Raw genomic sequence first — 55,980 nt, 5'->3', positions numbered from 1 at the left:
ATGTACCTGCGCTGGGCGGAGCGCCACGGCTACTCGACCGAGGTCTACGAGACCTCGTACGCGGAGGAGGCCGGCATCAAGTCGACCACCTTCGTGGTGAAGGCCCCGTACGCCTACGGCACGCTCTCCGTCGAGCAGGGCACCCACCGGCTCGTCCGCATCTCGCCCTTCGATAACCAGGGGCGCCGCCAGACCTCCTTCGCCGGCGTCGAGATCCTGCCCGTCGTCGAGTCGTCCGACCACGTCGAGATCGACGAGTCCGACCTGCGCGTCGACGTCTACCGCGCCTCGGGACCGGGCGGACAGGGCGTCAACACGACCGACTCGGCCGTGCGCATCACGCACCTCCCGACCGGCATCGTGGTCTCCTGCCAGAACGAGCGCTCCCAGATCCAGAACAAGGCGAGCGCCATGAACGTCCTGCAGGCCAAGCTCCTGGAGCGCCAGCGCCAGGAGGAGCGGGCTAGGATGGACGCCCTGAAGGACAGCGGCAGCTCCTGGGGCAACCAGATGCGGTCGTACGTCCTCCACCCGTACCAGATGGTCAAGGACCTCCGCACGGAGTTCGAGGTCGGCAACCCGCAGGCCGTCCTGGACGGCGAGATCGACGGCTTCCTGGAGGCCGGCATCCGCTGGCGCAAGCAGCAGGACAAGTAGTCCACCGGTCCACGGTTCCGCCCGCCGGGCCCCGCACCGACACGGTGCGGGGCCCGGCGTCGTTCCTCACCGCGCGCATTCGCTGACGCAAGCGGAAGACGGACCGCCGAGGCACTATGTCGACAAGACAACCACCCTTCCGGGGGCCGGTGTTCGGCGTTTACGTCACAGTTGCATCATCGCATGTCGGGCGAGTGGTGATCTTTCGGGCATCGCACGCGCAACGACCTTGACGCCTCATCGGAAACTCGGAAGGGTGTCGTACTGGCATGCGCGTTGCTGGGGCGCGTGTGAACGGGGGCCGGTCCAGTCGTGACGTCGCCCCTGCCGCGCGGACCCCGAGCGCTGCCCCATGACGAGTTGAGCTACTGGGGGTAGCAACCAGATGACCAAGCAGATGCGAATCCGTATCGCGCGCGTCGCCGCCGCCGCGGTGATCGCCGGCGGTGCGTCGCTCACCGCGGCGGGGGCCGCGCAGGCCGTGGGGGGCTTCGGGGACGGCGAGCCGGACCCGACGCCCACCTGCATTCCCGGCACCGTCGGTTGCGAGGAGACCGAGCCGCCGGTCACCACTCCGCCGACCACCGAGCCGCCCGTGACCACTCCGCCCACCACGGAGCCGCCGGTCACGACGCCGCCGACGACCGAGCCGCCGGTCACCACTCCGCCCACCACGGAGCCGCCGGTCACGACGCCGCCGACGACCGAGCCGCCGGTCACCACTCCGCCCACCACGGAGCCGCCGGTCACCACTCCGCCGACCACCGGACAGCCGGGTACGAACCCGCCGGCCACCAACCCGCCGGGCACCACTCCGCCGACCGCCCCGGGTCCGGGCAGCACGAGCGCTCCCGGTACCGGCGCGCCCGACAACTGCACCGTCGACCTCGACGGGGTCGAGTGCGCGGGTGCCGGCAACGGCACCCCGGGCAACAACCCCGACGTCAACAACGCCGGTTCGCAGCCCGTGCAGCAGGGCCAGGCGAAGGAGGAGCTCGCCGAGACCGGCGCGGCCGAGACCTCGTTCCTGCTCATCGGTGCCGCGACCATGATCGCCGGTGGCATCGGCTTCCGCATGCTGCCGCGTCTCGTCGCCGGTGGCCGTACCGCCACCTGACGGTTCCGTACGCCGCGAAGGGCCGGGGAGACCTCTCCCCGGCCCTTCGCGGCGTCTCCGGGCCCGTACGGGGCCGCCGGGCGGCTCCTAGACCGTGCGGACCGCCGTGAGCAGCGCGATCGCCGCCAGCAGGGCGATCGCCAGTGTCAGGAGCATCGCGGGGGACGGCCCCCGGGGAGTCAGGCGCTCCCGGTTCGCGCGGCAGACGGGGCAGCGGCCCTCGGCGACCGGGGCCGCGCAGTGGGCGCACACCAGTCGGTCGTAGGTCATACGCTCTCCTCCTCCCGCACCGGGAACACGTCGGGACAACGTGCGGGGGATTCCGGACGTTCCCCCTACCACTGTGCCAGCTCCGCGTCGTTTCGGCGCGCCCCGCCGGTCCGCCGCCCTCCACCCGGAAGGGCGAAAAGGATATACCGCGCAAGCCAGGACCGCGACTGCGAGGGCCGTCCCCGGTCGCGTAAGGTCACGCACACCTACTCCCGGCCGACCGTGGTGCATCCGTGATCCGATTCGACAACGTCTCCAAGTCCTATCCGAAGCAGAACCGCCCCGCGCTCCGGGACGTCTCCCTGGAGATCGAGAAGGGGGAGTTCGTCTTCCTCGTCGGTTCCTCGGGCTCCGGAAAGTCGACTTTCCTGCGGCTGCTCCTCCGCGAGGAGCGCGCCAGCCAAGGCCAGGTGCACGTCCTCGGCAAGGACCTGGCCCGGCTGTCCAACTGGAAGGTGCCGCACATGCGACGCCAACTCGGCACCGTCTTCCAGGACTTCCGCCTGCTGCCCAACAAGACCGTGGCCCAGAACGTGGCCTTCGCCCAGGAGGTCATCGGCAAGCCGCGCGGCGAGATCCGCAAGGCCGTCCCGCAGGTGCTCGACCTCGTCGGGCTCGGCGGCAAGGAGGACCGGATGCCGGGCGAGCTCTCCGGCGGTGAGCAGCAACGCGTCGCCATCGCCCGGGCCTTCGTCAACCGGCCCATGCTGCTGATCGCCGACGAGCCCACCGGCAACCTCGATCCGCAGACCTCCGTCGGCATCATGAAGCTGCTCGACCGCATCAACAGGACAGGGACCACCGTCGTCATGGCGACCCACGACCAGAACATCGTCGACCAGATGCGCAAGCGCGTCATCGAGCTCGAGAAGGGCCGCCTCGTCCGCGACCAGGCGCGCGGCGTCTACGGATACCAGCACTGAGCCCGTAGCGAGCAGGAGGAGAAAGCAGACCCATGCGCGCTCAGTTCGTGCTTTCCGAGATCGGCGTCGGTCTCCGGCGCAACCTGACGATGACCTTCGCCGTCATCGTCTCCGTGGCCCTCTCGCTCGCCCTCTTCGGCGGCGCGCTGCTCATGCGTGAGCAGGTCAGCACGATGAAGGACTACTGGTACGACAAGGTCAACGTTTCCATCTTCCTCTGCAACAAGGCCGACGCGGCCACCGCGGGCAAGTGCCCCAAGGGCGCGGTCACCACGCAGCAGAAGGAGCAGATCGAGGCCGACCTGAAGAAGATGGACATCGTCGACTCCGTCCAGCGGGAGACGGCCGACGAGGCGTTCAAGCGCTACAAGGAGCAGTACGGCGACACCGCCATCGCCTCCGTGGTGACGCCGGACCAGATGCAGGAGTCGTTCCGGGTCAAGCTCAAGGACCCGGAGAAGTACAAGGTGGTGGCCACCGCCTTCGCCGGGCGGGACGGCGTCGAGTCGGTCCAGGACCAGCGGAACATCCTGCAGAACCTCTTCGACCTGATGAACGGCATGAACATCGCCGCGCTCGGCGTCATGGGCCTGATGCTGGTCATCGCGCTGATGCTGATCGTCAACACCGTCCGCGTCTCGGCCTTCAGCCGCCGCCGCGAGACCGGGATCATGCGGCTCGTGGGCGCGTCCAGCTTCTACATCCAGATGCCGTTCATCATGGAGGCCGCCTTCGCCGGACTCCTCGGCGGCGGCGTCGCCTGCGTGCTGCTGCTCGTCGGCCGGTACTTCCTGATCGACCACGGCATCGCGCTGGCCGAGAAGATGCAGCTGGTCAACTTCATCGGCTGGGACGCGGTGTTCGCCAAGCTGCCGCTGGTGATCGCCATCGGTCTCCTGATGCCGGCCGTGGCGGCCCTCATCGCGCTGCGCAAGTACCTGAAGGTGTGAGAAAGCACCCGTCGTGACGGATGGCGTCGTACGGCCACGGCCCGTGCGGCGCCATCTCCCTGTCCTACAGTGGACGGCATGCCCGACGGCACCGACCTTCTCTGTCCCCGGCCCCGCGGAGCGTTCCGCGGGGCCGTTCTGACGCTCGTCTTCACCGGCGTCCTCGCCACCGCCGCCGCCACCGGCTCGCTGCCGCGGCAGGAGCCCGCGGGGAAGCGGGCCGAGGCGCTCCCCGGTCCCGGCTCCCGGGCCCCGGGCCGTACGCCCGTCGACGCCGCCGCGCTCGGCCGGGCCGCCGCCGCGGCCATGGCGGACGGGAAGTCGGGCAAGCAGGCCGCCGAGGAGTTCGTCAGCCGCAGCGGCGACCGCTGGGGCGCGGTCTACGACCGGCGGGAGTACGCGGAGTTCGAGCAGGCCCTCGACGGGGCCTACACGGGCGTCGGGCTCTCCGCGGGCCGGGCCGGCGAGGACCGCGTCCGGGTGACCCGGGTCCGGCCGGGCGGCCCCGCCGACCGGGCCGGACTGCGGGCCGGTGACCGGCTGGTCTCCGTCGACGGGCGCCCGGTGGACGGCCTCTCCGTCTCCGAGACCGTCGCCCTGCTGCGCGGCGACGGCGTCCCCGGCTCGCCCGTCGCCCTGGGGGTCGAGCGCGGGCGCGCGGCCTGGACGCTGACCCTGCGCCGGGCCCGGCTCGCGACGGACCCGGTGACCGTCCGCCGCCTCGACGACGGGGCGGTGCTGATCCGGGTCGAGGCGTTCACCAAGGGCGCCGGCACGCGCGTGCGGGAGGCGGTGCGGAAGGCCCCGGCCGGCGCCGGGGTCCTGCTGGACCTGCGGGGCAACTCCGGCGGTCTCGTCACGGAGGCCGCCACCGCCGCCTCCGCCTTCCTGGACGGCGGACTCGTCGCCACCTACGACGTGGCGGGCGAGGAGCGGGCGGTGTACGCGGAGGGCGGCGGCGACACCGGCCGTCCCCTGGTGGCGCTGGTCGACGGGGGCACGATGAGCGCGGCCGAACTGCTCACCGGCGCCCTCAAGGACCGGGGCCGGGCCGTCACGGTCGGCTCCCGCACCTTCGGCAAGGGCGCGGTCCAGATGCCGAGCCCCCTGCCCGACGGATCGGTCGCCGAGCTGACCGTCGGCCACTACCGGACCCCCGCCGGGCACACCGTCGACGGACGCGGCATCACGCCCGACCTGGCGGCGGGGGAGCGGGCCGAGGAGCGGGCGAGAACGGTATTGAGTGGCCTCGGAGGGGCCTCGTAGTGCGAAAATGGCCGCACTATGGCCAAGGGACTCGTGAACGTGCAGGGCAAGCCTGCCAAGAAGAACCAGGACAAGGCGCCGGAGCGCAAGCTCATCGCGCAGAACAAGAAGGCGCGGCACGACTACCACGTCATCGACACCTACGAGTGCGGTGTGGTGCTCATGGGCACCGAGGTGAAGTCGCTGCGCATGGGGCGGGCCTCGCTGGTCGACGGCTTCGTCCAGATCGACAACCACGAGGCGTGGCTGCACAACATCCACGTCCCCGAGTACATGCAGGGCAGCTGGACCAACCACTCCGCCAAGCGGAAGCGGAAGCTGCTCCTCCACCGGGAGGAGATCGACAAGCTGGAGTCGAAGTCGCAGGAGACGGGTCACACGATCGTGCCCCTCGCGCTGTACTTCCTGAACGGCCGGGTCAAGGTCGAGATCGCCCTCGCCAAGGGCAAGAAGGAGTACGACAAGCGCCAGACCCTGCGCGAGAAGCAGGACACGCGCGAGACGAACCGCGCCATCGCGGCGGCCAAGCGGCGCCAGCGCGCGGCGCAGTCCGGCTAGGCCCTCCCTTCCGGAGCGGGCCGGCTCCCGGGAATACGCTGGCGGCGTCCGCCGTTGGTCACGTACGATGGAGCCCGCACACCTCGCAAGGGGTGCGCACCTTGAAAAATCAACATGGGGATGATCGGTTTCGACAGCGGATACCGATGCAGAGGAAGCGTGTCGAGGAAGCGGCAATGATCTCGTAAACCATATGTCGCAACCAATAATCGCCAACTCCAAGAGCGATAACTCCCGCTTCGCCCTCGCTGCCTAATTTTTAGGTAACGAACAGAAGCCTCTGTGAGGAGCGTCAGCCCGGGGATGGTCCCGACCCGGATCCTGGCGTCATTAAGGGATCTAAACCTCCACTCCCGGTCACGGGGGGTGGAGGGAAATCAAACAGTGACTGAGCCCGTCGGAGACTTGTCCGCGTGATCTCCGGGGCCGAGAAACGCGTAGCGGACTGCACACGGAGAAGCTCTGTTTCCGTACCGTTGGACGCGGGTTCGATTCCCGCCATCTCCACCGAGCGTCCGGGGCACCGTCCCCGGACACCTCATCCCATGTGGGCGAAGGCCCGGCGGTCACACGACCGCCGGGCCTTCGTCATGCCTCAATAGTGGTACCTGGCCTGGACGATCTTCACTTCCCCGGCGTCCGCCCGGTAGACGAGACGGTGCTCGTCGTCGATCCGACGGGACCAGTAGCCGGTCAGATCCCCCTTCAGCGGCTCCGGTTTCCCGATCCCCTTGAAGGGGTCCCGCTGGATCTCGCCGATCAGGCGAACGATCCGGCGTGCCGCCCGCCGGTCCGTGTCGATCCAGAACAGGAAGTCCTCCCAGGCCGCCGGATCGAAGTGGACACTTCTCACTCCTCGCCCCCGGCCATCTCCCTCAGGTCGTCGGTGGTCGAGGCGACCGCAGCCCGCCCCTCCCGGTCCCGGGCCACCGCCCCCATGAGCCGTTCGGCGTTCTTGGGGGAACGTAGCAGGTGCACCGTCTCCTGCCACGCGTCGTAGTCGGCGGCGGACATCAGGACGGCGTCACCGCTCCTGGAGGTGATCCGCACCGGGACGTGGTCGTCATTGACGCGTTCGATGAGCGGGAAGAGCGTGGCCCGTGCCTCGCTGGCGCTTATGGACATGACGCGGTCCCCTTCCGGTGGCCTCGTGACGAGAAAACTATACTCCTCACTCGTACCGGATAGTTGTACCAGTCTTTCGTCGGCGGCCGTCGACGCGGAAGGCCGAGACCAGGGCCAGCGCCACGGCCGCCGCCGTGACCGGCAGCAGAAAGCCGAACGCGGGGAACGGGGTGTGGTCGGCGGCCCAGCCGCCGGACGCCGAGCCGGCCGCGATGCCCGCGAGGAGCGCGGTCACGGCCAGGGTCATGCCCTCGTTGAGCCGCGCCGCGGGCGTGAGGCGCTGGAGCAGGCCCATGCCCGTCACCATCGTCGGGGCCGTGGCCATGCCCGCCACGAGCAGGCCGGCGGCCAGGGCGAGCAGCGAGCCGGTGGACGCGGCGAGCAGCGGCAGCGCCATCAGGGCCGTCATCGCGGCCAGGCAGGTGCGCAGCCGTACGGTGCGGCGGGCGCGGCCGTAGAGTAGGCCGGCGGCGCAGGAACCCGCCGCCTGGAGGGCGAGGACCGGACCGGCGACGGGCCCGTCCACGTACGCCAGCGTCACCACCTCCATGGAGCCGAAGACCGCTCCGGTGGCGAGGAAGACCGCGAGCAGCGGCGCCGTGCCGGGGGCACGCAGCGGGGAGCCCGCCGGGGTGCGGGGGGCGACCGGCGGTTCGGTGGAGCGCTGGGCCGCGAAGAGGAGGACCCCGCCGAGGAAGAGGGCGGTGGCGGTGAGCGTCCCCGCCTCGGGGAAGAGCGCGGAGCAGAGGACGGCGGCGAGCACCGGGCCGAGCATGAAGCAGAGTTCGTCGGCGGCCTGCTCGAAGGCGTTGGCGGTGTGCAGCGCGTCCGGGTCGTCCCGCAGGAGGTGGGCCCAGCGGGCCCGGGACATCCCGCCCGTGTTCGGGGCGGTCGCGGTGACGGCGGTCGTCACGAAGAGCGCCCAGACCGGGGCCCGTTCGTGGACGCACAGCGACAGGACCAGATGGCCCAGGGCCGCGTACGCGGCGGCCGGGACCGCGACCCGGGCCTGCCCGTACCGGTCGACCAGCCGGGCGATCAGGGGAGCGGTCACGGAGCCGACGGCCAGGCCGGTGGCGGTGACCGCGCCGGCCAGGGCGTAGGAGCCGTACGCCGCCGCGATCATGATCACGGCGCTGACGCCGAACATGCCCGCGGGCAGCCGGGCGATCAGGCCCCCGGCGGTGAAGGCGCGGGTGCCGGGACGGGCGAAGAGACGGAGGTAGGGGTTGCGGGGGAGGACGTCCGGGCGGCCGCGGTCGCGGCGGGGTCCGTGCGGGCGGTCGTGTCCGTACGGACGGTCGTGGTCGCGGTAGCGGGGGGCGAGGGCCGGGCCCGCCGGGGTGGGGATGAGGTCCGGTTGCGGCATGGGACAAGGCTCGGGTGCGCGGCCCCGGCCGGTCCAACACCTGATCGATGGCCATTCACGCACCTGTGTTGTTGAATGCGGCGTGGCCTCCTCGTACGACATCGACCCCCGCCTCCTGCGCGCCTTCGCCGCCGTCGCCGAGGAGCTGCACTTCACCCGCGCCGCCGCCCGGCTCCACGTCGCCCAGCAGGCCCTCAGCCGGGACGTGCGGCGCCTGGAGCGCGAGCTGGACGCCGAACTCTTCGTACGGACCACCCGGCAGGTCGCCCTCACCCCCGACGGCGAACGGCTCCTGCCGCACGTGCGCCGGGTCCTCGCCGCCCACGACGAGCTGAGGGACGCCTTCCGGGCCGAGTCCCGGCCCCTCCTGGTTGACCTCAACAGCCCCGGCCTCGCCCACGAGCGCGTGCTGCGCCGGGCCCGCGAACTCGCCCCCGACCTCGAACTGATGGCCCGCTACGAGAGCGGGCTCACCGGCGCCGCGCGGGCCGTCGCCGCCGGCCGCCTCGACGCCTCCTTCGGCCGCTACGGAGGGCTCGACGCCGGGCTCAGGGCGGGGCTCGACGCGCAGTTCGTGCGGTACGAGCCGATGGCCGTGGTCCTGCCCGGGGACCATCCGCTCGCCGGACTCCCCGAGGTCCCGCTCGCCGCGCTCGCCGGGGAGCGGATCTACGCCGGCGCCGGGAACGAGCGCACCCCCGAGTGGACCGACCTCGCCGCGCGGCTCTTCGCCGGGCGCGGCATCGGCATCGCCCCGCCCGCGCCGCTCGCCGTCGGCAAGGAGGAGTTCCGCCGGATCATGGCCAAGTACGGGAATCCCGTCCTCGCCGTCGTGGACTTCCCGCCCATGCCCGGCTGCGTCCTGCGTCCCCTCGTGGACCCCGTCCCGCTGTCACCCGTGAGCCTGGTGTGGCGCAAGGGGCTCCGCCATCCCGGCCTGGACGCCCTGCGGACCGCCGCCGCCGAGATCGGCACCCGGGAGGGCTGGCGGGTCCGCCCGCCGGGTGCCTGGCTGCCGGAGGACGAACCGGGCCTGCCCCGGGACTGAGGGGCGCGGACGGCCCCGGCCCGGGACCGAAGGGCGCGGACGGCCCGCCGGCCCGGGACCGGGGGCGCGCCGGCCCGTCCCTCTCAGGGGCCGCGGCCGGCGGGTGAGCGCAAGGTTGCCCCGTCGTCACTCCGCGGCACCGGACCGAAACGCGGCCTCCCTAGCGTCGGTGCCCGGAGGACCGGGGCCGTGGACGCCCTGGGTCCCGACACCCGGAGGTGGGACATGGGCGGCCGGTGGATCGAACGGTGGGAACCGGAGGACGAGACCTTCTGGCGCGAGGAGGGGGAGCGGACCGCGCGGCGGAACCTGGTCTTCTCCGTGTTCTCCGAGCACATCGGCTTCTCGGTCTGGAGCCTGTGGTCGGTCATGGTCCTGTTCATGGGCCCGGAGTACGGGATCGACCCCGCCGGCAAGTTCTTCCTGATCGCGACCGCCACCCTGGTCGGCGCGCTGATCCGGGTCCCGTACGCCTTCGCCGTCGCCCGGTTCGGCGGCCGGAACTGGACCGTCGCCGGCGCCCTGCTGCTCCTGCCGCCGACCGGCCTCGCCCTCGTCGTGACGGAGCCCGGCACGTCGTACGCCACCTTCCTCCTGGTGGCGGCGCTCACCGGCGTCGGCGGTGGCAACTTCGCCTCCTCCATGGCCAACATCAACGCCTTCTTCCCGCTGCGGAAGAAGGGCTGGGCGCTCGGGCTCAACGCGGGCGGCGGCAACCTCGGCGTCCCCGTCGTACAGCTCGTCGGCCTCCTCGTCATCGGGACCGCCGGAGCGGCGCACCCCCGGCTCGTCCTCGGCGTCTACCTGCCCCTGGCCGTGGCCGCCGCCGTCTGCGCCGCGCTCTTCATGGACAACCTCGCCCCCGTCAGGAACGACACCGGCGCCGTGCGGGAGGCCGTGCGGGACCGGCACACCTGGATCCTGGCCCTCCTCTACGTCGGCACCTTCGGCTCCTTCATCGGCTACGGCTTCGCCTTCGGGCTCGTGCTGCAGACCCAGTTCGGCCGCACCCCGCTCCAGGCCGCCTCGCTCACCTTCCTCGGCCCGCTGCTCGGTTCGCTCCTGCGGCCCGTCGGCGGTCTCCTCGCCGACCGGTACGGCGGCGCCCGCATCACCCTGTGGACCTTCGCCGCGATGGCCGCCGCGACCTCCGTGGTGGTCCTCGCCTCCGCGACCGGGTCGCTCGCCGTCTTCCTCACCGGCTTCACCTGCCTCTTCGTCCTCAGCGGCCTCGGCAACGGCTCCACGTACAAGATGATCCCGGCGGTCTTCCTGTCCCAGGGGCGCCGCCGGGGACTCACGGGCGAGGACGCCGAGGCGTACGGGCGGCGGCTCTCCGGCGCCGCCATGGGGATCACCGGGGCGGTCGGCGGGCTCGGCGGACTCGGGATCAACCTCGCCTTCCGCCAGTCCTTCGCGACCGTCGGCACCGGCACCGCCGCGTTCGCCGCCTTCCTCGTCTTCTACGCGGTGTGCATGGGCGTCACCCGGGCGGTATACCTTCGACGCCCGGCGGTCACCGTGCCGGAGACCGCCGCCGCCGCGCACCCGGTTCCCCGGGCCGGTCGCGCGACGGTGTGAACCCGGTGCCCGGCCCGGATCGCCACGGCCGGGAAACCAGGGCCGTAACGGCCGGGAAACCGGGTCCGTAACGGCCAGGAAATACGGACGAACCGCGTCCGTCACGCGCTCCCGTCAGGCTCAGGACCCATGGACGAGCAAGAACACGGCCCCCTCGCCGGGCCCCTCGCGGGCTTCACCGTCGGCGTCACCGCGGCACGGCGCGCGGACGAACTCATCACGCTGCTGCGCCGGCGCGGCGCCACCGTCGTCCACGGCCCCGCCCTGCGGATCGTGCCCCTCGCCGACGACGCCGAACTCCTCGCCGCGACCAGGGAGCTCGTCGCCCGCGCCCCCGACGTCGTGATCGCCACCACGGCGATCGGCTTCCGGGGGTGGATCGAGGCCGCCGAGGGCTGGGGGCACGGGGAGGAACTGCTCGCCGTCCTGCGGGGCGTCGAACTCCTCGCCCGGGGGCCGAAGGTCAAGGGGGCCGTACGGGCCGCCGGGCTCAGCGAGTCCTGGTCGCCGTCCTCGGAGTCCATGGCCGAGGTCCTGGACCGGCTCCTCGCCGAGGGGGTGGCCGGCCGCCGGATCGCGCTCCAGCTGCACGGGGAGCCGCTGCCGGGCTTCGTGGAGGCGCTGACGGCCGGCGGGGCGGAGGTCGTCGGCGTTCCCGTGTACCGCTGGATGCCGCCGGAGGACCCCGCCCCCCTCGACCGGCTGCTCGACGCGGTCCTCGCCGGGAGCCTGGACGCGGTGACCTTCACCAGCGCCCCGGCGGCCGTCTCGCTGCTCGCCCGGGCGGGGGAGCGGGGGGTGCGGGAGGAGGTCGTCGCGGCGCTGCGGCACGGCGTGCTTGCGGTGTGCGTGGGGCCGGTGACCTCGCTGCCGCTGCAGGCGGAGGACATCGCCACGTACCAGCCCGAACGGTTCCGGCTCGGCCCCCTCGTCCAGGTCCTCTGCACCGAACTGCCCGCCCGCGCCCGGGTCCTCCCGGTCGCCGGACACCGCCTGGAGATCCGGGGCCACGCGGCCCTGGTGGACGGGGTCCTGCACCCCGTCCCGCCCGCCGGGATGGCCCTCCTGGGACTCCTCGCCCGTCGCCCCGGCTGGGTCGTTCCCCGCGCCGAACTCCTCCGCGCCCTGCCGGGTGCCGGGCGCGACGAACACGCGGTGGAGACGGCGATGGCCCGCCTCCGGACCTCCCTCGGCGCCCCGAAGCTGATCCAGACCGTGGTCAAGCGCGGCTACCGGCTGGCCCTGGACCCGGCGGCGGAGGACAAGTACGACGGGTAGGGCCGGGACTCCGGGGGCGGGTGCGGACCCGTACGGGCCGTAGGGGTCGTAGGGGGGGCCGTACGACCCCTGCCGGGCCCGGACCGGGCCCGTGCGACCAACTACGGGGCTGTGGGGCCCGTAGGGGCTTGTAGGGGGTGTACAGGCCCCTACGGCCCCTACGGCCCCTACGGCCCCTGGGGGCCCGGCCCCGCCCCCGTTTCCGTCCCCGTACCGCCCGACGGCTCCCGGCCGTCCTCCGTCCACGACCGCAGCTTCTCCGGGTTGCGGACCACCCAGATCCGGGAGACGCGGCCGTCGGCGACGTCGAACGAGGCCACGGTCACGACGGACCCCTCCCGCACGGCCACCAGCCCCGGCGCGCCGTTGACCGACCGTTCCAGGAGCCGGAGCCCCGGGGCCCGGTCGGCGATGCCCACCATGTACCGGGCGATGTCCGCGCCGCCCTCGACCGGGCGGAGGGCGGCGCCGGCCAGACCGCCGCCGTCGGCGGTCATCACGGCGGCCGGGTCGAGGAGGGCGACGAGGGCCGCGATGTCCTTGTTCTCCCACGCCTCCCGCACGCGCCGTACCGCGCCGGCCCGCCCGGCCGCCGCGGGAGCGGTCGCCGCGCCCGCCCGCCGCCGGGCGGAGGACGCCAGCTGCTTGCAGGCCGCAGGGGAGCGGTCGAGGACGCCGGCGATCTCGGCGAAGGGGTAGCGGAAGACGTCGTGCAGGACGAACGCCACCCGCTCGGCGGGCGTCATCGACTCCAGGACCACGAGGAAGGCCATGGACACCGACTCGTCCAGGACCATCTGGTCGGCGGGATCGGGAGGACCGGCGGGGACGGTCCCGCGGCCACGGCCCCACTCGGCGCGGTCGGGCAGCGGTTCGGGCAGCCACGCGCCGACGTAGCGCTCGCGCCGGGCCCGCGCGGAACCGAGCACGTCCAGACAGACGCGGCCGGTCACCGTCGTCAGCCAGGCGCCGGGGGACAGGACCTCCCCCCGCCGGGCCGGCGGCAGCGCGTACCAGCGCGCGTACGCCTCCTGCACGGCGTCCTCGGCCTCGGCCAGCGAACCGAGGAGCCGGTAGGCGACGTTGAGCAGCCGCCGCCGCTCACCGGCCACCACGCCGTCCGTCTCCCCGCTCCCGTCCGTCTCCCCGCTCCCGGCCTCCTCCCCGCTCCCGGCCTCCTCCCCGCTCCCGGTCTCCTCCGTGCCCCAGGCCGGCACAGCGCTCCCGGCCGTCCCCCGGCCCCCGGCCGGCACAGCGCTCCCGGTCTCCTCCGTGCCCCCGGTCGGCACGGCACCCCCGGCCGTCCTCCCGCTCCCGTCCGTCCCCCCGCTCCCGTCCGTCCCCACGCTTCCGTCCGCCCCCTCGCCTTACCTTTCGCGGGCCCGTCTCGTCGGACCCGCGAGACCTTATCGACCCACTGCCCCCGGGCAGAACGGAGGGACCGCCACATGGCCACCCAGACGACGACGAAGACGGCGACGGCGACGGCGACGGCACGGCACGGCTTCTCGTTCCTGCGGTGCTCGATCGCCCTGCAGACCCTGACCATCTTCGTCCAGGCCGTCTCCGCCGGGCTGCTCCTGACCACGTCCTACGGGGAGGCGCTGCACAGCGTGGGAGCCCGCGTGACGTACGGGGCGACGATGCTGTACCTGCTCGCGGCGGTACTGGCGTGGAAGCCGGGCGGCGGCTCCCTCCGGCCCGTCCGGGACGCGTCCGGCTTCCTCCTCCTGGCCTCCGCCCAGGTCGTGCTCGGCATCGCGCACGTGCCGTCGGTCCACCTCCCGCTGGGCGTCCTGATGTTCGGCCTGAGCGTGCTGGCCCTGGCACGCCGCTGAGGCCCGGCCGGGAACACCGGGCCGTGCCCCGCCGCGTCCGTCCGGGGCGGCGGGGCCCGTTACCGTACGCGGATGACCACCGAAGGACCCCGCATCCGGCCCGCCACTCCCGCCGACGCCCCCGCCCTCGCCCGGGCGGTGACGCGGAACCGGGCGTACCTGAAGCCCTGGGAGCCGTACCGGCCCGAGCGGTACTACACGACCGAGGGGCAGGCCGAGCGGATCGCGGACGGCGGGGCGCGGTGGTTCGCCGTCGAGGGCGACGAGATCGTGGGCGTCGCCACGCTCTCCGGGACCGTCCTCGGTCCCCTTTGCAGCGCCTCCCTCGGCTACTGGGTCGATCCGGACCACGCCGGCCGGGGGCTCGCCACCGCCCTCCTGGAGGAGGCGTGCCGGGCCGCCCGCGAGGAGCTGGGGCTGCACCGGGTCGAGGCGTGCACCCTCCTCGGCAACCACGCCTCCCAACGGGTCCTCGCCAAGGGCGGTTTCACCCGCGTCGGCACCGCGCCGCGCTACCTCCACATCGACGGCGAGTGGCGCGACCACCACCTGTTCCAGCGGCTGCTGCACGACGACCCGCCGCCCGGTGTTCCCGTTCCGGGAGATCCGGCCTGACACGGGGTCTCCGGTGGCGTACGCTCGACGGCTGCCCAGTGCACGTGAGAAGGGGGCCCCAGGTGGCCGCGCAGGAAGCCGTGGACACGGTCAGGGACCGTGAGATCGGTGTCGAGCAGGAACATCTTGACCGGGTCTACCGACGGCTGGAGGAGAAGATCCACGAGGCGGAGTTCCTGATGAACGACGCCGCCCAGCGCGGTCAGGTCGGCACGCCGGGCGCCCTCGCGGAGCGCGACGCCCAGGTCTTCCGGGCCGGCATCCACCTCAACCGGCTCAACAACGAGTTCGAGGACTTCCTCTTCGGCAGGATCGACCTGCTGGACGGGAAGGACGGGAAGAAGGGTCCCGACGGGGCCTACACCTCCGTCGAGCCCGCCGACGACGCGGTGCGCCCGGACGGCACCGCCGACATCGGGGAGACCCTCCACATCGGCCGCATCGGGGTCCTGGACTCCGACTACGCGCCGCTCGTCATCGACTGGCGGGCCCCCGCCGCCGCGCCCTTCTACCGCTCCACGCCGGTCGACCCCGGCCGGGTCGTGCGCCGCCGGGTCATCCGCTCCAAGGGCCGCCGGGTCCTCGGCGTCGAGGACGACCTCATGCGCCCCGAGCTGAGGGCCTCCCTCGACGGGCACGAGCTGCCGGTGATCGGCGACGGCGCCCTGATGGCCGCCCTCGGCCAGGCCCGCAGCCACACCATGCGGGACATCGTCGCCTCCATCCAGGCCGAGCAGGACCTCGTCATCCGGGCGCCCGCCGCCTCCGTGACGTACGTGGAGGGCGGCCCCGGCACCGGCAAGACGGCCGTGGCCCTGCACCGGGCCGCGTACCTGCTCTACCAGGACCGGCGGCGGTACGCGGGCGGCATCCTGATCGTCTCCCCGACCCCGCTCCTCGTCTCGTACACCGAGGGCGTCCTGCCGTCCCTCGGCGAGGAGGGGCAGGTCGCGATCCGTGCGGTCGGCTCACTCGCCGACGAAGCCGCCGGCGCCGGGGCCACCGCCTACGACGACCCGGCCGTCGCCCGGATCAAGGGCTCCTCCCGCATGCTCGCGGTGCTCCGCAAGGCCGCCAGGGGCGCCCTGGAGACCCCCGCCCCCAAGGCCCCGCCCGAGCCGGGGGAGGACGCCGGCCGGGCCCCCGCCGGCACCCCGACCCGCCTGCGGGTGGTCGCCTTCGGGCGCCGCCTGGAGCTGGAGGCCGAGGAGCTGCGGCGCATCCGCCACAACGTCCTCGGCGGCACCGCCCCGGTCAACCTGCTCCGCCCGCGCGCCCGCCGGCTGCTCCTCGACGCGCTGTACGCCAAGTCCGGCGCGGCCGGCCGGCACAGCGACCCCGAGCTCGCCGCCGAGCTGCGTTCCTCCTTCGACGAGGACGTCTCCACCGAGGACTCCTTCCTCTCCTTCCTCGCCGCCTGGTGGCCCGAGCTCACCCCCCGGCGGGTCCTGGACGCGATGGCCGACGAGCGGCGGCTCGGCCGCTGGGCCCGCGGCGTCCTCAACCCGGGCGAGGTGCGGCGGCTCGCCCGCTCCCTGCGCCGCCCGGAGCTGTCCGTCCACGACGTGGCCCTCCTGGACGAGCTGAACACCCTGCTCGGCGCCCCGGCCCGGCCGAGGAAGCGCCGGGAGTACGACCCGCTGGACCAGCTCACCGGCCTGGAGGAGCTGATGCCGGTACGGGAGGAGACCCAGCGCGAGCGGGCCGAGCGGCTCGCGGCGGAGCGCACCGAGTACGCCCACGTGATCGTGGACGAGGCGCAGGACCTCACGCCCATGCAGTGGCGGATGGTCGGGCGGCGCGGCCGGCACGCCACCTGGACGGTGGTCGGGGACCCGGCGCAGTCCTCCTGGTCGGACCCGGACGAGGCCGCCGCGGCCCGGGACGAGGCGCTGGGCTCCCGGCCGCGCCGCCGTTTCGAGCTGACCGTGAACTACCGCAACCCGGCGGAGATCGCCGAGCTGGCCGCCCGGGTCCTCGCCCTGGCCATGCCGGGCAAGGAGTCGCCGCGCGCGGTCCGCTCGACGGGGGTCGAACCCCGCTTCGTCGCGGTCCCCGAGGAGGCCGGGACGGCGGATCTGGCCGAAACGGTACGTTTCGAGGCGCGACGGCTGCTCGACCAGGTGGACGGAACGGTCGGCGTCGTCGTGGCCATGAAGCGGCGCCAGGAGGCCGCCCGCTGGCTCGCGGACCTGGGCGACCGGGTGGTGGCGCTCGGTTCCCTGGAGGCGAAGGGCCTGGAGTACGACGCGACGGTCGTCGTCTCGCCGGCGGAGATCGCGGACGAGTCCCCGGCCGGCCTGCGGGTGCTGTACGTGGCGCTGACCCGGGCGACGCAGCAGCTCACGGTGGTCGCGGCGGCCGGCGACCTGCCGGACGCGGCGGGGGTGCCGGACCTGCTGAGGGACTGATCCGGTCCGCCCCGCGGGGCGGTGGCGCCTCCGTCGGGCGGCGCGGCCCCCTGCCCACGACGGGCCGCGCAGGCGATTTCGAGTCAACCTGTGGCGCTGGAATCACTTGCCCGAGTGGTTTGTTAGCCTGGAGGCGACACCGGCCCGATCCAAGCCCCCGGGCCCAACCTTCGTCCCTCAGAGGGACCACTTGCCGCGAGGCGAGCATGGCGGGCCGGTGTCACCCTCAAGCGTGATGGCTTCGTACGCGTCTACGAGGCCGAGGCCCTCGTCACCCCGGTGGCGAGGGCCTCTTCTGTTTCCCGGCCACTTCTCGTATGGTGGAAATTACTTTCCGAAAACAAAATGACCGCATTACCTGCTACTGACAGGTAGGTGCGACCATCGGAGGGCGCCGCCGGGCAACCAGCCGGGGCGGGCGTAGCAATGAAGCTCAGGGAAAGCAGAGGAACTCGGCCATGGCAACGGCGCCCAGCGTCTCGTACTCGATGACGGTCCGGCTGGAGGTTCCCGCGAGCGGGACCGCGGTCTCCCAGCTCACCACGGCGGTGGAGTCGTCCGGCGGTTCCGTCACCGGCCTCGACGTGACCGCCTCCGGCCACGAGAAGCTCCGGATCGACGTCACCATCGCCGCGACCTCCACGGCCCACGCGGACCTGATCGTGGAGCAGCTGCGGGGCATCGAGGGCGTCGTCCTCGGCAAGGTCTCCGACCGCACGTTCCTGATGCACCTCGGCGGCAAGATCGAGATGGCGTCCAAGCACCCCATCCGCAACCGTGACGACCTCTCCATGATCTACACCCCCGGCGTGGCCCGGGTGTGCATGGCGATCGCCGAGAACCCCGAGGACGCCCGCCGCCTCACCATCAAGCGCAACTCCGTCGCGGTCGTGACCGACGGCTCCGCCGTCCTCGGCCTCGGCAACATCGGCCCCATGGCCTCCCTGCCGGTCATGGAGGGCAAGGCCGCCCTCTTCAAGCGCTTCGCCGGCATCGACGCCTGGCCGATCTGCCTCGACACCCAGGACACGGACGAGATCGTCGCGATCGTCAAGGCGATCGCCCCCGGCTTCGCGGGCATCAACCTGGAGGACATCTCCGCGCCGCGCTGCTTCGAGATCGAGGCCCGGCTGCGCGAGGCCCTGGACATCCCCGTCTTCCACGACGACCAGCACGGCACCGCCATCGTCGTCCTCGCCGCCCTCACCAACGCCCTGCGCGTGGTGGGCAAGAGCGCCGGTGACGTCCGGGTCGTCATGTCCGGCGCCGGCGCGGCCGGCACGGCCATCCTGAAGCTCCTCCTGGCGGCGGGCGTCAAGCACGCCGTCGTCGCCGACATCCACGGCGTCGTGCACGCGGGCCGTGAGGACCTGGTCGCGGCCCCGGCCGACTCGCCGCTGCGCTGGATCGCCGACAACACCAACCCCGAGGGCGTCACCGGCACCCTCAAGGAGGCCGTCGTCGGCGCGGACGTCTTCATCGGCGTCTCGGCCCCGGACCTGCTCGGCGCGGAGGACGTCGCCGCCATGGCGGACGGCGCCATCGTGTTCGCGCTCGCGAACCCGGACCCGGAGGTCGACCCGGCCGTCGCCCGGCAGACCGCCGCCGTGGTCGCCACCGGCCGCTCCGACTTCCCCAACCAGATCAACAACGTCCTGGTCTTCCCGGGTGTCTTCCGCGGCCTTCTCGACGCCCAGTCCCGTACGGTCAACACGGAGATGATGCTGGCGGCGGCCGAGGCCCTCGCCGACGTGGTCACCGAGGACGAGCTGAACCCGAACTACATCATCCCGTCGGTCTTCAACGACAAGGTCGCGGGCGCGGTCGCGGGAGCGGTCCGCGCCGCGGCGAAGACGGCGGCGGCGGGCACGGTTCCGGCCGAGCGCTGACGGCGCGTCGCGATTCGCGGTGGCGTAAACCCGCCTTTAGGGTTGCTTTTCGGCTCCGCTCGGTTTCCGCGGGGTCGACAGAACGTCACCACCACGGGTTCCCGGTGTTTTCCGTGCGATCCGAGGGGGTGCCGGATTGGCGTTCCCGCCGCTGGTGGGGGCAGGATGCGTGTTTGGGCGCGAGGGTCTGTCCATGTGACCCGGGTCCGGGGACTGTCCGAGAGCCCTGGCAGCATCGGCTTCGCTGTACCCAATCGCGCGGCTTCCGCCGCGTGGCACGCCTCACAGGCAAGAAGAACACGGGAGTAACAACATGAACCGCAGTGAGCTGGTGGCCGCCCTGGCCGACCGCGCCGAGGTGACCCGCAAGGACGCCGACGCCGTGCTGGCCGCTCTCGCCGAGACCGTCGGTGAGGTCGTCGCCAAGGGCGACGAGAAGGTCACCATCCCCGGCTTCCTGACCTTCGAGCGCACCCACCGTGCCGCTCGCACCGCTCGTAACCCGCAGACCGGCGACCCGATCGACATCCCGGCCGGCTACAGCGTGAAGGTCTCCGCGGGCTCGAAGCTCAAGGAAGCCGCCAAGGGCAAGTAAGGCGGCCTGTAGGCGCTGAAAGGGCGGCCACCCCTCCGGGGGTGGCCGCCCTTTCGTTCGCCCCGGAGCGTCCGGCACCGGCCCCGGGGGCCGCCGGGCCTCCCGCACGGCCCTCCGCGGGTGCGTACGGCCCCGTACGGGCGCACGGGCGCGTACGGCCCCCACACGGGCGCGTACGGCTCCGCAACGGGGGCACGTCGCGGGACGGCTCCGCGCCGGCCGCGGGGCCCGCCGTGCGCGCTCCGGCCCCGTACGGACGAAAGGGCCCGGTCCCGTACGGCTCCACCCGCGTGGAGCCGTACGGGACCGGGCCCGCCGCGGCCGCTAGACCAGCGCGCCGCCCGGCAGCTCGACCTTGGCGCCCAGCTCGATCAGCTTCTCCATGAAGTTCTCGTAGCCGCGGTTGATCAGCTCGATGCCGTGGACCCGCGAGGTGCCCTGGGCCGCGAGCGCCGCGATCAGGTACGAGAAGCCGCCGCGCAGGTCGGGGATGACCAGGTCGGCGCCCTGGAGCCGGGTCGGGCCCGACACGACCGCCGAGTGCAGGAAGTTCCGCTGGCCGAAGCGGCAGTCGGAGCCGCCCAGGCACTCGCGGTACAGCTGGATGTGCGCACCCATCTGGTTGAGCGCGGAGGTGAAGCCCAGCCGCGACTCGTACACCGTCTCGTGCACGATGGAGAGGCCGGACGCCTGCGTCAGGGCCACGACCAGCGGCTGCTGCCAGTCGGTCTGGAAGCCGGGGTGCACGTCCGTCTCCAGGGCGATCGCGTTGAGCGAGCCGCCCGGGTGCCAGAAGCGGATGCCGTCGTCGTCGATCTCGAAGGCGCCGCCGACCTTCCGGTACGTGTTGAGGAAGGTCATCATCGAGCGCTGCTGGGCGCCGCGCACGTAGATGTTGCCCCCGGTGGCCAGCGCCGCCGACGCCCAGGAGGCCGCCTCCAGGCGGTCCGGGAGCGCCCGGTGGGTGTAGCCGTCGAGCCGGTCGACACCGGTGATCCGGATCGTCCGGTCGGTGTCCATGGAGATGATCGCGCCCATCTTCTGCAGGACGCAGATCAGGTCCTCGATCTCGGGCTCCACCGCCGCGTTCGACAGCTCGGTGACGCCCTCCGCGAGCACCGCCGTGAGCAGCACCTGCTCGGTCGAGCCGACCGAGGGGTACGGCAGGCGGATCTTGCAGCCGCGCAGGCGCTGCGGGGCCTCCAGGTACTGCCCGTCCGCCCGCTTCTCGATGGTGGCGCCGAACTGCCGCAGCACGTCGAAGTGGAAGTCGATGGGCCGTCCGCCGATGTCGCAGCCGCCCAGGCCCGGGATGAAGGCGTGGCCGAGGCGGTGCAGCAGCGGGCCGCAGAAGAGGATCGGGATGCGGGACGAGCCGGCGTGGGCGTCGATGTCGGCGACGTTCGCGGACTCGACGTGCGTCGGGTCGAGGACGAGCTCGCCGGGCTCCTCGCCCGGGCGGACCGTCACGCCGTGGAGCTGGAGCAGGCCGCGGACCACCCGGACGTCACGGATGTCGGGCACGTTGCGCAGGCGGCTGGGGCCGCTGCCGAGCAGGGCGGCGACCATCGCCTTGGGCACGAGGTTCTTCGCGCCGCGGACGCGGATCTCGCCCTCCAGCGGGGTGCCGCCGTGGACAAGCAGTACGTCATGGCTGTCTGTGCCGGTCATGAATCTCGCGTTCCGAAAGTGGGTCCGACGGGTGGCCAGTGAAAAGAGTAAGGGGCCGTGGGACCCCTTTCGGGTGGGTCGGGGGGCCTGTCAGACGTAATGAATTCGGCACAACACCCTCTGTTGGCGCGATCTTGCGGAGTGTCACCGTCCGGTTCTCCCGGCGGCCCCGTCCGCCCGTCCGCTCCCCTCCCCTCTGAACTGCGGCGGGTTCCCGTCTTCCCGCGTTCCCGCGTCCGACGCGCCCCGCGCGCGCCGAAGATGCGGGATCATGGGTCGCATGACCGAGGTGTCCTCGCTCACAGGACGGCTGCTCGTGGCCACCCCCGCCCTCGCGGACCCGAACTTCGACCGCGCGGTGGTCCTGTTGCTCGACCACGACGACGAGGGTTCGCTCGGCGTGGTCCTCAACCGGCCGACGCCGGTGACCGTCGGCGACGTCCTCGCCCCCTGGGCGGACCTCGCGGGCGAGCCGGGCGTCGTCTTCCAGGGCGGCCCCGTCTCCCTCGACGCGGCCCTCGGCATCGCCGTGATCCCCGGCGGCGAGGGTCCGCTCGGCTGGCGGCGGGTGCACGGGGCGATCGGCCTCGTCGACCTGGAGACCCCGCCCGAGCTGCTCGGACCGGCGCTCGGCGCGCTGCGGATCTTCGCCGGGTACGCGGGCTGGGGCCCCGGCCAGCTGGAGTCCGAGGTGGGCGAAGGAGCCTGGTACGTGGTCGAGTCGGAGCCCGGCGACGTCTCCTCCCCGGAGCCCGGGACGCTCTGGCGGCAGGTGCTGCGGCGGCAGCGCGGCGACCTCGCGATGGTCGCGACGTATCCGGACGATCCGTCACTCAACTGAGGCGACGGGCCTCCAGGGGCGGGGAGGGTCCACGGGCCGCCCCCGGAGGGGCACCGGTTCCCGTGTCCGCGTGGGTACCCTTGGGTCCCATGAGCACTCTCGAGCCCGAGCGCGGGGCAGGTACGGGGACCCTCGTCGAGCCGACGCCGCAGGTGTCCCACGGTGACGGCGACCACGAGCGCTACGCCCATTACGTCCAGAAGGACAAGATCATGGCGAGCGCGCTCGACGGCACGCCCGTCGTGGCGCTGTGCGGAAAGGTCTGGGTGCCGGGGCGCGACCCCAAGAAGTACCCGGTCTGTCCGATGTGCAAGGAGATCTACGAATCCATGGGCGCCGGCGGCGACAAGGACAAGGGCGGCAAGGGCGGCAAGGACACGTAGGACGGGTCCCGGCGCCCGGGAGACCCGGTGACGGCCCCCGTCGTGCGCGCTTCGGCGCGTGCGGCGGGGGCCGTTCCGTTTTCGTCGCGTTCCTCCCCTTCCCCGTTGCGCAGGGTGCTTCCGCCGGTCACGGAGTGGTTGAGGTGGTCGAGACCTCTTGTCGGCCCGCACGGAGCGCGCCTAACCTCACGCGTGTTGTGCAGCACGAAACGGCCATTGCGCATGCTGCAACGCACGTACCTGGAGGGGTCCCGTCATGAAGCTTTCCGCCCTCCCCCGAGCTCTCGGCCTCGGCCGAGCAGGGGGCACCCCCGTCACCGCCGCCGTCACCGCGCTCCTGCTGGCCGGGCTGACCGTCACCGCCTGCGCGCCCCAGACCTCGGACGGGAAGGCCACGACGGACGAGAAGAGCGGCACCCTGCGCGTCTGGCTCTTCCAGGAGGTGAGCAACAAGCCCAAGGAGCAGGCCGTCCGGCAGGCCGTCGCCGCCTTCGAGCAGCGCAACGCGGGCGCGAAGGTCGAGGTCGAGTACATCCCCGTCGAGACCCGCGCCCAGCGCGTCAAGGCCGCCTTCAACGACCCGAAGTCGGCCCCCGACCTCATCGAGTACGGCAACACCGACACCGCCGGATACGTCAAGGACGGCGGCCTCGCCGACATCAGCGCCGAGTTCGCCGCCTGGGACGAGGCCAAGGACACCGACCCCACCGCCCGCCGGTCCGTCACCGTCGGCGGCAAGGTCTACGGCGCCCCGTTCTTCGTCGGCGTCCGCGCCCTCTACTACCGCACCGACGTCTTCCGGGACCTGGGCCTGACGGCCCCCAGGACCCAGGCCGAACTCGTCGAGACGGCCAAGAAGATCCGCAAGGCCCGGCCCGAGCTGTACGGCATCGCCGTCGGCGGCGCCTACACCTACGGCGCCATGCCCTTCGTCTGGGCCGCCGGCGGCGAACTCGCCACCGAGCGGGACGGCTCCCACAAGGCCGCCGTCAACAGCCCGGACGCCCTCAAGGGCATCGCCACGTACACCTCGCTCTTCGGCGACGACAACTGTCCGGCCGCCAAGTGCGCCCAGATGGGCGGCAACGCCACCGTCACCGCCTTCGCCTCCGGCAAGGCCGGCATGGCCATCGGCGGCGACTTCAGCCACGCGGCCGTCGAGGCCGGCGCGGTGAAGGGCAAGTACGCCGTCGTCCCGCTGCCCGGCACCACCCCCGGCTCGATCGCCCCCGCCTTCGCCGGCGGCAACAACATCGGCGTCCTCAGGAGCACCTCGCACCGCACCCTCGCCGTCGACCTCCTCAAGTCCCTCGCCGGCAAGGAGGCCCAGGGCCGGCTCTTCGACGCGATGGGCTTCCTGCCCACGTACGCCGACGTGCGCGCCGACGCCGCCCGGCGGCAGCCCTTCGTGAAGCCCTTCACCGACACCCTCGCCGCCGGCACGAAGTTCGTCCCGGCGTCCCCCGGCTGGGGCGAGATCGACGCCTCCCTCGTGCTGCCCACGATGTTCCAGGAGATCGTCAGCGGCCGTAAGGACGTCAAGGCGGCGGCGGACGACGCCGCGAAGAAGATGGACGCGGTCTTCGCGTCGGCGGGCTGATCCGCATGACGACCCCGCTCGTCCCGCCCGTCGAGAAGCGGCCCGGAGCGGCCGCGGGCGCTCCGGCCGCGAGCCCCGCGCCCGCGGTCCGCGGTCCCCGGCGCCCCGGCGCCTGGACCCCCTGGCTGTACCTGCTGCCCGCCCTCGTCGTCCTCGGCGCGCTCCTCGTCTACCCCGTCTACCAGTTGGGCCTGATCTCCTTCCTGGAGTACACCCAGGCCCAGGTCAGCGGCGGCGAACCCACCTCGTTCCAGGGGTTCGGGAACTACGCGGCGCTCTTCTCCGATCCCCAGTTCCGGCAGGTCCTCCTCGCCACCGTCGTCTTCGCCGCCGTCTGCGTCGTCACCACGCTCGCCGTCGGCTGCGCCCTGGCCGTGCTCCTCACGCGCGTGCGCGCGCTGCCCCGGTTCGTCCTGATGATGGCCGCGCTCGGCGCCTGGGCCACCCCCGCCGTCACCGGCTCCACCGTCTGGGTCTTCCTCTTCGACCCCGACTTCGGCCCCGTCAACCGGCTCCTCGGACTCGGTGACTTCTCCTGGACGTACGGGCGGTACAGCGCCTTCGCCCTCGTCCTCCTCGAAGTCGTCTGGTGCTCCTTCCCGTTCGTGATGGTCACCGTCTACGCGGGCATCAGGGCCGTCCCGACGGAGGTCCTGGAGGCCGCCGCCCTCGACGGCGCCTCGCAGTGGCGGATCTGGCGCGCGGTCACGGCGCCGATGCTCCGGCCCATCCTGGTCGTCGTCACGATCCAGTCGATCATCTGGGACTTCAAGCTCTTCACCCAGATCTACGTGATGACGAACGGCGGCGGCATCGCCGGCCAGAACCTCGTCCTCAACGTGTACGCCTACCAGAAGGCGTTCGCCTCGTCCCAGTACAGCCTGGGCTCGGCGATCGGCGTCGTCATGCTGCTGATCCTGCTGGCCGTGACGCTCGTCTACCTGCGCCTGCTGCGACGCCAGGGAGAAGAACTGTGAGCGCCCTCCGCACACCGCGCGTCCGGCGCCCCGGACGCCTCGCCGCCGAGGCCGTCACCCTCCTCGTCGCCGCCGCCGTCGCCTTCCCGCTGTACTGGATGGTCCTCTCGGCCCTCAAGCCGGCCGGTGAGATCCAGTCCGCGCACCCGCGCCCGTGGACGCTCTCGCCGTCCCTGGACTCCTTCCGGCGCGTCCTCGAACAGCAGGACTTCGGCCGCTACTTCCTCAACTCGCTGCTCGTCGCCGTCACGGTCGTCCTCGCCTCCGCGGTCATCGCCTTCCTCGCGGCGACCGCCGTCACCCGGTTCCGCTTCCGGTTCCGGACGACGCTGCTGATCATGTTCCTGGTCGCGCAGATGGTGCCGGTCGAGGCGCTGACCATCCCCCTGTTCTTCCTCATGCGGGACTTCGGGCAGCTCAACACCCTCGGCTCGCTGATCCTGCCGCACATCGCGTTCTCCCTGCCGTTCGCGATCTGGATGCTGCGCGGCTTCGTCAGGGCGGTCCCGGAGGCCCTGGAGGAGCAGGCGCAGATCGACGGCGCGAGCCGCACCCGGTTCCTGTGGCAGATCCTCTTCCCGCTGGTCTTCCCGGGCCTGGTCGCCACCAGCGTCTTCTCGTTCATCTCCACCTGGAACGACTTCCTCTTCGCGAAGTCGTTCCTCATCAGCGACACCTCGCAGTCGACCCTGCCCATGGCCCTGCTCGTCTTCTTCAAGCCCGACGAGAACGACTGGGGAGGCATCATGGCCGGCTCGACCGTGATGACCCTCCCGGTGCTCGTCTTCTTCGTACTCGTACAGCGCCGCCTGGTCTCGGGACTGGGCGGGGCGGTGAAGGACTGACGCGATGACCGGTTCCACGGACCTGATCCCCGCACCCCTGTCGGCCGGGCGCCGGGGCGGCGCCCCCGGGCGCGTCACGCTCGACGGGCGGACCGCGCTCGACGCCGGACCCGGCACCGGGGGCACCGCCCGCTGGCTCCGCGCCGCCCTGGGCGCCGCCACCGGGCTGCCGTTCCCCGACGGGACGGGCGAGCACGCCGTACGCCTGCGGATCAGCGAGCAGGTGGCGCGGGAGCACGGCCCCGAGGGCTACCGGCTGACCACCGGGGACCCCGGTGCGGCCGTCCTCGTCGAGGGCGGCGGCCCCGCCGGGGTGTTCTGGGGCGCCCAGACCCTCCGCCAGCTCCTCGGCCCCGACGCGTACCGCCGGGCGCCCGTGTCCGGCGGGCCCTGGGACCTCCCGCACGTCACGGTCGAGGACCGGCCCCGGTTCGGCTGGCGCGGCCTCATGCTCGACGTCGCCCGGCACTTCGCGCCCAAGGACGACGTGCTGCGCCTGATCGACCTCCTCGCCGCCCACAAGCTCAACGTCCTCCACCTCCACCTCACCGACGACCAGGGCTGGCGCGTCGAGATCCGGCGCCACCCGAGGCTCACGGAGGTCGGCTCCTGGCGGGCCCGCACCAAGTGGGGCCACCGGGCCTCGCCGCTGTGGAACGACACCCCGCACGGCGGGTTCTACACCCGGGACGACATCCGCGAGATCGTCGCGTACGCCGCCGAGCGGCACGTCACCGTCGTCCCCGAGATCGACCTGCCCGGCCACGCGCAGGCCGCCCTCGCCGCCTACCCCGAACTCGGCAACACCGACGTCGTGGACACCGCCGCCCTCACCGTCTGGGACACCTGGGGCGTCAACCCGAACGTCCTCGCCCCCACGGAAGCCGTCCTCCGCTTCTACGAGGGCGTCTTCGAGGAGGTCCTGGAGCTCTTCCCGTCCCCCTTCGTGCACGTCGGCGGCGACGAGTGCCCCAAGGACCAGTGGAAGGCGTCCCCGGCCGCCCGGGCCCGCATCGAGGAGCTGGGCCTCGCCGACGAGGACGAGTTGCAGTCCTGGTTCATCCGCCACTTCGACCGCTGGCTCGCCGCCCGCGGACGCCGCCTGATCGGCTGGGACGAGATCCTGGAGGGCGGGCTCGCCGAGGGCGCGGCCGTCTCCTCCTGGCGCGGCTACGGGGGCGGGATCGCCGCCGCCGAGGCCGGCCACGACGTCGTCATGTGCCCCGAGCAGCACGTCTACCTGGACCACCGGCAGGCGCCCGGTGAGGACGAGCCGATGCCCATCGGGTACGTCCGCACCCTGGAGGACGTCTACCGCTTCGAGCCCGTTCCGCCGGGGCTCTCCGAGGAGGCCGCCGCCCACGTCCTGGGGACCCAGGCCAACGTCTGGACCGAGGTCATGGAGAACCGTTCCCGCGTCGACTACCAGGTCTTCCCCCGCCTCGCCGCCTTCGCCGAGGTCGCCTGGTCCGCGCTCCCCGCCCCGGAGGCCCGCGACTACACCGGTTTCGAACGCCGCATGGAGACCCACTACCGGCGCCTGGACGCCCTCGGCGTCGACTACCGGCCGCCCGCCGGGCCGCTGCCCCGGCAGCGCCGGCCCGGAGTCCTCGGCCGGCCCCTGGAGGGGATGCCCCCGAACGTGTGAGGGTCCCGGCGGCCCCGTCACCCGGGAGCGGCGCTCCCGCCGCCGGGGAGCGCACCGGGAGAGGCCGTCCCCGCCGCCGGGGCGGGACGGTCCCCGGCATCCGGGGGCGACGAAACGGAAGTCACCGTACCCAAAGGGATGTTCCGGACGAAACAGTCCTTCGCGGACCCTCGCGCCGGACGGCTCCGAAGATGTGCCAGAGTTGCCACGTCCTGCCTGTGAGCACGTACGGTACGCCCACACGCAGGCGCGACGGCCGGGCGACAGTCGGGGTCCGCCGGGACACCGGGAAGGGGCAGCGGGTTGACCACGCACGCACCACAGACGGCGCAGTCCGTGACGCTGCCCGCCTCGCTCGACGAGGCCGTGGCGGCCCTCACGGCCAGGCCGGACGCCATTCCGGTCGCGGGCGGCACCGACCTGATGGCCGCCGTCAACCAGGGCCGGCTCCGGCCCGCGGGACTCGTCGGCCTGGGCCGCGTCAACGAGATCAGGGGCTGGCAGTACCAGGACGGCCACGCCCTCCTCGGCGCGGGCCTCACCCACGCCCGGATGGGCCGTCCCGACTTCGCCGCCCTCATCCCGGCCCTCGCCGCCGCCGCCCGCGCCGCCGGGCCGCCCCAGATCCGCAACGCGGGCACCCTCGGCGGCAACGTCGTCACCGCCGCGCCCACCGGCGACTCGCTGCCCGTCCTCGCCGCCCTGGAGGCCGACCTCGTCGTCCTCGGGCCGCAGGGCAGCCGCGAGATCCCCGTCTCCCACCTGCTCGCCGGGCGCGACCTGCTCGCCCCCGGCGAACTCGTGGGCTTCGTCCGGGTGCCGCTGCTCCACGCCCCCCAGGTCTTCCTCAAGGCCACCGGCCGCACCGGCCCGGCCCGCGCCACCGCCTCCGTCGCGGTCGTCCTCGACCCGGCCCGGCGCGGGGTGCGCTGCGCCGTCGGCGCCGTCGCGCCGATGCCGCTGCGCCCGCTGGAGGCCGAGCGCTGGATCGCCTCCCTCGTGGACTGGGACAACGACCGGGGGCTCGCGCCGGAGGCGCTGACGGCGTTCGGCGAGTACGTCGCCGCCGCCTGCGTCCCGGACCCGCAGGGGGGCGGGCAACTGCCCCCCGCCGTACTGCACCTGCGGCGCACCGTCGCCGCACTCGCCCGACGGGCACTGGGGAGGGCACTCGCGTGAGCAACGACGAACAGCACGGCAACCAGGGCGGCTGGGAGCCGATCCCGCAGAGCGAGGGGTACGACGGCGACGCGACCGCCTTCGTGCAGCTGCCGCCCGACTTCATGCTGGACGGCGTGCCCCTGGAGGCGCCCGGCCACGGCTACGTGCCGCCGATGATCACCCCCCTCCAGCCGCTCGCCCCCGCCCCGGCGACCGATCCGGCGGCCACGGGCGGCTGGACGGCGCACCCGCCGGCGGAGGCGGACCGGGACCCGTCGCGGGACGGGTACTTCGGGCAGGAGCAGGAGTCCCGGGGGTTCGGGGAACTCCAGGGATTCGAGGAGCCCCGGTCCTTCGAGTCGCCGGAGCCCTTCGGGCAGCCGGACTTCTTCGAGCCGTCGCGGTCCTTCGGACAGGACCGGAGCGAGGGCCGGGGCCACGGCCCGGACCAGGGTCAGGACTTCGGGCCGAGCGGGGGCTTCGAGTACTTCGAGCAGGGCGGGCGCCCCGACCGGGCCGGGTACGGCGACGGAGACCCGCACGCGACGGCCGAGTGGCGCTTCGCCGAGGAGGCGGGGACGGCGGGGACGACGGGAACGACGGAGCCCGCACCGGGGCCGGGCGCCACGGGACAGTGGGAGTTCCCCGTCGAGGAGGCGGAGGAGCGGGACGGGTTCGCCGCCCCGGTGCCGCCCGCCGCGCCCCCTTCGTACGACGGCGCCCCGGCGACCCTGCCGGGCGGCGCGCCCGCGCCCTGGGCCCTCCCCGGGGAGCCGGTGCCCGGCGCCCCGGAGGCCGTGCCCGCGGACACCCCCGCGCCCGCGCCCGTGTCCACGTCCATGGACACGGACACGGACACGGACACGGAGGCGGACGGGAGCCCGGAGGCCGCCGACGGGGAGGCGGACCCGGCGGAGGCGTACGGCCCGGACCCGGCGGAGGCGTACGGCGCGGCCCCGGAGCACGGCGCGGACGCCCCGGGAACCGCTGCCGGTCTCCGCGCGGAGACCGCCCCCGACCAGGGCCCCGGCCCCGGCGCGGAGCCCGCCCCCGGGACCGGCGCGGACGGCGTTCCCCCGGCGGGGACCGTTCCCGGCGCGGACGCCGCACCCCGTCCGGAGACCGCCCCCGGCGCGGACGCCGCACCCCGCGCGGAGACCGTCCTCGACACGGACGTCCCGGACGCGGACGTGCCCGGCGCGACCGCCTCCGCCGTGCTCCCCGCCGCACCGGGGACCGGGGCGTCCACCGACGGCGACGAACACCCCCACACCTCGTACTCCCTGCGGGTCAACGGGGTGGAGCGGCCCGTCACCGGCTCCTGGATCGGGGAGTCGCTGCTCTACGTCCTGCGCGAGCGGCTGGGGCTCGCCGGGGCCAAGGACGGCTGCTCGCAGGGCGAGTGCGGCGCGTGCAACGTGCAGGTCGACGGCCGCCTCGTCGCCTCCTGCCTGGTGCCCGCCGCGACCGCCGCCGGGAGCGAGGTCCGGACGGTCGAGGGCCTCGCGGTCGACGGGGAGCCCTCCGACGTGCAGCGGGCCATGGCCACGTGCGGCACCGTCCAGTGCGGCTTCTGCATCCCCGGCATGTGCATGACCGTGCACGACCTCCTGGAGGGCAACCACGCCCCCACCGAGCTGGAGACCCGCCAGGCGCTCGCCGGCAACCTCTGCCGCTGTTCCGGCTACCGGGGCGTGCTCCAGGCCGTACGGGACGTCGTCGCCGAGCGCGAGGCGAGTGCCGCGGCCCACGCCTCCGAGGGCGCCGACGGCGCCCGTGTCCCGCACCAGATCCCCCACCCGCACGACGGAGGCATGGCGTGAGCAGCGACGCGATCACCGCCGCTCCCACGGTCCCGGACGGACCCGGACCCCTCGGACCGGAGCCGGCCGCCCACGGCCTCGGCACCTCGCTCCCGCAGGCCGAGTCCCGGGCGAAGACCGAGGGCACCTTCCCGTACGCCGCCGACCTGTGGGCCGAGGGCCTGCTCTGGGCGGCGATCCTGCGCTCCCCGCACCCGCACGCCCGGATCGTCTCGGTCGACACCACCGCCGCGACCGCCATGCCGGGCGTGCGGGCCGTGGTGACGGCCGCCGACGTGCCCGGCGCGGCCACCTACGGGCGCCGGGTCGCCGACCGGCCCGTCTTCGCCTCCGACTTGGTCCGGCACCACGGCGAGGCCATCGCGGCCGTCGCCGCCGACCACCCCGACACGGCCCGGCTCGCCGCCGCCGCGATCGGCGTCGAGTACGAGGTCCTCGAACCGGTCACCGACCCGGAGAAGGCGTTCGAGGCCGAACCCCTGCACCCCGACGGGAACCTGATCCGGCACATCCCGCTCCGCTTCGGCGACCCGGAGGCCACCGGCGAGGTCGTCGTCGAGGGCCTGTACCGGATCGGGCGGCAGGACCCGGCGCCGATCGGCGCCGAGGCCGGCCTCGCCGTGCCCCGACCGGACGGGGGCGTGGAGCTGTACACGGCCTCCACCGACCCGCACACCGACCGCGACCTGGCCGCCGCCTGCTTCGGCCTGGCGCCCGAGCAGGTCAAGCTGGTCGTCACCGGCGTCCCGGGCGCCACCGGCGACCGCGAGGACCCGGGCTTCCAGATCCCGCTGGGCCTGCTCGCGCTGCGCACCGGCTGCCCCGTCAAGCTCACCGCCACGCGCGAGGAGTCGTTCCTCGGCCACGCCCACCGCCACCCCACCCTGCTGCGCTACCGGCACCACGCGGACGCGGAGGGACGCCTGGTGAAGGTGGAGGCGCAGATCCTGCTCGACGCGGGCGCCTACGCCGACTCCTCGTCCGAGTCGCTCGCGGCGGCCGTCGCCTTCGCCTGCGGCCCGTACGTCGTCCCGCACGCCTTCGTGGAGGGCTGGGCGGTCCGCACGAACAACCCGCCCTCCGGCCACGTGCGGGGCGAGGGCGCCCTGCAGGTGTGCGCGGCGTACGAGGCGCAGATGGACAAGCTGGCCGCGAAACTGGGCGTGGACCCGGCCGAGCTGCGCCTGCGGAACGTCATGGCGACCGGTGACCTCCTGCCCACCGGCCAGACGGTGACCTGCCCGGCCCCGGTGGTCGAACTGCTCACCGCCGTACGGGACTTCCCGCTCCCCCCGCTGCCCAAGGACATCCCGGAGGGCGAGTGGCTGCTGCCCGGCGGCCCCGAGGGTGCGGGCGAGCCCGGCGCGGTGCGGCGGGGCGTGGGCTACGCGCTCGGCATGGTCCACATGCTCGGCGCGGAGGGCACCGACGAGGTCTCCACGGCGACCGTGCGGGTCATGGACGGCGTGGCCACGGTCATCTGCTCGGCCGTGGACACCGGTTCGGGCTTCTCGACGCTCGCCCGGCAGATCGTGCAGGACACCCTGGGCGTCGAGGAGGTCCACGTCGCCCCCGTCGACACCGACCAGCCGCCCGCCGGACCGGCCGCCCACGGCCGGCACACCTGGGTGTCGGGCGGGGCCGTCGAACGGGCCGCGAAGATGGTCCGCACGCAGCTCCTCCAGCCCCTCGCCCACAAGTTCGGCATGTCGACGGAGCTGCTCCAGATCGCCGACGGCAAGATCACCTCGTACGACGGCGTGCTGTCCACGACGGTCACCGAGGCGCTCGACGGCAAGGAGCTGTGGGCCACCGCCCAGTGCCGTCCCCACCCCACCGAGCCCCTGGACGACGCGGGCCAGGGCGACGCCTTCGTGGGCCTCGCCTTCTGCGCGATCCGGGCGGTCGTGGACGTGGACGTGGAGCTCGGCTCCGTACGGGTCGTGGAGATGGCCGTCGCCCAGGACGTCGGCCGCGTCCTCAACCCGGCGCAGCTCGCCGTCCGGATCGAGGCGGGCGTCACCCAGGGCGTCGGCGCGGCCCTCACGGAGAACCTGCGCACCGCCCGCGGCCTGGTCCGGCACCCCGACTTCACCGGCTACGCGCTCCCGACCTCCCTGGACGCCCCGGACATCCGCATCGTGAAGCTGGTCGAGGAGCGGGACGTGGTGGCCCCCTTCGGCGCCAAGGCCGCGAGCGCGGTCCCGGTCGTCACCTCGCCCGCCGCGGTGGCCTCGGCGGTCCGCGCGGCGACCGGCCGCCCGGTCAACCGCCTCCCGATCCGCCCCCAGGCGGCGGTGGCGGCGGCCACCCCGTAGGGGCCGGACATGGCGGGGGCCCGGACCGGGAGGTCCGGGGCCCCCGCGTTCCGTGCGGAACCGGAGCGCCCCGGGAAGACCGGGCCGCCGGTGGACTACGCGGGCAGCCGTCCTTCCGCACGGTTGGACGACGAGCGGACCGAGCCGGATCGGACAGGGAAGGGCGTGGTCACGGCGCCCACTTCTCGTGCAGGCCGCCCGAACAGACCGGGCAGGGGACCTTGCGGGTCCGGCCGCACGTTCTGCACCCGGCACCCCCGCCGCAGTCGGGGCACCAGACGGCGCGCTGACCGGCGCAGTACCCGCACACGTCCGAGAGGGCGTTCAGCCAGTCGATGAGGCCGTACGCGGTCGGGCTGTGCCCCGTACGCCCCGCCCGCTTCTTCTTCGAGGAGGCCGTCATGCCGACTCGCCCTGGAATTCGGGTTCGAAGACCCGGCGCAGGGTCGCGCTGACCGGGCACTCGCCCTCGTTGTCGCACTCCCAGCAGTACGGCACGTGGAGGAGCCACAGGCAGCGTGCCCCAAGAGGGCTCAGGTGCTTGGGCGCGCACGCGAGGCACGCGTACAGGCTCCACCCGATCCCGTCCTTCGGCTCGATGCGCTGGATGACGATTGGCTGTGTGGTGATCTGCTCGCAGTCCGAGCACATCCGAACCGGATCCTGGCGGCGTCGGGGGTTCCTGCTCATGACGTCACTGCCTCGTGAACGATGCCGTTGCGGTACTCGTGGAGAAGCAGGTACGGACGGATCAACGCCACGTCTTCACCGCGCAGCCGTTCGGACTGACGGGGCGAGCGGGGAGCCCCACACCCACCGGCTCGCGTGTGATCAGGAGCCGCCGCGTCGGGAAATTCGCGGGAGGGGTGTGCTGAATCAGCACGCCCTCGGTGGCGGCTCGACGCCTGCCCGTGGAGGGCACGAGCCAAGCCAGGAAGAGGGCAAGCACGCTACGCACGTCGGTCACTCCTTGGGTGATCGGCCACGCCCCCGGACTGTTCGCGCAGTCGCGGGGGTCTTCTGCGGTCACTCGCTCGGGGCATACGCGTATGCGCGTATACGTGGTCACGTGGGAACGCATATGCGCAGAGCCCGGCCCTGTGGATCTCGACCGCAGCAAGCCCGTATGGCCGCAGGTGGCAGACGAACTCCGTCGCCGTCTCGACGCCGGCGAGTGGGACCCCGGATCGCGCTTCCCGCCCGTGAACCAGTTGGCCGCCGAGCTGGACGTGGTCCCGTCGACCGTTCAGAAGGCCGTGGTCACCCTGCGGGACGAGGGCCGGATCCACACCGAACTCGGCCGGGGCTCGTTCGCCGTCAAGAACCAGTAATGCGTTCATGATCCGAGTCTCTGGGCCTGACGTACTCGGAACTGATGACTGGGTGTTGACTGACTGGTGACTGTCTAGGCTTTCCCCATGAGCAGCGCGGTCGGAGAGTTCGGGCACCGGGTTCGGGAAGCGCTCAAGCGGGCGGGCCTGTCGCAGCGGGAAGCCTCGCGGCGGATGATGTACGACCCGGCGTTCCTGTCGCGCGTTCTGTCGGGCAAGCAACTGCCCAGCGTGGAACTCCTCCAGAGCCTTGACGCGTTACTCGACGCCGATGGCCGGATCATCGACCAGGGGATGCGTCTGCTCGACGCGGACGGCGACACGTCCCACACCCGACCTGTCCTGCCGAGGCTGGACGACTTCCTTCCCGAGGGGGACCCGTTCGCCGTGCTGGACCTGAGCACAGGTCGTCGGCTGGGTGCGGGAGAAGTCGTTGACCTGGAGAAGCGGGTTCACGGGCTACGCCTCGCCGACGACGTACTGGCCGGAGGAGACCTGATCCGCCCCGCGATGCGAGAGCTCCGCTCGGCCGTTCGGCTGTACCGCGAGACGACGCACAGCGAAGAGGCCGGCCGGGCCCTGCTCGTCCAGATCGGGGAGCTGGCGCAGATCGCCGGCTGGATCGCCTCGGACGCCGGACAGCACGACGAAGCGGAGCGGATCTATCGTCTCGGCCTGAGCGCAGCCAAGCAGGCCGGAGACATGACGCTCGCCGGGAACCTGGCGGGGTCTCTCGCCTACCAGATGACCAACACGGGCCGGACGGCTGAGGGCCTGGTGCTGGCACAAGCCGCTCTGCACGATGCGGGAGACGACGCACCGGGCAAGGCTCGTGCCCTGTACTGGGACCGGGTGGCGTGGGCGCACACCCAGGCGGGCGGGACGGAGAACGGCCGAGCCGCCATGCGTGCGCTGGGCGAAGCCTCCGAGGCTCTGTCCCGACACGACGACGGCGAAGAGGCCCCGGCCTATCTGTACTGGGTAGACGCCGGGGAGCTACAGGTCATGGAGTCCCGGGTCTACACGGAGCTTCGTCGGCCGCTGCGAGCGGTACCGCTCCTGCGTGACGTGCTCGACCGGTACGACGCCACGCACACCCGAGAGATGGCCCTCTACCTGTCGTGGCTCGCTGTCGCCCTGGCCGATGCGAACGAGCCCGAGGAGGCCGCAGCGGCAGCCGAGCGGGTGATCCGCATAGCGGCAGATGTCGCTTCGGAGCGCACAGCCGAACGGGTCCGAGTCGTGCTTGCCCGGCTGCGGGAGTACGCCGATGTTCCCGAGGTCGCGGCCATACTGGCTGGTCACGCCGCCTGACACGTCGGGTGTGGTGCGCAGGGGATGGATGCCCCGCGCCCAACGTGCGTCAGCCGGTCAGTACCGGTCGTCCAGTGCGTGCACGGCGTCCACGGCTCGCTTGCCGGCCAGGTCCGCGCCGTGCCGCCGGAGCATCGCCGGGGACTTCCAGCCGCGTACGGCCATGGCCTTCTCACCCGAGACGCCCGCCGACAGGCAGCTCTTCGGCGCGCGGGCCCTCGGTGAATACGCGGATGATCGCGTGATCGAGGACCCTTTCGAAGCCACGGGCCCTCGACCATGAAGTCACAGAGCCAGGAGGCCGAGCCGGCTGACCACAAGTGCAGGTCAGACGATCAGTGGAGACCGTGGCGGGAATCGAACCCGCGTAACCCGCTTTGCAGGCGAGTCCCTGAGCCACTCGGGCACACGGTCGTGAGGGGGGTGCGGTCGTGCACTGGTACGACCGTAGGCGGGCGGTGCGCGGGGGCTCAAGGGCGTGCGGGGCCGTGCCACGCGACTGCCACACGCCCGCAACACTCCGTTCGTGGTCGTACGTCGGAGGACCGAGCGGGCACCGGTCCTCCGACAGGGGTCATTCAGGTCTACACCTCTTACCCTGGGGTGATGAGCGCCCTCGAACCCCGCGACGCCGACACCGGCGCCGCCACCGCCGGAAGTCCCCGGACCGGCCCCCGTACCGACCGCCCCGACGCCCCGGGGTCCGTCCTCGACCCGGCCCACCGGGCGCTCAGCATCGGCATCGTCTCCGTCGTCCTGCTCATCGCCTTCGAGGCGACCGCCGTCGGCACGGCCATGCCCGTCGCCGCCCGCGAGCTGAACGGCGTCTCCGTCTACGCCTTCGCCTTCTCCGCGTACTTCACCACCAGCCTCTTCGCCATGGTCCTGGCCGGGCAGTGGTCCGACCGGAACGGGCCGCTGGCGCCCCTCACCACCGGCATCTCCGCCTTCGCCGCCGGACTGCTCCTCTCCGGCACCGCCGGCTCCATGTGGCTGTTCGTCCTCGGGCGGGCCGTGCAGGGCCTCGGCGGCGGCCTGGTCATCGTCGCCCTGTACGTGGTCGTCAGCCGCGCCTACGCCGAACACCTCAGGCCCGCGATCATGGCCGCCTTCGCCGCGAGCTGGGTCGTCCCCTCGGTCGTCGGCCCCCTCGCCTCCGGCACGATCACCGAGCACCTGGGCTGGCGCTGGGTCTTCACAGGCATCCCCGTTCTCGTCGTCCTGCCGCTCGCCCTCGCGCTCCCCGCGATACGCCGGACCGCCTCGGGGCCCGCCGACCCGTCCGCGCCGCCCGTCCCGTGGAACCGGCGCCGTGTCCGGCTCGCCCTCGGCATCTCCGCGGGCGCCGGGCTCCTCCAGTACGCCGGGCAGGAGCTGCGCTGGCTGTCCCTGGTCCCCGCCGCCGCGGGCGCCGCGCTCCTCGTGCCCGCCGTGCGCGGCCTGCTGCCGCACGGCACCTACCGGGCCGCCCGGGGGCTGCCCTCGGTGGTCCTGCTGCGCGGGGTCGCCGCCGGGTCCTTCATCGCCGCCGAGTCCTTCGTACCCCTGATGCTGGTCACCCAGCGGGGCCTGAGCCCCACCCTCGCCGGCCTCTCCCTGGCCGTCGGCGGCCTCACCTGGGCGCTGGGCTCCTGGATCCAGTCCCGGCCGTGGACGGAGCCGTACCGGGAACGCCTCGTCGTCCTCGGCATGGTCCTGGTCGCGCTCGCGATCCTGACGGCGCCGAGCGTCCTGATCACCGCCGTCCCGGCGTGGACCGTCGCGGTCGCCTGGGCCTTCGGGTGCCTCGGCATGGGCGCCGTGATCTCCTCCACGAGCGTGCTCCTCCTGAAGCTCTCCGCGCCCGAGGAGGCGGGCACGAACTCCGCCGCCCTCCAGATCTCCGACGGCCTCTCCAACGTCCTGCTCCTCTCGATCGGCGGCGCGGCCTTCGCGGCCCTCGGCGGCGGCGCGGTGGGCCACGCCGTCACCTCCTCCACGGCCGCCACCGGCTCCCACCCGGGAGCCTTCGCGGCGGTCTTCCTTCCGATGGCCGCGGTGGCGGCGGCGGGGGCGTGGGTCGCCACACGGTTGCACGGGGAGCCGGTGGCCCGGAGCTGAATCCGCTGGTGGCGGGAGGGCGCCGGCCGGTACCGTCCCGCCATGACCACGAACCCGCGTCCCCGCGGCGACCGGCCCGGAGCCCCCGCACGACAGGACGCGGACGCGCCCGCCCGGGAGCGGGAGGCGGCCGTGCGCCGGACCGCCGAGGAGCAGGCCGCCGTGTGGCACGAGCTGCTGGAGCGGCTCAAGCGAGCCGCCTCCGCCTCTCGACCGAGGACGTCCTGATCGTCGCCGAGTACGCCGTGGACGACCAGCCGTTCGTCGTCCGCGACCCCGGACTGCTCGACTCGGCCGTCCACCGGCCCTCGGCCACGGCCTTCGGCGAGGAGGCGTATCCGGACCTCCTGGACAAGGCCGCCGCGCTCCTGCAGTCACTCGCCGTGAACCACCCCGCCGTCGACGGGAACAAGCGCACCGCCTGGCTCTCCTGCGTGACCCTCCTCGCCCTGAACGGCGTCCGGCTCCGCCCCGACATCGACGCGGCGGAACGCCTGGTCATCGCCGTCGCCACCGGCGATGTGGACGAGGTCGGGACCATCGCGGACGGCCTCCGGGCGCTGGTCGACCCCGACGTGAGGTGAATCGCACCCGGGTGGGAGACCTCCCGCCGGGTACGAGGACCGGGGCCGGCCGCCGGTAAGGTGGCCCGGTTGTCATATCTGGACGAGCGCCGAACCGGAGATCGTGACTACCACCGCCACCTCCTCACACCACCTCTCTCCCGCCTTCCCCGGCCGCGCCCCCTGGGGCACCGCCGGAAAGCTGCGAGCCTGGCAGCAGGGAGCGATGGAGAAGTACATCCAGGAGCAGCCCCGCGACTTCCTCGCGGTCGCCACCCCCGGAGCCGGCAAGACCACCTTCGCGCTGACCCTCGCCTCGTGGCTCCTGCACCACCACGTCGTGCAGCAGATCACCGTGATCGCGCCCACCGAGCACCTCAAGAAGCAGTGGGCCGCCGCCGCCGCGCGGATAGGGATCAAGCTGGACCCGGAGTACAGCGCGGGGCCGCTCAGCAAGGAGTACGACGGCGTCGCCCTCACCTACGCGGGCGTCGGCGTCCGGCCCATGCTCCACCGCAACCGCTGCGAGCAGCGCAAGACCCTCGTCATCCTGGACGAGATCCACCACGCCGGTGACTCCAAGTCCTGGGGCGAGGCGTGCCTGGAGGCGTTCGAGCCCGCCACGCGCCGCCTCGCGCTCACCGGCACCCCCTTCCGCTCCGACACCAACCCCATCCCCTTCGTCACGTACGAGGAGGGGAACGACGGCATCCGCCGGTCGTCCGCGGACTACACGTACGGCTACGGCAACGCCCTCGGCGACGGGGTCGTGCGGCCGGTCATCTTCCTCTCCTACAGCGGCAACATGCGCTGGCGCACCAAGGCGGGCGACGAGATCGCCGCCCGCCTCGGCGAGCCGATGACCAAGGACGCCGTCTCGCAGGCGTGGCGCACCGCCCTGGACCCGCGCGGCGACTGGATGCCGAACGTGCTGCGCGCCGCCGACCGGCGCCTCACCGAGGTCCGCAAGTCCATTCCGGACGCCGGCGGCCTCGTGATCGCCTCCGACCAGGAGTCGGCCCGCGCGTACGCCAAGCTGATCCGCGAGATCACCGGCCACCGCGCCACCCTGGTCCTCTCCGACGACGCGGGTGCCTCCGGCCGCATCGACGAGTTCAGCGAGAGCGACGACCGCTGGATGGTCGCGGTCCGCATGGTCTCCGAGGGCGTCGACGTCCCGCGCCTCGCGGTCGGGGTGTACGCGACGACGATCTCGACCCCGCTCTTCTTCGCCCAGGCCGTCGGCCGCTTCGTGCGTTCCCGCAGGCGCGGCGAGACCGCCTCGGTGTTCCTCCCCACGATCCCCAGCCTCCTCGGCTTCGCCAACGAGATGGAGGTCGAGCGCGACCACACGCTCGACCGGCCGAAGAAGGCGGGCGAGGACGAGGACCCGTACGCCGAGTCCGAGAAGGAGATGGCGGAGGCCGAGAAGCAGCAGGACGAGGACACCGGAGAGCAGGACATGCTGCCCTTCGAGGCCCTGGAGTCCGACGCCGTCTTCGACCGCGTCCTCTACAACAGCGCCGAGTTCGGCATGCAGGCCCACCCCGGGAGCGAGGAGGAGCAGGACTACCTCGGCATCCCCGGACTCCTCGAACCCGACCAGGTCCAGCTCCTCCTCCAGAAGCGGCAGGCCCGGCAGATCGCACACAGCCGCAAGAAGCCGGACACCGAGGCGGACCTGCTGGAACTGCCCGCCGAGCGGCGGCCCGTCGTCTCCCACAAGGAGCTGCTCGAACTGCGCAAGCAGCTCAACACGATGGTCGGCGCGTACGTCCACCAGAGCGGCAAACCGCACGGCGTCATCCACACCGAGCTGCGCCGGGTGTGCGGCGGCCCGCCGAGCGCGGAGGCCACCGCCGGGCAGATCCGGGAACGGATCAAGAAGGTGCAGGAGTGGGCCACCCGCATGCGGTGACCCCTCGACCCCCTGTGAACGGCCGGCCGGGGCCCGTGCGCGGAGACGCGTACGGGCCCCGGCCGCGTCGCTCGCGGACCGGGGCGTGACCTGGACGGGACCTGGTCGGGGTCTGGTCGGGGTCTGGGCGGGGACCTGGTCGGAGCCTGGGCGGCGATCCCGTGACCGACGTTCTGAGCACCCCTCGCCCGCCCTCCTCACCACCCCCCTGACCGGTCCGGGGACCGCCCCCCGCCCCCGCGCGACAAAGCCGATCTTGTCCGCCGAAGTCCCTCGTCGGACCGGTAAAAGTCCCGAACCGCCTTCATCCGGTCGCCCCTGACCGGATTCTGGACGAGGTCTTCCGCTGAGCGGAGCGGGTCGCTACTGTCCCGGCTCAAAAGCAATCGCCCCGTGGCAGCGCCGCCGCGGAGCGCAGCCGGTGTACCCCTTCCTGCCGGCGGCCTCTGACGTGCGTCGCCGCGGGACCGGCGAGGCAACCCCCGTGAGAGTCCCGCCTCCACTCACTCCGAAGGAGAGGGCGTCGTGACCGCGGAGACCTCCCAGACGCTCGACCGGGGACTCAGAGTCCTCAAGCTGCTCGCCGACACCGACCACGGCCTGACCGTCACCGAGTTGTCCAACAAACTCGGCGTCAACCGGACCGTGGTCTACCGCCTCCTCGCCACGCTCGAACAGCACGCCCTCGTCCGGCGCGACCTCGGCGGGCGCGCCCGCGTCGGCCTGGGCGTGCTGCGGCTCGGGCGCCAGGTCCACCCCCTGGTGCGGGAGGCGGCGCTGCCCGCGCTGCGCTCGCTCGCCGAGGACATAGGGGCGACGGCCCACCTCACCCTGGTCGACGGGGCGGAGGCGCTCGCGGTCGCGGTCGTCGAACCGACCTGGACGGACTACCACGTCGCCTACCGGGCCGGCTTCCGCCACCCGCTGGACCGGGGCGCGGCCGGCCGCGCGATCCTCGCCGCCCGCCAGGGCGGCCTGACCGAACCCGGCTACACCCTCACCCACGGCGAACTGGAGGCCGGCGCGAGCGGCGCCGCCGCCCCGCTGATCGGCGTCACCGGCGTCGAGGGCAGCGTCGGCGTCGTCATGCTCGCGGACGCGGTGCCGGAGCGGGTGGGCCCCCGGGTGGTGGACGCGGCCCGGGAGGTCGCGGACGCGCTGCGCTGAGGCGCGGAACGGTGCCGTCAGCCCGACGTCTTCTTCCGCCGGCGGGAGTAGCGCCGGGCGACGGCGCGTACGGACCCGGAACGCGGTGGTGACGAGGACCGGTCCGCGCCCGGCCCCGCCCCGGCGTGCGTGCCCGGCCCCGTCCCGGCGTGCGCCCCGTCCCGGCGTCCGCGCCCGCCCCCCGCCCCGGCGTGCGCCCCCGCCCCCGCCCCGGTGCGCGCCCAGTAGATTGGGGGCGTGTTCTCCAGCCTCTCCCGTCCCCGTGCCCTCGCGCTCTGCGCGCTGCCCGTCGTCGCGCTCTTCGCCGCCGTCGGGCTCGCGCCGCTGCCGTACGCGATCGCGCAGCCCGGTTCGACCGCCGACGTGCTCGGCGCGGACAGGGGGCAGGAGGTCATCACCATCACCGGCGCCCCGGTCCGGAAGACCGGCGGTCAGCTGAGGATGACGACGATCCTCGCGACCGGGCCGTCCGCGGACATCCGCTTCACGGACGTGGCCGACGCCTGGTTCCGCGCCGACCGGGCCGTCCTGCCGAAGAGCTCCGTCTACCCCTCGGGGAAGTCGGACGCGGAGGTCGAGGAGCACAACCTCGGCCAGATGAAGGAGTCGCAGGACGCCGCCGCGCTCGCCGCCCTCGGCCACCTGAAGAAGGACCCCGCGAAGGTGAAGGTGACCCTGCACCTCGCGGACATCGGCGGCCCCAGCGCCGGTCTCCTCTTCTCCCTCGGCATCGTCGACAAGCTCGACGGGAACGGCGCCGGCGGCGACCTCACCGGCGGCCGGACCGTCGCCGGTACGGGCACGATCGCCCCGGACGGGAAGGTCGGCGCCGTCGGCGGCGTCTCCCTCAAGACGCAGGCCGCCGCCCGGGACGGCGCCACCGTCTTCCTGGTGCCGAAGGCGGAGTGTTCGGACGCGGAGGCCGAGCTGCCGAAGGGGCTGCGGCTGGTTCCCGTCACCGCCCTCGACGACGCGGTGGCCTCCCTCAGGGCCCTGGGGCAGGGGCAGGAGTCGAAGGTCCCGTCCTGCTGAACCCGGCGGGGACACGGGCGCGCCCTCCGGACGCCCCGCGAGCGGCCCCCGGCTACGGCTGCGGCTCCCCGCCCGCCGCCTGTTCCACCAGCGGGATGATCCGCAGCGGCACCGGGTTCTCCATCACGATCGCCGTGGACGCCCGCACGATCCCCTCGAAGGCCACCACCTTGTCGATCACCCGCTGGAGGTCCGCGTTGGAGCGGGCGACCAGGCGGCAGAGCATGTCGCCGTGGCCCGTGGTCGTGTGCAGTTCCAGGACCTCCGGCACCGTCGCCAGGTGCCCCCGCACGTCCGCGCCCTGCCCCTGCTTGATCTCCAGGGTCGCGAAGGCCGTCACCGGATAGCCCAGCGCCGCCGGGTCCACCTGCGGGCCGAACCCCCGGATCACCCCGGCCGACTGGAGCCGGTCCAGGCGCGCCTGCACCGTCCCGCGCGCCACCCCCAGCCGCCGGGACGCCTCCAGGACGCCGATGCGCGGCTCGCGCGCGAGGAGCGCGATCAGCCGTCCGTCCAGATGATCGATCGCCACAGTGGCCTCCCCGTGGTCAGGATGTACAAGTCGCACGGCCACCTTGGCGGATCGCTGTACACATTGACCAGAGGATCAGCGAACTATTGCGCACCTTGCGAACCGGCGGGACGCTTCTCCCATGACTGAGACCATCGATCACACCCCCTCCACGGCGCGGCAGGCCGATCCCTTCCCCGTGAAGGGAATGGACGCGGTCGTCTTCGCCGTCGGCAACGCCAAGCAGGCCGCCCACTACTACTCCACGGCCTTCGGCATGAAGCTGGTCGCCTACTCCGGACCGGAGAACGGCAGCCGCGAGACCGCGAGCTACGTCCTCACCAACGGCGCCGCGCGCTTCGTGTTCACCTCCGTCATCAAGGCGTCCACCGACCGGGGCCGCTTCCTCGCCGAGCACGTCGCCGAGCACGGCGACGGCGTCGTGGACCTGGCGATCGAGGTCCCGGACGCCCGCGCCGCCTACGCGTACGCCGTCGAGCACGGCGCCACCGGCGTCGCCGAGCCGTACGAGGTCGAGGACGAGCACGGCAAGGTCGTCCTCGCCGCCATCGCCACCTACGGCAAGACCCGCCACACCCTGGTCGAGCGCTCCGGCTACGACGGCCCGTACCTGCCGGGCTTCGTCTCCGCGAACCCGATCGTGGAGCCCCCGGCCAAGCGCACCTTCCAGGCCATCGACCACTGCGTCGGCAACGTCGAACTCGGCCGGATGAACGAGTGGGTCGGCTTCTACAACAAGGTCATGGGCTTCACGAACATGAAGGAGTTCGTGGGCGACGACATCGCGACCGAGTACTCGGCGCTGATGTCCAAGGTCGTCGCGGACGGCACCCTCAAGGTGAAGTTCCCGATCAACGAGCCCGCGATCGCGAAGAAGAAGTCGCAGATCGACGAGTACCTGGAGTTCTACGGCGGCGCCGGCGTCCAGCACATCGCGCTCGCCACGAACGACATCGTCGCCACCGTCCGCACCATGCGGGCCGCCGGCGTCCAGTTCCTCGACACCCCCGACTCGTACTACGACACCCTCGGCGAGTGGGCGGGCGAGACCCGGGTCCCGGTCGAGACCCTGCGCGAGCTGAAGATCCTGGTGGACCGCGACGAGGACGGCTACCTGCTCCAGATCTTCACCAAGCCGGTCCAGGACCGCCCGACCGTCTTCTTCGAGATGATCGAGCGCCACGGCTCGATGGGCTTCGGCAAGGGCAACTTCAAGGCCCTGTTCGAGGCGATCGAGCGCGAGCAGGAGAAGCGCGGCAACCTCTGAGGTCCGCCTCCGCGCGGCGCGGGGGCCCGGGGCAGCACCCCGGACCCCCGCGCCCCCCACGCGCGCGTGCCCGCCCCGCCGACCGGGGTCGCGGGAGACGCGGGAGACGACGGGGCTCCCGCGCCTCCCGGCGCGTCGGACGCCACGCGCGCGTGCCCGCCCCGCCGTCAGCGGCCTCTGCCGGCCTCTGCCGGCCACGGCTCCTGCCGGTTGCGGCCCTCGTCGGCCCTGGCCCCCGCCGGTAGCGACCCCGCCGGCCACGGCCCCGGCCACGGCCCCGCCGGTCACAGCCCCTCCGGCAGCTCGTCCGGCGGTTCGCCCAGCGCCGCCAGGGCCTCCGCCGCCCTCGGCGCGTGCAGGGGCGAGAACACCGGGCTGATCCGCAGGGCCTCCGCCAGACGGCGGCGGGCCGGGCCGGTCAGCCCCAGGGCCCGCTCGATCTCGCCCCGGTGGTACGAGAAGAGCGCGCTGCGCCGCCCCTCGTCCGTGGCCCGCCGCGCGTACCCCAGGGCCTCCTCCGCCCGCCCCGACCGGAACAGCGCCCACCCCAGCGCGTCCGCCACCTCCACCGAGCGGTGCCCGCGCGCCCACTGCGCCCTTATCGCGGCGACCGCGCCCGCCGGGTCGCCGTGGTCCGCGCCGAGCAGCCCCAGGGCCACCTCCGCCCGCGCCCACGTCCCCGTCCGCAGCCGCTCGTACAGGGCCCGCGCCTCCTCCTCCCGGCCCAGCGCCTCGTACAGCTCGCCCGCCTCCAGGACGTACTCCGGCAGCGGCAGCCGGGCCAGGGCCGCCCGCCAGTCCCGTACCGCCTCGTCCGTGCGCCCCAGGGCCGCGAGGGCCCGCGCCCGGCCCGCGAGCGAGGGTCCGTGGTCCCGTTCGAGCCGCAGCGCCGCCCCGTACCGGCCGAGGGCCTCCTCCGGCTCCCCCCGCTCCCACGCCAGGTCCCCGGCCCGCGCCAGCGCCGCCGTCCTCTCCGCGTCCGTCTCCGCGAGGGCCGCCGCGTCGAGGGCCGCCGCGTCGGCGTCCTCGCGCCAGCCCCGGTCGCGGTACGACTGCGCGGCCCGCCCCCGCACCACCGCGCCCGTGTGCAGCTCCTCCAGCCGCTCCATGGCCTTCCGGGCCTCCTCGTACCGCCCCAGGCCGTTGTACGCGTCGATCAGGAGCGGGTACGCCCGCCAGTGCCCCGGCTCCGCCTTCCGCACCCGCTCGCCCCACTCCCCGGCCGTCCGCCAGTCGCCCCGCGCCCCGGCGAGCACCCCGAGGCCCAGCCGCGCCGCCGTCCCGCCGCGCGCCGCGGGCCGTCCACCGAGGGAGCGGCGCAGCGCCTCCCCGGCGCGCGCGTAGTCCCGTACGTCCCCGAGGCGCGTCCCGCGCTCCGTGTACGCCGCGCCCAGCTCCGCCCAGGCCGCCCCGTCGTCCGGGCGGGCGCGCAGCCGCTCCTCCCGGTCCGCGATCAGCGCGGCCAGATCCGGGAGCGCCGCCCGCGCGCCCGCGCGGGCCGCGGCCACCGCCCGCTCCACCGGCCCCGTCGGGGGCGGCGGCCCCTGGCCGGCGAACTCCGCGGCGCACAGCAGCGCCGTCGCCGCGAGCGTCGCGCCCGCTCCGGCCACCAGGACCGTCCTCCACGCGTTCCGGTTCTCCATGGCGCCCACTGTGCGCCCGCGTCCGCCGCCGCGAAGAACGCCCGAAGCGCTCCCTCCGGCGGGTTCACACCGATGGCCCCGGGTGCCACGCTGGACGCATGGACGATCTTCCGACGCAGCAGAAGGACGACCTCCGGTCACGGCTCCACGAGCGCCTGCGCACCGGACTGCCCCCCGAGGCCCTGCTCACCGATCCGGACGTGACGGCCTCCTACGCCCACGACATGGCGGGCTTCTGCACGGCCGGCACCCCCGCGGCCGTCGTGCTCCCGCGCACCGTGGAACAGGTCCAGCACGTCATGCGGACCGCCACCGAACTGCGCGTCCCCGTCGTCCCGCAGGGCGCCCGCACCGGCCTGTCCGGCGGCGCCAACGCCTCCGACGGCTGCGTCGTGCTCTCCCTGGTGAAGATGGACCGCATCCTGGAGATCGACCCGGTCGACCGGATCGCCGTCGTCGAACCGGGCGTGATCAACGCCGTCCTGTCCCGCGCCGTCGCCGAACGGGGCCTGTACTACCCGCCGGACCCGTCCAGTTGGGAGACGTGCACCATCGGCGGGAACATCGGCACCGCCTCCGGCGGCCTGTGCTGCGTGAAGTACGGGGTCACCGCCGAGTACGTCCTCGGCCTCGACGTCGTCCTCGCCGACGGCCGGCTCCTGCGCACCGGCCGGCGCACCGCCAAGGGCGTCGCCGGGTACGACCTGACCCGGCTCTTCGTCGGCTCGGAGGGCAGTCTCGGCATCGTCGTGCGGGCCGTCCTCGCGCTCAGGCCGCGGCCCCCGGCCCAGCTCGCGCTCGCCGCGGAGTTCCCCTCGGCCGCCGCCGCCTGCGCGGCCGTCTGCGCGATCATGGAGCGCGGCCACACTCCCTCGCTCCTCGAACTGATGGACCGTACGACCGTCCGGGCCGTCAACGCGATGGCGCGCATGGGCCTGCCCGAGAGCACCGAGGCGCTGCTCCTGTGCGCCTTCGACACCCCGGACCCGGCCGCCGACCTGGCCGCCGTGGGGGAGCTGTGCGCGGCGGCGGGCGCCACCGAGGTCGTCCCGGCCGCCGACGCCGCCGAGTCCGAACTCCTCCTCCAGGCCCGCCGGCTCTCCCTCACCGCCCTGGAGACGCTCAGGCCCGCGACGATGATCGACGACGTGTGCGTGCCCCGGACCCGGCTCGCCGAGATGCTCGCCGGCACGGCGGCCGTCGCGGAGGAGTACGGCCTGACCATCGGCGTCTGCGCGCACGCGGGCGACGGCAACACCCACCCCGTCGTCTGCTTCGACCCCGCCGACGAGGACGAGTCGCGGCGGGCCCGCGAGTCCTTCGACGCGATCATGGCGCTCGGGCTCGCCCTCGGCGGCACGATCACCGGCGAGCACGGCGTGGGCGTCCTCAAGAAGGAGTGGCTGGCCCGGGAGCTGGGACCGGTCGGCCTGGAGCTCCAGCGCGGGATCAAGGCGGCCTTCGACCCGCTCGGCCTCCTCAACCCCGGAAAGCTCTTCTGAGGTCCCCCGGCGCGTCTCCGTACGGAGGTCACAGCTCGCCGTCCCGCGACTCGTCCGACGGCCACGGGTCGCGCAGCCACAGGTCGTCGGCGGCCACGGTGGCCGCCAGGAGTTCGGCGAGCCCGTCGTCGATGCCGAGCCGCTCGGACTCGGTGCCCGGCGGCACGGCGCGCAGGGTCCGCTCCAGCCAGGCGGACACCTGCGCGGACGGGGCTTCGAGGAGGGCGTCGCCGTCGGGGGAGGAGAGCGCCATGAGGACCAGGCCGCGGCCGTCCACCTTGGTGGGCCAGACGCGGACGTCCCCGTGGCCGCACGGCCGGAAGACGCCCTCCACGAGCAGTTCGCGCGCGAAGGTCCAGTGGACCGGGTGGTCCGTGCCGATGTGGAAGGTGATGTGGACGGCGTACGGGTCACCGGTCCGGTAGGCGAGGCGGGCGGGCACGGGGACGGCGCGTTCGGGGGAGATCACCAACTTCAGCTCCAGCTCGCGCTCGACGGTGGTGTGGCCGGTGTTCTGCATGGTCGTACTCCTTCTCACGGCGGCCCCGGACGGGCCTTCACCAGGAGAGAGCGTGGTCCCCGCGGCTCATTACGCGACTTCGGGAAGTTTTTCGGGGAAGTTTTTCCGCCCCCGTGTGCCCTGCCGCGTTTCGGGCATGCTCCCGGGGCCGAACGGACCGGATGCATCGGCCCCAGCGTGACCGTGAGTGACCGATTCCGGGGTCCGTCGTCCGAAGACGGGCTTTCTTCGCGGGCTCTTTCTCCCCCCGGCGGTGTTCTTCGTTACTGTCGTCCCTGGGCGCGGCACGCCCGGCGTGCTGCCGTGCGGATCAAAGGCGTTGTGACTGAACGGAGTCGGGGCAGTGGCTACTCCTCCTGGAGGCGGCGGAGAGGTACCGCAGGCGGGGTACTACCCGGACCCGTCCATTCCCGGGTACATCCGGTACTGGAACGGGAGCGCCTGGGTGCCCGGCACGAGCCGCCCCGCCCCGCCGGAGGACGGGACCCGTTCGCCCGCCCCGGCGGCCCAGGGCGGCCCGGCCGCCACGCCCGCCCCCGCGCAGGTCTCCGCGCAGGTCTCCGCCCCCGTGCGGCCGGCCGCCCCGGTGCCGGCTCAGGGGCAGGCGCCGGACCGGGTGGAGTCGCCGGACCGGTCGCAGGTGCCGGACCGGACACCGGCCCGGCCCCAGGCTCCCGCGTCCCAGGCCCCCGTGCACGTGCCCGACCAGGGGCGGGCGCCCTCCCCGGCCCCGGTCCAGGTCCCGGCTCCCGCCGCCGTCCCCCCGGTCGAGGAGACCGGGCCCGTCTTCCTGGACGAGGAGCCGGCCGTGCCGGAGCCCGCCCCGGCGTGGCAGGCGGACGCCTCCCGGCAGACCGGGTTCGGCGGCGACCGCGACCGGAAGGTCTCCTGGGGCGCGCCCCGCGCCGCCGATCCCCGCAGCCCGGCGGAGTGGCCGGTCGCGGGCGGGAACGGGCCCGAGGAGGCGCCCGCCGGCGTCCCGGAGCGGACGGCCGACCCCCGCGCGGCCGGTGGAGCCGCCCGCCTCGGCGGCATGCCCGTCACCCCGGCCCCCGGCCCCGCACCGGCCCCGCAGCCCGCACCGGCGGCCCCGGCCCCCGCGCCCACCCGAGCGCAGGCCCCCGCCCCCGCCCCGGCCCCCTGGGCACAACAGCCGCCGCAGGCCCGGCAGCCGGCGCGTCTCCAGCCCCCGTCCCCCGCCCAGGAGCAGCCGCAGCCTCAGCCGGTCATCCCCTGGAAGCCGCCGGTCGAGGACCCCTTCCTCCGGGCGGCCCGCGCGCAGGCGTCCGCGCGTCCCGCCGGGCTCGGCAGGCGTCTGCTCGCGCGGCTGATCGACTCCGTCGTCCTGGGCGGGCTCGTCGGCGCGGCCGCCCTCCCGCTCGTGACCGCCGCCCTCGACCACATCGAGGCCAAGATCGAGGCGGCCCGGCGGTCCGGCACCACCGTCCAGGTCTGGCTGGTGGACTCGACCACCTCCGTCCAGTTCGGCCTGGCGCTGGCCGCGCTGTTCGTCATCGGCGCCCTGTACGAGGCGCTGCCCACCGCCCGGTGGGGCCGCACCCTGGGCAAGGGGCTCTGCGGGATCGAGGTGCGGGACATCGAGGCGCACGAGCCGCCGGGGTTCGGCGCGGCCCTGCGGCGCTGGCTCGTCTACAGCGTCCTGGGCCTTCTGGCCGTCGGTCTCCTCAACGTCCTGTGGTGCCTCTTCGACCGCCCGTGGCGCCAGTGCTGGCACGACAAGGCCGCCCGCACCTTCGTGGCCCGCTGAGGGAACGGCCGGGGCCGGGCGGCGGGGCGGCCGGTCCCCCGAACGGCCGGTGATTCCTTGCGGGGCCGTTCCGCCCGGGATGCACTGCCCCCATGAGCACCGACCAGCCGCCGTCCGGCCAGCCGCCCGAGGAGGACCCGTTCCTCAAGAGGCCGCAGGAGCCCCCGCCGCCCTCCGGAGGCCAGCCCCCGCCCGGAGGACCGCCCCCCGGAGGCCCTCCGCCGGGGAACCCGTACGGGACCCCGCCCGGTGACCCCTACGGCTCCCCGTACGGCGGCCCGCCCCCGCCCCCGTACGGGAACGGCTACGGCGGTGGTTACGGCGGGACCGATCCGCTCTCCGGGATGCCGCCGCTCGCCGAGACCGGCCGGCGCGTCCTCGCCCGGCTCATCGACTGGGTGATCGTCGCGGTGCCGCTCGCGCTCATCGGCATCCCGTTCAGGATCTACGACCGGGTGACGTCCGACGACGACTTCGGGGACGCGGTCGGCGGCTTCGACGGGGGCGGGCAGCTCGTCTTCCAGCTCATCACGATCGTCGCGTACGTCGCGTACGACACGGTCCTGACGGCCAGGAACGGCCAGACCGTCGGCAAGAAGCTGATGAAGCTGCGCGTCGCGATGCTCAACGACGGTTCGACGCCCCCGATGAACCAGTCGCTGCTGCGCGCCGTGGTGCTGTGGCTGCCCGCGCTGATCTGCTGCGCCTGCCTGTGGCCGCTGCTCCTGCTGATCCTGATCCTGGTCGACAAGCCCTACAAGCAGGGTCTGCACGACAAGGCCGCGAAGACGGTGGTGGTCTCCGTCCCGCGATGAGGGGTCCTCCGCCGGAACGGGCGGAACGGACGGAACGTCACGAACCGGTCCGGGTCCCGGTCCTCGCGCGCACGCGCGGGGCCGCGGCCCGGACCTCCTCGTTCCCGGGGGCCGGCGGAACGGCCCCGGAGGTCTTGACGCGTCCCGCGCGCACCGGCATCGTCACCGCCACGAGAACGCCGAGCAGCAGGCCGGCGGCGCAGGCCGCCGTGATGCCGGGGGTGGTCGTCGTGCCGGAGAGCAGCAGCAGGGCGACGGTCGCGAGGACGACGGTGGCCGAACCCCAGGTGAGCCGCGCGGTGTCCGGACGCTGCATGACGAGTACCGCCCCTCAAGTCCCCAAGTCCTCACGACGTCGCTCCGACCCTACGACCGTGGATGCCCGGACGGGGCGCGGGGTATGCCCGGTCCCGTCCGGTGCCGGTGCACAGGGGGGCGCACAGGGTCACGTGATCGTCAAGAATTCTTCGCCGTGCGCCCATCTGATGTTCGATTATCGGAAAATCGCTCCTGCATAGTGCAGTTGGTATGTCCAAGTCAAGATCTGTCTTTTCTCTCCTCACTCCGGTCGAATGTCGTCACTTGTGACGCGCGACCCGCCGGACGGGCACCCCACCTTTCGGTCCGCCGGCGCGGACGCCGGGGAGGACATACTTCAAGTGACCAACAGACGACGGGCGATCAGAGCGTCCGCAGTTGTCGTGGCGCTCGCGGCCACCGCCGCCACCGCCTCGACGTTCACCACCGCCTGGGCCGACAACCACGGAAACGTGACGCCGGCCGACGTCCGCCACGACCCGGCCCCCGGCCACGGTCAGGACGCCGACAAGACGGCGGTCGACCACGACCTCGAAGGTCCCTACAGCAAGCAGCAGGAGCAGCAGCGCAAGGCCGCCCTGGAGCAGGTCCTGAGCGGCGAGGCCAAGGTCGAGCGCCGCGGTGGCTCCCAGGTCGTCAAGCTCGGCGCCAAGAAGTACGTCGAGCTGGGCCGCGAGAAGACCGACAAGATCTTCACGATCCTCGTCGAGTTCGGCGACAAGGTGGACAACACCACCCTCGTCGACCGCGCCGACGACGACACGGCCGAGCCGAAGCCGAAGTACGGCGGCACGCCCGGCCCGCTGCACAACCGCATAGCCCAGCCCGACCGGAAGAACGACAACTCCACGGCCTGGCAGGCGGACTACAACCAGGCGCACTTCCAGGACCTGTACTTCGGGACCGGCAAGGACGCCAAGGGCCAGCCCAAGCAGTCGCTGAAGACCTACTACGAGCGCACCTCCTCCGGCCGTTACTCGGTCGACGGCGCGGTCTCCGACTGGGTCAAGGTCGAGTACAACGAGGCCCGCTACGGCTCGAACTACTGCGGCAACAGCAACTGCTCCAACGTCTGGGACGCCGTCCGCGACGGTGTCACGGCGTGGACCGCGGACCAGAAGGCCAAGGGCCGCACCGACGCCCAGATCAAGGCCGACCTGGCGCAGTACGACCAGTGGGACCGCTACGACTTCGACGGCGACGGCAACTTCAACGAGGCCGACGGCTACATCGACCACTTCCAGATCGTCCACGCGGGCGAGGACGAGTCGGCGGGCGGCGGCGCCCAGGGCGGCGACGCCCTGTGGGCCCACCGCTGGTACGCGTACGGCACCAGCGCGGGCAAGACCGGCCCGGAGAACAACAAGGCCGGCGGCACGCAGATCGGCAACACCGGCATCTGGGTCGGCGACTACACGATGCAGCCGGAGAACGGCGGCCTCGGCGTCTTCGCGCACGAGTACGGCCACGACCTCGGTCTGCCGGACCTGTACGACACCTCCGGCCTCAAGGGCGCCGAGAACTCGACCGGCTTCTGGTCGCTCATGTCCTCCGGCTCCTGGCTCGGCCGCGGCAAGGACGCCATCGGCGACCTGCCCGGCGACATGAACGCCTGGGACAAGCTCCAGCTCGGCTGGCTGAACTACACCAAGGTCGCCGACGAGGCCCGCAAGTGGAACTCCACCCACAAGCTGGGCGTCGCCGAGTACAACACCAAGAACCCGCAGGCGCTCATCGTCGAGCTGCCGAAGAAGCAGGTCACCACCGACATCGTCGCGCCCGCCGAGGGCAACACGCAGTGGTGGAGCGGGATGGGTGACGACCTCAAGAACACCCTGACCCGTTCCGTCGACCTCACCGGCAAGTCGTCCGCCTCCCTGGAGCTCCAGGGCTGGTACGACATCGAGCTCGACTACGACTACCTGTACGCCGAGGTCTCGACCGACGGCGGCGCCAACTGGACCGCCCTGGACGGCACCGCCGACGGCAAGGCGCTCCCGCGCGACGCGGCCGGCGCCCCGGCGCTGACCGGCGTCTCGGAGACCCACAAGAAGCTGGCCTACGACCTGTCCGCCTACGCGGGCAAGAAGGTCGACCTCCGCTTCCGCTACCAGACGGACGGCGGCGCGGGCGGCAAGGGCTTCACGGCCGACGCCGTCACCGTGACCGCCGACGGTGCCGCCGTCCTCTCCGACAACGTCGAGAACGGTGACAACGGCTGGGCCGCCAAGGGCTTCTCCCGCGTCGGCAAGGGCTTCACCAAGGCGTACGAGCAGTACTACATCGCCGAGAACCGGCAGTACACCTCGTACGACGAGACCCTGAAGGTCGGCCCGTACAACTTCGGGTTCACCGGTGACAAGTCGACCTGGGTCGAGCACTACCCGTACCAGAACGGCCTGCTCGTCTGGAAGTGGGACCTGTCCCAGAAGGACAACAACACCGCGGTCCACCCGGGCCAGGGCCTGATCCTCCCGGTCGACGCCCACCCGGCCCCGCTGAAGTGGAAGGACGGCACCCTGATGCGCAACCGCGTCCAGGCGTACGACTCCACCTTCGGCACCTACCGGACCGACGCCCTCCAGCTCCACAAGGCGGACGTCGCGACCTTCGTGCCGTCCCTGCCGGGCAACCCGGTCTTCGACGACCGCAAGGGCACCTACTGGTTCCAGGAGACCGCTCGCGCCGGTGTCCAGGTAACTGACACCAACACCAAGATCGAGGTCGTCAAGGAGCCGAAGAACGGCGAGACGATCACGGTCCGCGTGGGTCCGTCCACGAAGTAACCCGTAAAACCGCAGGTCAAAGCATGATCGGCCGTCGCCCTCTAGCGGGCGGCGGCCGATCGTGTTTAGGTGCGTCTGACGCGTTTCCTCTTGACACCGACCCACGGGGGAGTGGTTCCGCATGCCCGACGGAGGGTTCTGCAAGCTGCCGGGGGGCAGCGTGGTCGTCGCCATAGGGCTGCCCAGCCCGGCCGGCGACGGCGGCAAGGTCCGCTTCCTGGTCCACGCCGCGAACCGCGCCCGCGCCCTGACCCGGCTGCGGAACCTGGGGCTGCGCGCGGTCTACCTCCGGGGGAACAGCGAACCGCCCACGCCGGACGAGGTCACCGCCGTCCTGCACCATCCGGACGGCCTGCTGTGGAGGTCCGCGCCGGGCGGCGACCAGGAGCTCTGGCACCCGGTGCGGTCGCTGCCGAAGGCGCCGGCGGCGTAGCGCCCGGCGCCGGGACCGCGCGGAGACGGCTCCGGCGGGTCCTCGCGGCGGGGCCTCAGACCACCGGCGTGCCGGTCAGCTCCACGCCCGCCGCCCGCAGCTCCTCCACGGCCCGCTCGGTCGTCTCCCGCGCCACGCCCGCCGTCAGGCCGAGCAGCACATGGGTCCGGAAGCCCTCCCGGGCCGCGTCCAGGGCGGTCGCCCGGACGCAGTGGTCGGTGGCGATCCCCACCACGTCCACCTCGGTGACGTCCCGCGCGCGCAGCCACTCCGCGAGCGTCAGGCCGTTCTCGTCCCGCCCCTCGAAGCCGCTGTACGCGGCGTCGTACGCGCCCTTGTCGAAGACGGCGTCGATCGCCCCGCTGGCGACGGCGGGCGCGAAGTTCGGGTGGAAGCCGACGCCCTCCGTCCCCGCCACGCAGTGCACCGGCCACGAGCTGACGTAGTCCGGCTCCTCGCCGGGCGCGGCGAAGTGCGCGCCCGGGTCCACGTGGTGGTCACGGGTGGCCACGACGTGCCGGTAGGAGGTGCCCGCCGTCTGGCCGATCAGGTCGGTGACGGCGGCGGCGACGTCCGCGCCGCCCGTCACCGCGAGGCTGCCGCCCTCGCAGAAGTCGTTCTGCACGTCCACAACGATCAAAGCCCGGTGCATGGGGGGTGTCCTTAGCGCGTCGGAGGGGGTGGGAAGGGGGGACGGGTTCGAGCCTAGAGACTTCCCCACCCCTGGGGGGAGGGGGACGGCCCCGGCGGCCGGACGGCCCGGCGTCGGCCCGGCGGTCACCGGGACGCCGGGAGGGGGCGGGCGCCGTCCGGGCCGCCGCGCGCGGGGCCTCGCGCGCGGCGCACGCGCGCGTCCCCGCGCGGACGCGTGCCTCCCCCGTACACGTGTCTCCCCCCTACGCGGTTCTCACACGTACGCGGTTCTCACACGTACGCGGTTCTCACACGTACTCGGTCGGCAGGACGGCCTCGCCCCGCGAGAGCTGCATCGCCGACATCGGCAGTCCGGCACGGGACGCGATGTGCCGGGCCCTGGCGGCCTCCAGCGGCTCGCGGCCCACCACCTCGCCGCCCCTGACCAGCTCGACCAGGAGCTGGTGGCCGGCCAGCGCCGGAGGGACGGGTCCGGTGCCCACGACCTCGGCCTCGGCGATCCCCGCCGCGTCGGGCCTGCGGGCCGCCCACTTGCGCCCGCCGACCGACGCCTTGCCGCCCAGGGACTTCTTGGCCACCGGCACGAGGGGCGCCTTCGGGTCGGCCGACGCGGCCCGCGCGACCAGCTTGTAGACCATGGAGCAGGTCGGGTGGCCGCTGCCGGTGACCAGCTGCGTGCCCACCCCGTACGCGTCGACCGGGGCCGCCGCGAGCGAGGCGATGGCGTACTCGTCGAGGTCCGAGGTGACGACGATCCGGGTGTCCCGGGCGCCCAGCTCGTCCAGCTGCGCCCGCACCCGGTGGGCGACGAGCAGCAGGTCGCCGGAGTCGATCCGGACCGCGCCCAGCTCGGGCCCGGCCACCTCGACGGCGATCCGCACGGCCTCGGTCACGTCGTAGGTGTCCACGAGCAGGGTCGTGCCGCGTCCCAGGGTCTCGACCTGCGCCCGGAAGGCGTCCCGCTCGCTGTCGTGGAGCAGGGTGAAGGCGTGGGCGGAGGTGCCGACGGTCGGGATGCCGTAGCGGAAGCCCGCGGCCAGGTCCGAGGTGGAGTCGAAGCCACCGACGTACGCGGCGCGGGAGGCGGCGACGGCCGCCAGTTCGTGGGTGCGCCGGGCGCCCATCTCGATCAGGCCCCGTCCGCCGGCCGCGGCCGACATGCGGGAGGCGGCGGCCGCGATGGCCGAGTCGTGGTTGAGGATCGAGAGGATCACGGTCTCCAGGAGCACGCACTCCGCGAAGGAGCCCTCGACGCGCAGGACGGGGGAGCCGGGGAAGTACGTCTCGCCCTCGGGGTAGCCCCAGATGTCGCCGGAGAAGCGGTAGCGGGCCAGCCACTCCAGGGTCGGCTCGTCCACGACGGCGCGCTCGCGCAGGAACTCCAGGACGGCCGGGTCGAAGCGGAAGTTCTCGACGGCGTCCAGGACCCGTCCGACGCCCGCGAGGACTCCGTAGCGCCGCCCCTCGGGCAGTCGCCGGGTGAAGACCTCGAAGACGGAGTGCCGGTCGGCGGTGCCGCCCCGCAGGGCCGCCTGGAGCATGGTCAGCTCGTACTGATCG

At 73.3% G+C, this 55,980-nt stretch carries 51 protein-coding genes, 1 tRNA gene and 1 other RNA gene (2 of these 53 only partly in view); 38 read left to right on the top strand and 15 right to left on the bottom strand.

The genetic code is table 11. From position 1 onward, the window contains the following. Both prfB and ACZ6AQ_RS13230 read left to right on the top strand, forming a co-directional pair. Positions 1 to 657, top strand: partial view of a peptide chain release factor 2 gene (gene prfB / locus ACZ6AQ_RS13235; protein ID WP_388690537.1) — the 3' portion only. Its footprint begins 447 nt before the window's first position; the window shows 657 of its 1,104 coding nt (coding positions 448-1,104); the start codon falls outside the window, past its left edge; its stop codon occupies positions 655 to 657. A gap of 397 nt (positions 658 to 1,054) precedes the next feature. Further along, positions 1,055 to 1,774, top strand: coding sequence for an LPXTG cell wall anchor domain-containing protein (locus ACZ6AQ_RS13230; protein WP_468759763.1), 720 nt, complete (start codon positions 1,055 to 1,057; stop codon positions 1,772 to 1,774). Positions 1,775 to 1,861: 87 nt separating this feature from the next. Here ACZ6AQ_RS13230 and ACZ6AQ_RS13225 read toward each other — a convergent pair whose 3' ends face one another. After that, the gene (locus ACZ6AQ_RS13225) at positions 1,862 to 2,044 is read right to left on the bottom strand and encodes a hypothetical protein (protein ID WP_468759761.1); all 183 of its coding nucleotides are present in this window, start codon (positions 2,042 to 2,044) and stop codon (positions 1,862 to 1,864) included. Positions 2,045 to 2,277: 233 nt separating this feature from the next. Between ACZ6AQ_RS13225 and ftsE the strand changes: the two genes are divergently transcribed. From ftsE to ssrA, 5 genes are all read left to right on the top strand, one after another. Continuing rightward, entirely contained in the window at positions 2,278 to 2,967 is a 690-nt protein-coding gene (ftsE, locus tag ACZ6AQ_RS13220) for a cell division ATP-binding protein FtsE (RefSeq protein ID WP_053648390.1), read from the top strand. 32 nt (positions 2,968 to 2,999) lie between these two features. Then, the gene (ftsX, locus tag ACZ6AQ_RS13215) at positions 3,000 to 3,917 is read left to right on the top strand and encodes a permease-like cell division protein FtsX (protein ID WP_468759760.1); all 918 of its coding nucleotides are present in this window, start codon (positions 3,000 to 3,002) and stop codon (positions 3,915 to 3,917) included. A 78-nt stretch (positions 3,918 to 3,995) separates the two neighbouring features. Beyond that, positions 3,996 to 5,183: a S41 family peptidase gene (locus tag ACZ6AQ_RS13210; RefSeq protein ID WP_468759759.1), complete on the top strand. Its 1,188-nt coding sequence runs from the start codon at positions 3,996 to 3,998 to the stop codon at positions 5,181 to 5,183. Between the two features lie 18 nt (positions 5,184 to 5,201). Beyond that, on the top strand, positions 5,202 to 5,741 hold the full coding sequence (gene smpB / locus ACZ6AQ_RS13205) for an SsrA-binding protein SmpB (protein ID WP_468759757.1): 540 nt from the start codon (positions 5,202 to 5,204) through the stop codon (positions 5,739 to 5,741). Between the two features lie 116 nt (positions 5,742 to 5,857). Then, positions 5,858 to 6,251: a transfer-messenger RNA gene (ssrA, locus tag ACZ6AQ_RS13200) on the top strand. Between the two features lie 85 nt (positions 6,252 to 6,336). Here ssrA and ACZ6AQ_RS13195 read toward each other — a convergent pair. The 3 genes from ACZ6AQ_RS13195 to ACZ6AQ_RS13185 are packed head-to-tail and all read right to left on the bottom strand — an operon-like array spanning position 6,337 to position 8,235. Continuing rightward, positions 6,337 to 6,594 (bottom strand): Txe/YoeB family addiction module toxin, encoded by a 258-nt coding sequence (locus ACZ6AQ_RS13195; protein ID WP_468759755.1) that lies wholly within the window; start codon positions 6,592 to 6,594, stop codon positions 6,337 to 6,339. Further along, on the bottom strand, positions 6,591 to 6,866 hold the full coding sequence (locus ACZ6AQ_RS13190) for a type II toxin-antitoxin system Phd/YefM family antitoxin (RefSeq protein ID WP_468759753.1): 276 nt from the start codon (positions 6,864 to 6,866) through the stop codon (positions 6,591 to 6,593). Before ACZ6AQ_RS13190 ends, ACZ6AQ_RS13195 begins: the two co-directional genes overlap by 4 nt. A 46-nt stretch (positions 6,867 to 6,912) precedes the next feature. Then, on the bottom strand, positions 6,913 to 8,235 hold the full coding sequence (locus tag ACZ6AQ_RS13185; RefSeq protein ID WP_468759751.1) for an MFS transporter: 1,323 nt from the start codon (positions 8,233 to 8,235) through the stop codon (positions 6,913 to 6,915). An 82-nt stretch (positions 8,236 to 8,317) separates the two neighbouring features. Between ACZ6AQ_RS13185 and ACZ6AQ_RS13180 the strand changes: the two genes are divergently transcribed. From ACZ6AQ_RS13180 to ACZ6AQ_RS13170, 3 genes are all read left to right on the top strand, one after another. Continuing rightward, complete coding sequence (locus tag ACZ6AQ_RS13180; RefSeq protein WP_468759750.1) at positions 8,318 to 9,283, top strand: LysR family transcriptional regulator; 966 nt, start codon at positions 8,318 to 8,320, stop codon at positions 9,281 to 9,283. Positions 9,284 to 9,508: 225 nt separating this feature from the next. After that, the gene (locus ACZ6AQ_RS13175; protein ID WP_468759839.1) at positions 9,509 to 10,864 is read left to right on the top strand and encodes a nitrate/nitrite transporter; all 1,356 of its coding nucleotides are present in this window, start codon (positions 9,509 to 9,511) and stop codon (positions 10,862 to 10,864) included. Positions 10,865 to 10,993: 129 nt separating this feature from the next. Continuing rightward, entirely contained in the window at positions 10,994 to 12,142 is a 1,149-nt protein-coding gene (locus tag ACZ6AQ_RS13170) for a uroporphyrinogen-III synthase (protein WP_468759748.1), read from the top strand. Between the two features lie 167 nt (positions 12,143 to 12,309). Here the strand turns inward: ACZ6AQ_RS13170 and sigJ are convergent, their stop codons facing one another. Beyond that, positions 12,310 to 13,257, bottom strand: coding sequence for an RNA polymerase sigma factor SigJ (sigJ, locus tag ACZ6AQ_RS13165; RefSeq protein ID WP_468759838.1), 948 nt, complete (start codon positions 13,255 to 13,257; stop codon positions 12,310 to 12,312). 333 nt (positions 13,258 to 13,590) lie between these two features. On the opposite strand from sigJ, the gene ACZ6AQ_RS13160 reads away from it, so the two are divergent. From ACZ6AQ_RS13160 to ACZ6AQ_RS13140, 5 genes are all read left to right on the top strand, one after another. Beyond that, positions 13,591 to 13,980 (top strand): hypothetical protein, encoded by a 390-nt coding sequence (locus tag ACZ6AQ_RS13160; RefSeq protein WP_468759747.1) that lies wholly within the window; start codon positions 13,591 to 13,593, stop codon positions 13,978 to 13,980. Positions 13,981 to 14,052: 72 nt separating this feature from the next. Further along, positions 14,053 to 14,595 carry a GNAT family N-acetyltransferase gene (locus ACZ6AQ_RS13155; protein ID WP_468759745.1) on the top strand — a complete coding sequence of 181 codons (543 nt, stop codon included), beginning with the start codon at positions 14,053 to 14,055 and terminating at the stop codon, positions 14,593 to 14,595. Positions 14,596 to 14,657: 62 nt separating this feature from the next. Next, positions 14,658 to 17,006: a HelD family protein gene (locus tag ACZ6AQ_RS13150; protein WP_468759743.1), complete on the top strand. Its 2,349-nt coding sequence runs from the start codon at positions 14,658 to 14,660 to the stop codon at positions 17,004 to 17,006. A gap of 458 nt (positions 17,007 to 17,464) precedes the next feature. Next, positions 17,465 to 18,895 carry an NAD-dependent malic enzyme gene (locus ACZ6AQ_RS13145; protein WP_468759741.1) on the top strand — a complete coding sequence of 477 codons (1,431 nt, stop codon included), beginning with the start codon at positions 17,465 to 17,467 and terminating at the stop codon, positions 18,893 to 18,895. Between the two features lie 313 nt (positions 18,896 to 19,208). Continuing rightward, positions 19,209 to 19,490 carry an HU family DNA-binding protein gene (locus ACZ6AQ_RS13140; RefSeq protein WP_015033921.1) on the top strand — a complete coding sequence of 94 codons (282 nt, stop codon included), beginning with the start codon at positions 19,209 to 19,211 and terminating at the stop codon, positions 19,488 to 19,490. A gap of 324 nt (positions 19,491 to 19,814) precedes the next feature. Here the strand turns inward: ACZ6AQ_RS13140 and murA are convergent, their stop codons facing one another. Then, the gene (gene murA / locus ACZ6AQ_RS13135; RefSeq protein WP_468759739.1) at positions 19,815 to 21,161 is read right to left on the bottom strand and encodes a UDP-N-acetylglucosamine 1-carboxyvinyltransferase; all 1,347 of its coding nucleotides are present in this window, start codon (positions 21,159 to 21,161) and stop codon (positions 19,815 to 19,817) included. A 280-nt stretch (positions 21,162 to 21,441) separates the two neighbouring features. On the opposite strand from murA, the gene ACZ6AQ_RS13130 reads away from it, so the two are divergent. From ACZ6AQ_RS13130 to ACZ6AQ_RS13090, 9 genes are all read left to right on the top strand, one after another. Beyond that, a complete protein-coding gene (locus ACZ6AQ_RS13130) occupies positions 21,442 to 22,002 on the top strand; it encodes a YqgE/AlgH family protein (RefSeq protein WP_468759738.1) in 561 nt (186 codons plus the stop codon). An 89-nt stretch (positions 22,003 to 22,091) separates the two neighbouring features. Further along, positions 22,092 to 22,385, top strand: a complete 294-nt coding sequence (locus ACZ6AQ_RS13125; RefSeq protein WP_468759736.1) for a DUF3039 domain-containing protein — start codon at positions 22,092 to 22,094, stop codon at positions 22,383 to 22,385. Between the two features lie 256 nt (positions 22,386 to 22,641). Continuing rightward, entirely contained in the window at positions 22,642 to 23,985 is a 1,344-nt protein-coding gene (locus tag ACZ6AQ_RS13120; protein ID WP_468759734.1) for an extracellular solute-binding protein, read from the top strand. 5 nt (positions 23,986 to 23,990) lie between these two features. Then, positions 23,991 to 24,962: a carbohydrate ABC transporter permease gene (locus ACZ6AQ_RS13115; RefSeq protein WP_468759733.1), complete on the top strand. Its 972-nt coding sequence runs from the start codon at positions 23,991 to 23,993 to the stop codon at positions 24,960 to 24,962. Beyond that, on the top strand, positions 24,959 to 25,807 hold the full coding sequence (locus ACZ6AQ_RS13110; protein ID WP_468759731.1) for a carbohydrate ABC transporter permease: 849 nt from the start codon (positions 24,959 to 24,961) through the stop codon (positions 25,805 to 25,807). The genes ACZ6AQ_RS13115 and ACZ6AQ_RS13110 overlap by 4 nt, the downstream gene beginning before the upstream one ends. Positions 25,808 to 25,811: 4 nt before the next feature. Continuing rightward, the gene (locus ACZ6AQ_RS13105) at positions 25,812 to 27,455 is read left to right on the top strand and encodes a beta-N-acetylhexosaminidase (RefSeq protein ID WP_468759729.1); all 1,644 of its coding nucleotides are present in this window, start codon (positions 25,812 to 25,814) and stop codon (positions 27,453 to 27,455) included. A 303-nt stretch (positions 27,456 to 27,758) separates the two neighbouring features. Further along, on the top strand, positions 27,759 to 28,634 hold the full coding sequence (locus tag ACZ6AQ_RS13100; RefSeq protein ID WP_388690478.1) for an FAD binding domain-containing protein: 876 nt from the start codon (positions 27,759 to 27,761) through the stop codon (positions 28,632 to 28,634). Continuing rightward, on the top strand, positions 28,631 to 30,439 hold the full coding sequence (locus ACZ6AQ_RS13095; RefSeq protein ID WP_468759728.1) for a (2Fe-2S)-binding protein: 1,809 nt from the start codon (positions 28,631 to 28,633) through the stop codon (positions 30,437 to 30,439). Before ACZ6AQ_RS13100 ends, ACZ6AQ_RS13095 begins: the two co-directional genes overlap by 4 nt. Further along, positions 30,436 to 32,757: a xanthine dehydrogenase family protein molybdopterin-binding subunit gene (locus ACZ6AQ_RS13090; protein WP_468759726.1), complete on the top strand. Its 2,322-nt coding sequence runs from the start codon at positions 30,436 to 30,438 to the stop codon at positions 32,755 to 32,757. The genes ACZ6AQ_RS13095 and ACZ6AQ_RS13090 overlap by 4 nt, the downstream gene beginning before the upstream one ends. 169 nt (positions 32,758 to 32,926) lie before the next feature. Here ACZ6AQ_RS13090 and ACZ6AQ_RS13085 read toward each other — a convergent pair whose 3' ends face one another. Both ACZ6AQ_RS13085 and ACZ6AQ_RS13080 read right to left on the bottom strand, forming a co-directional pair. After that, entirely contained in the window at positions 32,927 to 33,160 is a 234-nt protein-coding gene (locus ACZ6AQ_RS13085; RefSeq protein WP_468759724.1) for a hypothetical protein, read from the bottom strand. Then, the gene (locus ACZ6AQ_RS13080; protein WP_468759722.1) at positions 33,157 to 33,408 is read right to left on the bottom strand and encodes a hypothetical protein; all 252 of its coding nucleotides are present in this window, start codon (positions 33,406 to 33,408) and stop codon (positions 33,157 to 33,159) included. Before ACZ6AQ_RS13080 ends, ACZ6AQ_RS13085 begins: the two co-directional genes overlap by 4 nt. Positions 33,409 to 33,893: 485 nt before the next feature. Here ACZ6AQ_RS13080 and ACZ6AQ_RS13075 point away from each other — a divergent pair, with 485 nt between their 5' ends. Next, positions 33,894 to 34,088: a winged helix-turn-helix domain-containing protein gene (locus ACZ6AQ_RS13075; RefSeq protein WP_468759721.1), complete on the top strand. Its 195-nt coding sequence runs from the start codon at positions 33,894 to 33,896 to the stop codon at positions 34,086 to 34,088. Between the two features lie 87 nt (positions 34,089 to 34,175). Further along, positions 34,176 to 35,402, top strand: coding sequence for a helix-turn-helix domain-containing protein (locus ACZ6AQ_RS13070; protein ID WP_468759719.1), 1,227 nt, complete (start codon positions 34,176 to 34,178; stop codon positions 35,400 to 35,402). Between the two features lie 339 nt (positions 35,403 to 35,741). On the opposite strand, the gene ACZ6AQ_RS13065 is transcribed toward ACZ6AQ_RS13070, so the two are convergent. Next, positions 35,742 to 35,816 (bottom strand) — tRNA-Cys (locus tag ACZ6AQ_RS13065). A gap of 192 nt (positions 35,817 to 36,008) precedes the next feature. Here ACZ6AQ_RS13065 and ACZ6AQ_RS13060 point away from each other — a divergent pair. The 6 genes from ACZ6AQ_RS13060 to ACZ6AQ_RS13035 all read left to right on the top strand — a co-directional run bounded on the left by ACZ6AQ_RS13060 (position 36,009) and on the right by ACZ6AQ_RS13035 (position 42,182). Then, complete coding sequence (locus ACZ6AQ_RS13060) at positions 36,009 to 37,502, top strand: MFS transporter (RefSeq protein ID WP_468759717.1); 1,494 nt, start codon at positions 36,009 to 36,011, stop codon at positions 37,500 to 37,502. Between the two features lie 42 nt (positions 37,503 to 37,544). Further along, a complete protein-coding gene (locus ACZ6AQ_RS13055; RefSeq protein ID WP_468759715.1) occupies positions 37,545 to 37,730 on the top strand; it encodes a hypothetical protein in 186 nt (61 codons plus the stop codon). Beyond that, on the top strand, positions 37,667 to 38,086 hold the full coding sequence (locus tag ACZ6AQ_RS13050; RefSeq protein WP_468759713.1) for a type II toxin-antitoxin system death-on-curing family toxin: 420 nt from the start codon (positions 37,667 to 37,669) through the stop codon (positions 38,084 to 38,086). Before ACZ6AQ_RS13055 ends, ACZ6AQ_RS13050 begins: the two co-directional genes overlap by 64 nt. A gap of 100 nt (positions 38,087 to 38,186) precedes the next feature. Continuing rightward, positions 38,187 to 39,983 carry a DEAD/DEAH box helicase gene (locus tag ACZ6AQ_RS13045; protein WP_468759837.1) on the top strand — a complete coding sequence of 599 codons (1,797 nt, stop codon included), beginning with the start codon at positions 38,187 to 38,189 and terminating at the stop codon, positions 39,981 to 39,983. A gap of 525 nt (positions 39,984 to 40,508) precedes the next feature. After that, positions 40,509 to 41,150 (top strand): IclR family transcriptional regulator, encoded by a 642-nt coding sequence (locus ACZ6AQ_RS13040; RefSeq protein WP_352017341.1) that lies wholly within the window; start codon positions 40,509 to 40,511, stop codon positions 41,148 to 41,150. Between the two features lie 237 nt (positions 41,151 to 41,387). Then, positions 41,388 to 42,182: a S16 family serine protease gene (locus ACZ6AQ_RS13035; protein WP_468759712.1), complete on the top strand. Its 795-nt coding sequence runs from the start codon at positions 41,388 to 41,390 to the stop codon at positions 42,180 to 42,182. Positions 42,183 to 42,234: 52 nt separating this feature from the next. Here the strand turns inward: ACZ6AQ_RS13035 and ACZ6AQ_RS13030 are convergent, their stop codons facing one another. Continuing rightward, complete coding sequence (locus ACZ6AQ_RS13030) at positions 42,235 to 42,714, bottom strand: Lrp/AsnC family transcriptional regulator (RefSeq protein ID WP_468759711.1); 480 nt, start codon at positions 42,712 to 42,714, stop codon at positions 42,235 to 42,237. A gap of 121 nt (positions 42,715 to 42,835) precedes the next feature. On the opposite strand from ACZ6AQ_RS13030, the gene hppD reads away from it, so the two are divergent. Then, the gene (gene hppD, locus ACZ6AQ_RS13025) at positions 42,836 to 43,981 is read left to right on the top strand and encodes a 4-hydroxyphenylpyruvate dioxygenase (RefSeq protein ID WP_468759710.1); all 1,146 of its coding nucleotides are present in this window, start codon (positions 42,836 to 42,838) and stop codon (positions 43,979 to 43,981) included. A 284-nt stretch (positions 43,982 to 44,265) separates the two neighbouring features. Here hppD and ACZ6AQ_RS13020 read toward each other — a convergent pair whose 3' ends face one another. Further along, positions 44,266 to 45,624 (bottom strand): tetratricopeptide repeat protein, encoded by a 1,359-nt coding sequence (locus ACZ6AQ_RS13020; RefSeq protein WP_468759708.1) that lies wholly within the window; start codon positions 45,622 to 45,624, stop codon positions 44,266 to 44,268. Between the two features lie 98 nt (positions 45,625 to 45,722). Here ACZ6AQ_RS13020 and ACZ6AQ_RS13015 point away from each other — a divergent pair, with 98 nt between their 5' ends. Beyond that, positions 45,723 to 47,126, top strand: coding sequence for an FAD-binding oxidoreductase (locus tag ACZ6AQ_RS13015; RefSeq protein WP_468759706.1), 1,404 nt, complete (start codon positions 45,723 to 45,725; stop codon positions 47,124 to 47,126). A 28-nt stretch (positions 47,127 to 47,154) separates the two neighbouring features. On the opposite strand, the gene ACZ6AQ_RS13010 is transcribed toward ACZ6AQ_RS13015, so the two are convergent. Then, on the bottom strand, positions 47,155 to 47,646 hold the full coding sequence (locus ACZ6AQ_RS13010; protein ID WP_468759705.1) for an SsgA family sporulation/cell division regulator: 492 nt from the start codon (positions 47,644 to 47,646) through the stop codon (positions 47,155 to 47,157). Positions 47,647 to 47,971: 325 nt separating this feature from the next. Between ACZ6AQ_RS13010 and ACZ6AQ_RS13005 the strand changes: the two genes are divergently transcribed. Together ACZ6AQ_RS13005 and ACZ6AQ_RS13000 are read left to right on the top strand one after the other, a co-directional pair. After that, a complete protein-coding gene (locus ACZ6AQ_RS13005) occupies positions 47,972 to 49,414 on the top strand; it encodes an RDD family protein (protein WP_468759836.1) in 1,443 nt (480 codons plus the stop codon). A gap of 92 nt (positions 49,415 to 49,506) precedes the next feature. Next, positions 49,507 to 50,229 carry an RDD family protein gene (locus ACZ6AQ_RS13000; protein ID WP_468759703.1) on the top strand — a complete coding sequence of 241 codons (723 nt, stop codon included), beginning with the start codon at positions 49,507 to 49,509 and terminating at the stop codon, positions 50,227 to 50,229. Positions 50,230 to 50,266: 37 nt separating this feature from the next. Here the strand turns inward: ACZ6AQ_RS13000 and ACZ6AQ_RS12995 are convergent, their stop codons facing one another. Beyond that, positions 50,267 to 50,545: a hypothetical protein gene (locus tag ACZ6AQ_RS12995; protein WP_468759701.1), complete on the bottom strand. Its 279-nt coding sequence runs from the start codon at positions 50,543 to 50,545 to the stop codon at positions 50,267 to 50,269. A 343-nt stretch (positions 50,546 to 50,888) separates the two neighbouring features. On the opposite strand from ACZ6AQ_RS12995, the gene ACZ6AQ_RS12990 reads away from it, so the two are divergent. Next, a complete protein-coding gene (locus ACZ6AQ_RS12990) occupies positions 50,889 to 53,333 on the top strand; it encodes an immune inhibitor A domain-containing protein (protein WP_468759700.1) in 2,445 nt (814 codons plus the stop codon). Between the two features lie 121 nt (positions 53,334 to 53,454). Next, the gene (locus tag ACZ6AQ_RS12985; RefSeq protein ID WP_468759698.1) at positions 53,455 to 53,766 is read left to right on the top strand and encodes a hypothetical protein; all 312 of its coding nucleotides are present in this window, start codon (positions 53,455 to 53,457) and stop codon (positions 53,764 to 53,766) included. Positions 53,767 to 53,821: 55 nt separating this feature from the next. Here ACZ6AQ_RS12985 and ACZ6AQ_RS12980 read toward each other — a convergent pair whose 3' ends face one another. Both ACZ6AQ_RS12980 and ACZ6AQ_RS12975 read right to left on the bottom strand, forming a co-directional pair. Next, complete coding sequence (locus ACZ6AQ_RS12980) at positions 53,822 to 54,418, bottom strand: isochorismatase family protein (protein WP_468759696.1); 597 nt, start codon at positions 54,416 to 54,418, stop codon at positions 53,822 to 53,824. A gap of 289 nt (positions 54,419 to 54,707) precedes the next feature. Then, positions 54,708 to 55,980, bottom strand: the 3' portion of a protein-coding gene (locus ACZ6AQ_RS12975; RefSeq protein ID WP_468759695.1) for a nicotinate phosphoribosyltransferase. The gene runs 56 nt beyond the window's last position; only the last 1,273 of its 1,329 coding nucleotides appear in the window; the start codon falls outside the window, past its right edge — the gene reads right to left on this strand; its stop codon occupies positions 54,708 to 54,710.

This window comes from Streptomyces sp. NPDC041191 (assembly GCF_055591945.1).
The sequence above is the reverse complement of the archived record's forward strand: the minus strand, read 5'-3'. Positions and strand labels throughout refer to the sequence as shown.

Excerpts from the sequence above, each read along its gene's own strand:
- ACZ6AQ_RS13230 (WP_468759763.1), top strand. The coding sequence starts at position 1,055 with ATGCGAATCCGTATCGCGCGCGTCGCCGCCGCCGCGGTGATCGCCGGC.
- ACZ6AQ_RS13115 (WP_468759733.1), top strand. The coding sequence starts at position 23,991 with ATGACGACCCCGCTCGTCCCGCCCGTCGAGAAGCGGCCCGGAGCGGCC.
- ACZ6AQ_RS13060 (WP_468759717.1), top strand. The coding sequence starts at position 36,009 with ATGAGCGCCCTCGAACCCCGCGACGCCGACACCGGCGCCGCCACCGCC.
- ACZ6AQ_RS13020 (WP_468759708.1), bottom strand. The coding sequence starts at position 45,624 with ATGGAGAACCGGAACGCGTGGAGGACGGTCCTGGTGGCCGGAGCGGGC.
- ACZ6AQ_RS13160 (WP_468759747.1), top strand. The coding sequence starts at position 13,591 with ATGGCCACCCAGACGACGACGAAGACGGCGACGGCGACGGCGACGGCA.
- ftsX (WP_468759760.1), top strand. The coding sequence starts at position 3,000 with ATGCGCGCTCAGTTCGTGCTTTCCGAGATCGGCGTCGGTCTCCGGCGC.
- ACZ6AQ_RS13085 (WP_468759724.1), bottom strand. The coding sequence starts at position 33,160 with ATGACGGCCTCCTCGAAGAAGAAGCGGGCGGGGCGTACGGGGCACAGC.
- ACZ6AQ_RS13055 (WP_468759715.1), top strand. The coding sequence starts at position 37,545 with ATGACCACGAACCCGCGTCCCCGCGGCGACCGGCCCGGAGCCCCCGCA.
- ACZ6AQ_RS13190 (WP_468759753.1), bottom strand. The coding sequence starts at position 6,866 with ATGTCCATAAGCGCCAGCGAGGCACGGGCCACGCTCTTCCCGCTCATC.
- ACZ6AQ_RS13000 (WP_468759703.1), top strand. The coding sequence starts at position 49,507 with ATGAGCACCGACCAGCCGCCGTCCGGCCAGCCGCCCGAGGAGGACCCG.
- ACZ6AQ_RS13185 (WP_468759751.1), bottom strand. The coding sequence starts at position 8,235 with ATGCCGCAACCGGACCTCATCCCCACCCCGGCGGGCCCGGCCCTCGCC.
- ACZ6AQ_RS13120 (WP_468759734.1), top strand. The coding sequence starts at position 22,642 with ATGAAGCTTTCCGCCCTCCCCCGAGCTCTCGGCCTCGGCCGAGCAGGG.
- ACZ6AQ_RS13145 (WP_468759741.1), top strand. The coding sequence starts at position 17,465 with ATGGCAACGGCGCCCAGCGTCTCGTACTCGATGACGGTCCGGCTGGAG.
- ACZ6AQ_RS13210 (WP_468759759.1), top strand. The coding sequence starts at position 3,996 with ATGCCCGACGGCACCGACCTTCTCTGTCCCCGGCCCCGCGGAGCGTTC.
- ACZ6AQ_RS13175 (WP_468759839.1), top strand. The coding sequence starts at position 9,509 with ATGGGCGGCCGGTGGATCGAACGGTGGGAACCGGAGGACGAGACCTTC.
- ACZ6AQ_RS13010 (WP_468759705.1), bottom strand. The coding sequence starts at position 47,646 with ATGCAGAACACCGGCCACACCACCGTCGAGCGCGAGCTGGAGCTGAAG.
- ACZ6AQ_RS13105 (WP_468759729.1), top strand. The coding sequence starts at position 25,812 with ATGACCGGTTCCACGGACCTGATCCCCGCACCCCTGTCGGCCGGGCGC.
- smpB (WP_468759757.1), top strand. The coding sequence starts at position 5,202 with ATGGCCAAGGGACTCGTGAACGTGCAGGGCAAGCCTGCCAAGAAGAAC.
- ACZ6AQ_RS12995 (WP_468759701.1), bottom strand. The coding sequence starts at position 50,545 with ATGCAGCGTCCGGACACCGCGCGGCTCACCTGGGGTTCGGCCACCGTC.
- hppD (WP_468759710.1), top strand. The coding sequence starts at position 42,836 with ATGACTGAGACCATCGATCACACCCCCTCCACGGCGCGGCAGGCCGAT.
- ACZ6AQ_RS13080 (WP_468759722.1), bottom strand. The coding sequence starts at position 33,408 with ATGTGCTCGGACTGCGAGCAGATCACCACACAGCCAATCGTCATCCAG.
- ACZ6AQ_RS13170 (WP_468759748.1), top strand. The coding sequence starts at position 10,994 with ATGGACGAGCAAGAACACGGCCCCCTCGCCGGGCCCCTCGCGGGCTTC.
- ACZ6AQ_RS13225 (WP_468759761.1), bottom strand. The coding sequence starts at position 2,044 with ATGACCTACGACCGACTGGTGTGCGCCCACTGCGCGGCCCCGGTCGCC.
- ACZ6AQ_RS13070 (WP_468759719.1), top strand. The coding sequence starts at position 34,176 with ATGAGCAGCGCGGTCGGAGAGTTCGGGCACCGGGTTCGGGAAGCGCTC.
- ACZ6AQ_RS12980 (WP_468759696.1), bottom strand. The coding sequence starts at position 54,418 with ATGCACCGGGCTTTGATCGTTGTGGACGTGCAGAACGACTTCTGCGAG.
- ACZ6AQ_RS13140 (WP_015033921.1), top strand. The coding sequence starts at position 19,209 with ATGAACCGCAGTGAGCTGGTGGCCGCCCTGGCCGACCGCGCCGAGGTG.
- ACZ6AQ_RS12985 (WP_468759698.1), top strand. The coding sequence starts at position 53,455 with ATGCCCGACGGAGGGTTCTGCAAGCTGCCGGGGGGCAGCGTGGTCGTC.
- ACZ6AQ_RS13015 (WP_468759706.1), top strand. The coding sequence starts at position 45,723 with ATGGACGATCTTCCGACGCAGCAGAAGGACGACCTCCGGTCACGGCTC.
- ACZ6AQ_RS13155 (WP_468759745.1), top strand. The coding sequence starts at position 14,053 with ATGACCACCGAAGGACCCCGCATCCGGCCCGCCACTCCCGCCGACGCC.
- ACZ6AQ_RS13125 (WP_468759736.1), top strand. The coding sequence starts at position 22,092 with ATGAGCACTCTCGAGCCCGAGCGCGGGGCAGGTACGGGGACCCTCGTC.
- murA (WP_468759739.1), bottom strand. The coding sequence starts at position 21,161 with ATGACCGGCACAGACAGCCATGACGTACTGCTTGTCCACGGCGGCACC.
- ACZ6AQ_RS13130 (WP_468759738.1), top strand. The coding sequence starts at position 21,442 with ATGACCGAGGTGTCCTCGCTCACAGGACGGCTGCTCGTGGCCACCCCC.